The organism is Streptomyces sp. NBC_01275, from assembly GCF_026340655.1.
GTDB lineage: Bacteria > Actinomycetota > Actinomycetes > Streptomycetales > Streptomycetaceae > Streptomyces.
The window spans coordinates 915,938-973,608 of sequence record NZ_JAPEOZ010000001.1 but is presented as its reverse complement, the minus strand read 5'-3'; the positions used below and the strand labels follow the sequence as shown (position 1 = coordinate 973,608).

Annotated in this window: 47 protein-coding genes and 5 pseudogenes (2 of these 52 running past the window's edge); 29 read left to right on the top strand and 23 right to left on the bottom strand. The window is 69.6% G+C overall.

Annotated elements, in window-relative coordinates; all coding sequences use genetic code 11:
• Both OG562_RS45955 and OG562_RS04315 read left to right on the top strand, forming a co-directional pair.
• A protein-coding gene (locus OG562_RS45955; RefSeq protein WP_353962847.1) for a beta-ketoacyl synthase N-terminal-like domain-containing protein crosses the window boundary here: on the top strand, positions 1–4,077 show its 3' portion. The gene continues 747 nt to the left of window position 1, outside the view; only the last 4,077 of its 4,824 coding nucleotides appear in the window; its start codon lies beyond the left edge, outside the window; it ends in the stop codon at positions 4,075–4,077.
• A 79-nt stretch (positions 4,078–4,156) separates the two neighbouring features.
• Positions 4,157–4,906: a thioesterase II family protein gene (locus OG562_RS04315; protein WP_266393763.1), complete on the top strand. Its 750-nt coding sequence runs from the start codon at positions 4,157–4,159 to the stop codon at positions 4,904–4,906.
• Here OG562_RS04315 and OG562_RS04310 read toward each other — a convergent pair.
• A complete protein-coding gene (locus OG562_RS04310; protein WP_266393761.1) occupies positions 4,884–6,068 on the bottom strand; it encodes a Gfo/Idh/MocA family protein in 1,185 nt (394 codons plus the stop codon). The genes OG562_RS04315 and OG562_RS04310 overlap by 23 nt on opposite strands.
• Positions 6,038–7,351, bottom strand: a complete 1,314-nt coding sequence (locus tag OG562_RS04305; RefSeq protein WP_266393759.1) for an NDP-hexose 2,3-dehydratase family protein — start codon at positions 7,349–7,351, stop codon at positions 6,038–6,040. The genes OG562_RS04310 and OG562_RS04305 overlap by 31 nt, the downstream gene beginning before the upstream one ends.
• Before the next feature lie 330 nt (positions 7,352–7,681).
• On the opposite strand from OG562_RS04305, the gene OG562_RS04300 reads away from it, so the two are divergent.
• Together OG562_RS04300 and OG562_RS04295 are read left to right on the top strand one after the other, a co-directional pair.
• On the top strand, positions 7,682–7,843 hold the full coding sequence (locus OG562_RS04300; RefSeq protein ID WP_266393757.1) for a hypothetical protein: 162 nt from the start codon (positions 7,682–7,684) through the stop codon (positions 7,841–7,843).
• Between the two features lie 5 nt (positions 7,844–7,848).
• Positions 7,849–9,384 (top strand): amidase, encoded by a 1,536-nt coding sequence (locus OG562_RS04295; protein ID WP_266393755.1) that lies wholly within the window; start codon positions 7,849–7,851, stop codon positions 9,382–9,384.
• 45 nt (positions 9,385–9,429) lie between these two features.
• Here the strand turns inward: OG562_RS04295 and OG562_RS04290 are convergent, their stop codons facing one another.
• The 3 genes from OG562_RS04290 to OG562_RS04280 form a co-directional block, all read right to left on the bottom strand.
• A complete protein-coding gene (locus OG562_RS04290) occupies positions 9,430–11,280 on the bottom strand; it encodes a non-ribosomal peptide synthetase (protein ID WP_266393753.1) in 1,851 nt (616 codons plus the stop codon).
• A gap of 24 nt (positions 11,281–11,304) precedes the next feature.
• The gene (locus tag OG562_RS04285) at positions 11,305–12,117 is read right to left on the bottom strand and encodes a hypothetical protein (RefSeq protein ID WP_266393751.1); all 813 of its coding nucleotides are present in this window, start codon (positions 12,115–12,117) and stop codon (positions 11,305–11,307) included.
• A gap of 388 nt (positions 12,118–12,505) precedes the next feature.
• Complete coding sequence (locus OG562_RS04280; RefSeq protein ID WP_266393745.1) at positions 12,506–13,027, bottom strand: hypothetical protein; 522 nt, start codon at positions 13,025–13,027, stop codon at positions 12,506–12,508.
• A 13-nt stretch (positions 13,028–13,040) separates the two neighbouring features.
• On the opposite strand from OG562_RS04280, the gene OG562_RS04275 reads away from it, so the two are divergent.
• Positions 13,041–13,397 carry a hypothetical protein gene (locus tag OG562_RS04275; RefSeq protein WP_266393743.1) on the top strand — a complete coding sequence of 119 codons (357 nt, stop codon included), beginning with the start codon at positions 13,041–13,043 and terminating at the stop codon, positions 13,395–13,397.
• A 370-nt stretch (positions 13,398–13,767) separates the two neighbouring features.
• Positions 13,768–14,718 carry an NmrA/HSCARG family protein gene (locus tag OG562_RS04270; RefSeq protein WP_266393741.1) on the top strand — a complete coding sequence of 317 codons (951 nt, stop codon included), beginning with the start codon at positions 13,768–13,770 and terminating at the stop codon, positions 14,716–14,718.
• A gap of 115 nt (positions 14,719–14,833) precedes the next feature.
• Here OG562_RS04270 and OG562_RS04265 read toward each other — a convergent pair whose 3' ends face one another.
• Positions 14,834–16,057 carry a helix-turn-helix transcriptional regulator gene (locus OG562_RS04265; protein WP_266393739.1) on the bottom strand — a complete coding sequence of 408 codons (1,224 nt, stop codon included), beginning with the start codon at positions 16,055–16,057 and terminating at the stop codon, positions 14,834–14,836.
• A complete protein-coding gene (locus OG562_RS04260; protein ID WP_266393737.1) occupies positions 16,050–16,268 on the bottom strand; it encodes a hypothetical protein in 219 nt (72 codons plus the stop codon). The genes OG562_RS04265 and OG562_RS04260 overlap by 8 nt, the downstream gene beginning before the upstream one ends.
• A 230-nt stretch (positions 16,269–16,498) precedes the next feature.
• Between OG562_RS04260 and OG562_RS04255 the strand changes: the two are divergent.
• Positions 16,499–16,660: pseudogene (locus OG562_RS04255) on the top strand (transaldolase); the annotation flags it as partial.
• 136 nt (positions 16,661–16,796) lie between these two features.
• Here the strand turns inward: OG562_RS04255 and OG562_RS04250 are convergent.
• Positions 16,797–17,498: an NAD(P)-dependent oxidoreductase gene (locus tag OG562_RS04250; protein WP_266393735.1), complete on the bottom strand. Its 702-nt coding sequence runs from the start codon at positions 17,496–17,498 to the stop codon at positions 16,797–16,799.
• Positions 17,499–17,612: 114 nt separating this feature from the next.
• Between OG562_RS04250 and OG562_RS04245 the strand changes: the two genes are divergently transcribed.
• Positions 17,613–18,332: a TetR/AcrR family transcriptional regulator gene (locus OG562_RS04245; protein WP_323187477.1), complete on the top strand. Its 720-nt coding sequence runs from the start codon at positions 17,613–17,615 to the stop codon at positions 18,330–18,332.
• A gap of 21 nt (positions 18,333–18,353) precedes the next feature.
• Here OG562_RS04245 and OG562_RS04240 read toward each other — a convergent pair whose 3' ends face one another.
• Positions 18,354–18,683, bottom strand: coding sequence for a hypothetical protein (locus OG562_RS04240; RefSeq protein ID WP_266393733.1), 330 nt, complete (start codon positions 18,681–18,683; stop codon positions 18,354–18,356).
• A 934-nt stretch (positions 18,684–19,617) separates the two neighbouring features.
• On the opposite strand from OG562_RS04240, the pseudogene OG562_RS04235 reads away from it, so the two are divergent.
• Positions 19,618–19,807, top strand: a pseudogene (locus OG562_RS04235) (sugar ABC transporter ATP-binding protein); the annotation flags it as partial.
• A gap of 7 nt (positions 19,808–19,814) precedes the next feature.
• Here OG562_RS04235 and OG562_RS04230 read toward each other — a convergent pair.
• The 3 genes and pseudogenes from OG562_RS04230 to OG562_RS04220 all read right to left on the bottom strand — a co-directional run.
• A pseudogene (locus OG562_RS04230) lies at positions 19,815–20,167 on the bottom strand (alpha/beta fold hydrolase); the annotation flags it as partial.
• A 124-nt stretch (positions 20,168–20,291) separates the two neighbouring features.
• On the bottom strand, positions 20,292–20,822 hold the full coding sequence (locus tag OG562_RS04225) for a 2,4'-dihydroxyacetophenone dioxygenase family protein (RefSeq protein WP_266393731.1): 531 nt from the start codon (positions 20,820–20,822) through the stop codon (positions 20,292–20,294).
• Between the two features lie 97 nt (positions 20,823–20,919).
• Positions 20,920–22,002, bottom strand: a complete 1,083-nt coding sequence (locus OG562_RS04220) for a zinc-binding dehydrogenase (RefSeq protein ID WP_266393729.1) — start codon at positions 22,000–22,002, stop codon at positions 20,920–20,922.
• Positions 22,003–22,202: 200 nt separating this feature from the next.
• On the opposite strand from OG562_RS04220, the gene OG562_RS04215 reads away from it, so the two are divergent.
• The 3 genes from OG562_RS04215 (at position 22,203) to OG562_RS04205 (ending at position 26,600) form a co-directional block, all read left to right on the top strand.
• Positions 22,203–23,282, top strand: coding sequence for an AraC family transcriptional regulator (locus OG562_RS04215; protein ID WP_266393727.1), 1,080 nt, complete (start codon positions 22,203–22,205; stop codon positions 23,280–23,282).
• Between the two features lie 197 nt (positions 23,283–23,479).
• Positions 23,480–23,974, top strand: coding sequence for a helix-turn-helix domain-containing protein (locus OG562_RS04210; protein ID WP_266393725.1), 495 nt, complete (start codon positions 23,480–23,482; stop codon positions 23,972–23,974).
• 1,003 nt (positions 23,975–24,977) lie between these two features.
• Positions 24,978–26,600, top strand: a complete 1,623-nt coding sequence (locus OG562_RS04205; RefSeq protein WP_266393723.1) for a 4-coumarate--CoA ligase family protein — start codon at positions 24,978–24,980, stop codon at positions 26,598–26,600.
• Here OG562_RS04205 and OG562_RS04200 read toward each other — a convergent pair.
• The 6 genes from OG562_RS04200 to OG562_RS04175 form a co-directional block, all read right to left on the bottom strand.
• Complete coding sequence (locus OG562_RS04200; RefSeq protein ID WP_266393721.1) at positions 26,590–26,817, bottom strand: hypothetical protein; 228 nt, start codon at positions 26,815–26,817, stop codon at positions 26,590–26,592. The two genes, OG562_RS04205 and OG562_RS04200, sit on opposite strands and share 11 nt — an antisense overlap.
• Positions 26,818–27,023: 206 nt before the next feature.
• Positions 27,024–28,124, bottom strand: coding sequence for a PDR/VanB family oxidoreductase (locus OG562_RS04195; protein WP_266393720.1), 1,101 nt, complete (start codon positions 28,122–28,124; stop codon positions 27,024–27,026).
• A gap of 23 nt (positions 28,125–28,147) precedes the next feature.
• Positions 28,148–29,059, bottom strand: a complete 912-nt coding sequence (locus OG562_RS04190) for a metal-dependent hydrolase (protein WP_266393719.1) — start codon at positions 29,057–29,059, stop codon at positions 28,148–28,150.
• A gap of 88 nt (positions 29,060–29,147) precedes the next feature.
• Complete coding sequence (locus OG562_RS04185; RefSeq protein ID WP_266393718.1) at positions 29,148–30,080, bottom strand: alpha/beta fold hydrolase; 933 nt, start codon at positions 30,078–30,080, stop codon at positions 29,148–29,150.
• Complete coding sequence (locus tag OG562_RS04180) at positions 30,077–31,213, bottom strand: hypothetical protein (RefSeq protein WP_266393716.1); 1,137 nt, start codon at positions 31,211–31,213, stop codon at positions 30,077–30,079. The genes OG562_RS04185 and OG562_RS04180 overlap by 4 nt, the downstream gene beginning before the upstream one ends.
• A 4-nt stretch (positions 31,214–31,217) precedes the next feature.
• Positions 31,218–32,045, bottom strand: coding sequence for an SDR family oxidoreductase (locus OG562_RS04175; RefSeq protein WP_266393715.1), 828 nt, complete (start codon positions 32,043–32,045; stop codon positions 31,218–31,220).
• Positions 32,046–32,283: 238 nt separating this feature from the next.
• On the opposite strand from OG562_RS04175, the gene OG562_RS04170 reads away from it, so the two are divergent.
• The 4 genes from OG562_RS04170 to OG562_RS04155 all read left to right on the top strand — a co-directional run bounded on the left by OG562_RS04170 (position 32,284) and on the right by OG562_RS04155 (position 36,829).
• Positions 32,284–32,925, top strand: a complete 642-nt coding sequence (locus OG562_RS04170) for a TetR/AcrR family transcriptional regulator (protein WP_266393714.1) — start codon at positions 32,284–32,286, stop codon at positions 32,923–32,925.
• A gap of 1,041 nt (positions 32,926–33,966) precedes the next feature.
• A complete protein-coding gene (locus tag OG562_RS04165; RefSeq protein ID WP_266393709.1) occupies positions 33,967–34,779 on the top strand; it encodes an oxidoreductase in 813 nt (270 codons plus the stop codon).
• Positions 34,780–34,859: 80 nt separating this feature from the next.
• Entirely contained in the window at positions 34,860–35,372 is a 513-nt protein-coding gene (locus tag OG562_RS04160; protein ID WP_266393708.1) for a nuclear transport factor 2 family protein, read from the top strand.
• Positions 35,373–35,671: 299 nt separating this feature from the next.
• Positions 35,672–36,829 (top strand): L-dopachrome tautomerase-related protein, encoded by a 1,158-nt coding sequence (locus OG562_RS04155; RefSeq protein WP_266393706.1) that lies wholly within the window; start codon positions 35,672–35,674, stop codon positions 36,827–36,829.
• A 400-nt stretch (positions 36,830–37,229) separates the two neighbouring features.
• Here the strand turns inward: OG562_RS04155 and OG562_RS04150 are convergent.
• Together OG562_RS04150 and OG562_RS04145 are read right to left on the bottom strand one after the other, a co-directional pair.
• A pseudogene (locus tag OG562_RS04150) lies at positions 37,230–37,664 on the bottom strand (GlcNAc-PI de-N-acetylase); the annotation flags it as partial.
• A 76-nt stretch (positions 37,665–37,740) separates the two neighbouring features.
• Complete coding sequence (locus tag OG562_RS04145; RefSeq protein WP_266393704.1) at positions 37,741–38,376, bottom strand: TetR/AcrR family transcriptional regulator; 636 nt, start codon at positions 38,374–38,376, stop codon at positions 37,741–37,743.
• Between the two features lie 265 nt (positions 38,377–38,641).
• Between OG562_RS04145 and OG562_RS04140 the strand changes: the two genes are divergently transcribed.
• A complete protein-coding gene (locus OG562_RS04140) occupies positions 38,642–40,819 on the top strand; it encodes an MMPL family transporter (protein ID WP_266393702.1) in 2,178 nt (725 codons plus the stop codon).
• Positions 40,820–40,915: 96 nt separating this feature from the next.
• On the opposite strand, the gene OG562_RS04135 is transcribed toward OG562_RS04140, so the two are convergent.
• The gene (locus OG562_RS04135) at positions 40,916–41,623 is read right to left on the bottom strand and encodes a MerR family transcriptional regulator (protein WP_266393700.1); all 708 of its coding nucleotides are present in this window, start codon (positions 41,621–41,623) and stop codon (positions 40,916–40,918) included.
• Positions 41,624–41,896: 273 nt separating this feature from the next.
• On the opposite strand from OG562_RS04135, the gene OG562_RS04130 reads away from it, so the two are divergent.
• The 6 genes from OG562_RS04130 (at position 41,897) to OG562_RS04105 (ending at position 47,763) form a co-directional block, all read left to right on the top strand.
• Complete coding sequence (locus OG562_RS04130) at positions 41,897–42,511, top strand: DUF6230 family protein (RefSeq protein WP_266393698.1); 615 nt, start codon at positions 41,897–41,899, stop codon at positions 42,509–42,511.
• 118 nt (positions 42,512–42,629) lie between these two features.
• A complete protein-coding gene (locus tag OG562_RS04125) occupies positions 42,630–43,115 on the top strand; it encodes a DUF6114 domain-containing protein (RefSeq protein WP_266393696.1) in 486 nt (161 codons plus the stop codon).
• An 814-nt stretch (positions 43,116–43,929) separates the two neighbouring features.
• Positions 43,930–44,325, top strand: a complete 396-nt coding sequence (locus tag OG562_RS04120) for a hypothetical protein (protein WP_266393691.1) — start codon at positions 43,930–43,932, stop codon at positions 44,323–44,325.
• 186 nt (positions 44,326–44,511) lie between these two features.
• On the top strand, positions 44,512–45,180 hold the full coding sequence (gene lipB, locus OG562_RS04115) for a lipoyl(octanoyl) transferase LipB (RefSeq protein ID WP_266393690.1): 669 nt from the start codon (positions 44,512–44,514) through the stop codon (positions 45,178–45,180).
• Between the two features lie 481 nt (positions 45,181–45,661).
• The gene (locus OG562_RS04110) at positions 45,662–46,960 is read left to right on the top strand and encodes an SNG1 family protein (protein ID WP_266393689.1); all 1,299 of its coding nucleotides are present in this window, start codon (positions 45,662–45,664) and stop codon (positions 46,958–46,960) included.
• Positions 46,961–47,193: 233 nt separating this feature from the next.
• Complete coding sequence (locus OG562_RS04105; RefSeq protein WP_266393688.1) at positions 47,194–47,763, top strand: TetR/AcrR family transcriptional regulator; 570 nt, start codon at positions 47,194–47,196, stop codon at positions 47,761–47,763.
• An 87-nt stretch (positions 47,764–47,850) separates the two neighbouring features.
• On the opposite strand, the gene OG562_RS04100 is transcribed toward OG562_RS04105, so the two are convergent.
• Both OG562_RS04100 and OG562_RS04095 read right to left on the bottom strand, forming a co-directional pair.
• Positions 47,851–48,384 (bottom strand): TetR/AcrR family transcriptional regulator, encoded by a 534-nt coding sequence (locus OG562_RS04100; RefSeq protein ID WP_266409004.1) that lies wholly within the window; start codon positions 48,382–48,384, stop codon positions 47,851–47,853.
• Positions 48,385–48,864: 480 nt separating this feature from the next.
• Positions 48,865–49,782: a helix-turn-helix domain-containing protein gene (locus tag OG562_RS04095; RefSeq protein ID WP_266393686.1), complete on the bottom strand. Its 918-nt coding sequence runs from the start codon at positions 49,780–49,782 to the stop codon at positions 48,865–48,867.
• Between the two features lie 173 nt (positions 49,783–49,955).
• On the opposite strand from OG562_RS04095, the gene OG562_RS04090 reads away from it, so the two are divergent.
• The 6 genes and pseudogenes from OG562_RS04090 to OG562_RS45950 all read left to right on the top strand — a co-directional run.
• The gene (locus OG562_RS04090) at positions 49,956–51,302 is read left to right on the top strand and encodes an aldehyde dehydrogenase family protein (RefSeq protein ID WP_266393684.1); all 1,347 of its coding nucleotides are present in this window, start codon (positions 49,956–49,958) and stop codon (positions 51,300–51,302) included.
• 180 nt (positions 51,303–51,482) lie between these two features.
• The gene (locus OG562_RS04085; RefSeq protein WP_266393682.1) at positions 51,483–52,571 is read left to right on the top strand and encodes an alkene reductase; all 1,089 of its coding nucleotides are present in this window, start codon (positions 51,483–51,485) and stop codon (positions 52,569–52,571) included.
• A gap of 568 nt (positions 52,572–53,139) precedes the next feature.
• Positions 53,140–53,955, top strand: a complete 816-nt coding sequence (locus OG562_RS04080) for an oxidoreductase (RefSeq protein WP_266409001.1) — start codon at positions 53,140–53,142, stop codon at positions 53,953–53,955.
• A 64-nt stretch (positions 53,956–54,019) separates the two neighbouring features.
• Positions 54,020–55,723 (top strand): CocE/NonD family hydrolase, encoded by a 1,704-nt coding sequence (locus OG562_RS04075; RefSeq protein WP_266393680.1) that lies wholly within the window; start codon positions 54,020–54,022, stop codon positions 55,721–55,723.
• A gap of 761 nt (positions 55,724–56,484) precedes the next feature.
• A complete protein-coding gene (locus OG562_RS04070) occupies positions 56,485–57,186 on the top strand; it encodes an SDR family oxidoreductase (protein WP_266393676.1) in 702 nt (233 codons plus the stop codon).
• A 60-nt stretch (positions 57,187–57,246) separates the two neighbouring features.
• Positions 57,247–57,671, top strand: a pseudogene (locus OG562_RS45950) (alpha/beta fold hydrolase); its annotated part runs 121 nt beyond the window's last position; the annotation flags it as partial.

The window sequence follows — 57,671 nt, the reverse complement described above, 5'->3', positions numbered from 1 at the left end:
AGCGCGATCAATCAGGACGGTGCGTCGAACGGGCTGACCGCGCCGAACGGTCCGTCACAGCAGCGGGTGATCCGCCAGGCCCTGGCCTCGGCCGGGTTGTCGGCGGGTCAGGTGGATGCGGTGGAGGCGCATGGTACGGGGACCACGTTGGGTGATCCGATCGAGGCGCAGGCGTTGCAGGCGACGTACGGGCAGGCGCGTGGGGATGGACAGCGGCCGTTGTGGTTGGGGTCGTTGAAGTCGAACATCGGGCATGCGCAGGCCGCCGCCGGGGTGGGCGGTGTGATCAAGATGGTGATGGCGTTGCGGGCGGGTGTGCTGCCGCGGACGCTGCATGTCGATGAGCCGTCGCCGCACATCGACTGGTCGGACGGCGCCGTACGACTGCTCTCCGAGGAGACGTCCTGGCCCGAGACGGGCGAACCTCGCCGGGCGGGCGTCTCGTCGTTCGGGTTCAGCGGCACGAACGCTCACGTGATCGTCGAGCAGGCGCCGCAGACGGCCGAGGTCCCTGAGGCGATGTTGGAGCCGGTGGATGGGTCGGTGGTGCCGTGGGTGATCAGTGGCGGGTCTGAGTCGGCGTTGGTGGCTCAGGCGGGGCGGTTGCGGTCGTTCGTGGCGCGGCGGCCGGGGGTGCGGCCGGTGGATGTGGCGTTCTCGTTGGCCACGGAGCGCGGTGTGCTGGAGCACCGGGCGGTGGTGGTGGGCGCCGATCGGGAGGAGTTGTTGGCGGGGCTTGCTTCTGTGACGTCGTCGGAACCGGTCGTCGGGGGCATGTCGGCGTTCTTGTTCACGGGGCAGGGTGCGCAGCGGCTGGGTATGGGCCGGGAGCTGGCGCGTACGTTCCCGGTGTTCGCGAGGGTGTTGGATGAGGTTTTGGGGGTGTTGGAGCCGCTGGTGGCGGGGTCGGGGGTGCTGCGGGATGTGATGTGGGGCGAGGACGCGGGTGTGTTGGCGCGGACGGAGTTCGCGCAGCCTGCGTTGTTCGCGTTGGAGGTGGCGCTGTTCCGGCTGCTGGAGTCGTGGGGGATCCGTCCGGACATGGTGGCGGGGCATTCGATCGGTGAGATCGCGGCCGCGCATCTGGCGGGGGTCTTCTCGCTGGAGGACGCCTGTGTTCTGGTCGCGGCTCGTGGCCGGCTGATGCAGCGGCTGCCTTCTGGCGGTGCGATGGCCGCGGTGGAGGCGGGCGAGGACGAGGTGCGTGGGCTGTTGGCGGGGCGTGAGCACGAGGTGGGCGTCGCGGCCGTGAACGGGCCGGCCTCGCTTGTCGTCTCGGGTGTGGAGGCGGCGGTGGGCGAGATCGTGACGGAGCTCGCCGCGCGCGGGGCCCGCACCAGGCGGCTCACGGTCAGTCATGCCTTCCATTCGCCGTTGATGGAGCCGATGCTGGACGACTTCCGCGCCGTTCTCGAGGGTCTGCGCTTCACCGCTCCGACGCTGCCGTTCGTGTCGGCGGTGACGGGCGCCGTCGTAGGAGAGGAGATCGCCGCCCCCGAGTACTGGGTGCGGCATGTGCGTGATGCGGTGCGTTTCTCCGACGCTGTCGGTGTGCTGCACGCCCAGGGTGCGCGGGTGTTCGTGGAGGTGGGTCCGGACGCGGTGCTGGCCGGGCTGGTCGGTCAGTGCCTCCAGGACGTCGCGAGTGTGCCGGTGCTGCGACGCGACCGGGACGAGGCGCGGTCGGCGATGACGGCCGTGGGACGGCTGCACACGGCCGGCACGGCGGTCGACTGGGCCGCGGTCCTCCCCGCCGCCCACCGGGTAGAACTGCCCACCTACGCCTTCCAGCGGGAGCACTACTGGCTGGACCCCACGGAGTTCTCCGTCACCCAGACCACCCAGACCACCCAGACCACCCAGACCACCCAGGACCCCGAGAATCCGGAAGCCGAGGATGACACCACCTCCTCAACCATGACCACCTCGGCCACCGCCACCCCGGACACACCCGTCTTGGACACAGATGCCCGCTTCTGGAAAGCCATCGCCCATGCGGACATGGCAACGCTGGCGAGCCTCCTGGACCTCGACGTACCAGAGGACGAGGAGGCCATGAGGACGGCGCTGCCCGTGCTCTCCTCGTGGCTGGGGCGGCGGAGGGCCGCCATGCCCCTGCCCCACTACCGCATCGGTTGGACCGCGGTGAGCCCGGGCGGCGACATGGCATCGCGCCTGGACGGCACGTGGCTGCTGGCCGTGCCCGCGCAACTCGCCGCCGACGACGAGCTGGTGACCCGTATCGGCGGAGTGCTCACCGCCGCAGGCGCGGACGTACACGTCCTGACGGCCGCTCCGGTGAGCGAGTCCGGGGCTGAAACCGCGCAGACCGCATACGACAGTCTTCTGCCGCAGCTGCAGTCGCTGCTGTCGTCCGGAAAGGATCCCGTCGGCGTCCTGTCACTGCTACCGCTGTCCCCCGCCCCGGCCCCCGCCCCCGCCCCGGCCCCCGCCCCCGCCCCGGCCCCCGCCCCCGCCCCCGCTTCTGCTTCCACCTCCACCTCCCCCCCTGTCCTTTCCTCCGCGCAGTTCGATCCGAGGCGGGCCGCGGCAGGGACACTGGCCCTGTTGCGTGCGCTGTCCGACTGCGGCATGACGGCGCCCGTGTGGTCCCTGACCTCGGGAGCCGTGGCCAGCGGTACGTCCGATCGGGTCACCGCACCTGCTCAGGCCGTGGTTTGGGGGCTCGGCCGGGTGCTCGCCGACGGCGCTGCCACGCGCTGGGCCGGTGTCGTGGATCTCCAGGAGGACTGGAACAACCGGGTCCTGTCCAGGCTCCCGGGAATACTGGCCTGGTCCGGGGAGACCGGCGAGACCGAGCTGGCGCTTCGCGACGCGGGTGTCTTCGCCCGTCGGCTCATTCCGGTCGCGACCCCGTCGGCCCCCGCCCCGGTGGGGTCCGCCGCCGAGACTCTTCCCGCGGCCCTGCGCGGTACGGTGCTGATCAGCGGCGGCGACGGGGCATGGCGTGACCGGGTCGCCGACCGGCTGCTCGCCGCCGGTGTTCCGCACGTCCGGTTCGTCGAGGACCGGGCCGACTCCACCGTCGTAGAATTCCCGACCGGCGATGTCCCGCGCGCCTCAGCGGTCGGCGACTCCGGGTCCGACTCTCCCCTTACGGCCGTGATCCACATGCCGGGGACCGAGGTGGCCGACGGGCCGTTGGACAAGACGCTGGACGGGCTGCTGGGCGCGGAACTGTCCATGGTCGGCCCCTTGGCGGCGCTCGCCGAAGGCCCGGACCCCGTCGCGGTGTTCCTCGTGGTGCCGATCACCGACCTGCTCGGAGGCACCGACGAACACGGCACCGACGAACACGGCACCGACGAACACGGCGCCGACGAACACGGCGCCGACCTCGATGACGACAGGAGCCCCGCCTCAGGCAGTCGCCCTGCTGTCTCCGTCCCCGTCCCCGTCCCCGCCTCCGCCCCCATACCCACCCCCACCCCCACCCTCACCGACCCCGTCCGCGCCGCGATGGCCGCCTGGCTCGAGGCTGTGGCCCGTGAGCGCACCGCGGGCGGGGTCACGGTACGGCTGGTGGCCGCCGACCCCGACACCCTCGCCCCCGCGGTGCTGGGCCGGGCCGTCGACCGGGGTGACGGAGTGCTCGCGACGACCAGCACGGACTGGGCGCGGTACGTCGCTCAGCGGCCCGACGCGCGAGGGCACCGCTTCCTCGTGCGGATTCCCCAGGCCCGTGCCGCCCTCGACGCGGCGGGGCCGGCGGCCGCGGGAGACGCGGCCGGACTCCTCGCGGGCGTCGACGGACCGGAGTCGCTGCGCCGCGTGCTCGCGGAGCGAGACGCGGTGCAGCGGGTCGAGACCCTGGTGGAGCTGGTACGCGGGCAGGTCGCTGCCGTCCTCGGCCACTTCTCAGTGGAGGGGATCACCGCGGAGGGCGATTTCATGGACCTCGGCTTCGCCTCCCTCACAGCGGTCGAGTTCAGCCACCGACTCAGCGCTGTCACCGGGCTGCGGCTGACCGCCGAGCTCATCTACGACCACCTCAATCCGGCCGAGCTCGCCCAGCACCTCGGCCGGGAGCTCGCCGCCGAACTTCCCGTCACCTGACCCTCGGACCGTTCCGGGGGCCGCACGGCCCCCGGGACGGTCGACCCGCTGGACCCATCGCAAGGAAGCGAGAACAGTGATGACCTCTGCGGTCGACAGCGGCGTATGGATACGCCGATACCAGCCCGCTCCCGACGCCGCCGTCCGGCTGCTGTGCCTGCCGCACGCGGGTGGAGCGGCCAGTTACTACGTTCCGGTGGCCCGCGCGCTCGCGCCCGGCGCCGATGTCCTGGCCGTGCAGTACCCCGGGCGCCAGGACCGCCGTACGGAGCAGCCGCTGGGCAGCGTCCAGGAGCTGGCCGAGCGGATCACCGAGGCCGTGGCGGGGTCCGACGACCGCCCCCTCGCCCTGTTCGGGCACAGCATGGGAGCCCTGGTCGCTCACGAGGTGGCGTTGCGTCTGGAGGAAGCCGGCCGCGCTCCGGTACGGCTGTTCGTGTCGGGGCGGCGTGCGCCCTCGGCGCTGCGGCCCAGCGAGGACCTGCACAAGCGCAGCGACACGGACCTGATGCGCGCCGTGCGCGCGCTGAGCGGCACCGACGACCAGGTCTTCGAGAACGAGGAACTGCTGCGCATGGTGCTGCCGACGATCCGCGGCGACTACCGGGCCGTGGAGACGTACGAGCCGCGCCCCGGTGACCTGCTCGGCTGCCCGGTCACCGTGCTCACCGGTGACGACGACAGCACGACGACGGTGGCGGAGGCCCGTTCCTGGGCCGCGCACACCGGCGGTCCCTGCGATGTGCATGTCTTTCCCGGCGGACACTTCTACCTCAACGACCGGTCGGGGGAGGTCCTCGACGTCGTCAGGCGGCACCTGAGGCTGTGACGCGCACGGCGGCGAGCAGCCGGGCCAGCTCGACCGCCCACTGCGCGCCCAGCCGGGCCGCCTCGGCCGCGCCGGGCCGGCCCAGCGCGGCCGAGGCGAACGCCCTTACCGTGGCGCGGACCTGGTCCTCCGCCGGCAGGCCGTGGGTCTGTTCCCGGTCGGTGCGCACCCGTACGATCGGCGCCTGATCGGCGGGCGGAGTGAAGGCCCGCTCGACCCGGATACGGCCGTGGCTGCCCCACAGTTCGTAGGACGACTCGTAGGCGTGGCGCATGCCGAACACGAGGTGCGCCGTGACGGGGTCGGGGCCGGGCGTGCGCAGCAGGACGGCGCCGGCTGTGTCCACTCCGTACCGTGGCTCGTCCACCAGCGTGGCGCCCGCCACCTGGAGCCCCGTGCCGAGGAAGTGGCCGGCGGCGCGCAGCGGGTACACGCCGACATCGACGAGGGCGCCGCCGCCCAGGTCAGGCCGGTGCCGTATGTCATCGTCGGGCAGGGCAGGGATGGTGAACACGGCCTGGAAGTGCCGTAGTCGGCCGATCGTGCCGGAGCGCACCAGCTCGGCGACCCTGGAGTGCGCGCCATGATGGACGAACATCACGTTCTCCATCAGGACGAGGGAGCGGGACGCGGCGAGTGCGGTGAGCCGTGTCGCTTCGGCCGGGTCGGAGGTCAGCGGCTTCTCGACCAGGACGTGCTTGCCGGCCAGCAGCGCTTCATGGGCCCAGCGCGCGTGCAGCGAGGCGGGGGTCGGGATGTACACGGCGTCGACGTCCGGCCGGGCGAGCATCGCCCCGTATCCCGTGACGGCGGCGCAGCCGTGGGCGTCGGCGAGGTCGTCGCAGCGGCCCGGTTCACGGGTGGCGATCGCGGTGATCCGCGTCTCGGGCGCGGCGGCGAACGCGGGAAGCATCCGCCGCCGGGCGATGGAGGCCGCACCGAGCACACCGATCCGCAACGGGGCACAAGCGGCTTCGGGGCCGGGTCCGGGGCCGGAGCGGGTACCGATGCCAGTGCCGGAGCGGGTGTCGGCGTCCGTGGCGGAGGGGGAGCCGGCGTCCGTGGCGATACCGACGCCTGTGCCCGTGCCGACGCCCGTGCCGACGCCCGTGTCTGTGCCCGGGGCCGTGGTCATGACGCGTCCGGCACGGAGCGCAGACACGCCAGCAGCGTCCGCGCCTGTACGTTCACGGCGAGTCCGGCGCCGGTCAGCCGCTCCAGTTGCCGGACGCTCAACCAGGCGTAATCCGGAGGAAGTTGCTCACGAGCCAGGGCGTCCTCGGCGTCGACCAGCAGATAGCGGCTGACCGCGTCGCGGAAGCGGCCGCCCTCCTCCGAGTGGAGCGCCGAGTAGCGGATCCGGGACGGCGGAGCGGACAGCACCTGGTCGAGGTGGCGTGGACGCCGGTCGGCCGGATAGTTCTCCGGTACGCACTGCACGGTGGGCGCCACCTCCACCACACCGGGCAGGCCGCCCTCCATCCGGGCGTGCGCCAGGACATGGGGCACCCCGTCGAACTCGTGCACGAGAAACGCGGTCACCCCCTCGCCGCGCGGCTCGATCAGGGGCTGGGTCCAGCTCGTGACCTCCCGGCTGGCGGCCTCTACGGCCACGGCGACGACGTCGAAGTAGCGCCCGTCCTCGCGGGTGATCTCGCGCTCGGTGCGCCGCCATTCGGGCAGCCCCAGCAGCGGCACCGGCTCGATGGTCCAGTCGTGGGTGGAGCGGTGCTCGGTGAGCCAGCTCAGCACGTCGACGTCCGGGTTCAGCGCGAGACGGCCGGCCGGGTCGTCGGTGCGGGGCGGCAGACTCGACAGCACGGTGCGCGCATCCATGTTGACGGTGTTGTCACGGCCGAGCAGGGCGTCCAGCTGGCCCAGGGTGAGCCAGCAGAAGTCGGGGTGCGGTGGCACCTCGTCACTCGTCTCGACGATCATGTTGCGGTTGTTCTTGCGGTAGAACCACGAGCCGTGCTCGGACTGCAGCACGTCGGCGAGCACCCGCCCCCGGCGCGGCCCGGCGAAGTACTCCAGATAGCGGACCGGCGAACCGCGGTGCACCCGTGTGTAGTTGCTGCGGGTCGCCTGCACGGTCGGGGACAGCTGGAGAAGGTTCGGATTCCCCGGTTCCATCTTCGCCTGCATCAGAAAGTGCAGGACCCCGTCGAACTCCTTCGCCAGAATCCCGAGAATGCCCACCTCGGGCTGCCGGATGATCGGCTGATGCCACTCGGGGAAGAGGCCGGTCGTGGTGCGTACATGAAGTCCCTCGACCGTGAAGAAGCGTCCGGAATTGTGTACCAGGTTTCCGGTGCGGGAGATGAAATGCCATCCCTTGAGATCCGCGAAGTCGATCCTGCGCACCGCGAAGACGTGCTCGCGTCTGCGTTCGGCGAGCCAGTCGGCGAAGTCCGCCGTCGCCAACTGGACGCCCTTCTCCGTCATTTCGGCCGACTCGGCCAGAAGTGCCGTGGTCCGCCGTTCCCACCGGGGCCCCGGACGCCGAGTACTGGCGCCCGTCCCCCGATCGCGAAGGCCCGTGCCCGTTGTCGCTGCAGGTGTGGTCACTGTGTGGAGAATACGGAGGTCAACCCCCCCTATCGTCCCCCTAATCACCCCTGAGGGAAATGCAGGGGCCGGAAGGTGCGGTGTATTCTTGCTAGTTTTCCGCCTGACAGTGGGTGGACCTGACCGGGTCCGGTCCTGAGGCAGGGAATTGAATTGGCGGAAGAAACACAGAATACGGAAGAAAAGCAGAAGGCGAGTGAATCGCCGGTGGGCGTCCTCGTCGAGGCGTTCCGGCTCACCCTCGCCCCGGACCGGTGGGCGGCGCTGGACCAGCGCCGGGGACGCCTCCTCGGCTGTGGCAGGGCGCTGGACGCCGTGGATCTGGACGGGGAGCGGCTGCGCCCCGCGTTGCGCATCGAATGGGAGTGAGGACGATGGCAGACACCGAGTCCTTCGCCGAGCCCGCCACGGGTACCGGACCGGCCGTCGCGCCGGGTACCGGACCGGCCGTCGCGCCGGGTACCGGACCGGCCGTCGCGCCGGGTACCGGATCAGCCCTGGAGCCGGACACCGGATCGGCCGGCGCGTACGAGCTGACCGCGGTCGAGGCCGCGGCGCGCGTCGCTGAGGGCAGCCTGAGCCCGGTCGACCTGGTGAGCCGGCTCCTCGCGCGGATCCGGGAGACCGAGTCGGCCGTCGGCGCGTACACCGTGGTCCTGGAGGAGCAGGTGCTCGAGGAGGCGGAGCGGTCCGGCAAGCGCATCGCGCAGAGCGGCCCCTTGGGTCCGCTGGACGGTGTGCCGGTCTCCGTCAAGGACCTCTTCGACGTGGCCGGCACGCCGACATGGGCCGGTTCGCAGGCGCTGCGCCGCGCCGGGGGGACGCCCGCCGCGGCGGACGCCGCCGTGGTGGCGCGACTGCGTGCGGCCGGCGCCCTCGTCCTGGGCAAGACGCGGATGGACGAGTTCGCCTTCGGGACGGTCACTCCGGGGACCCGCAACCCGCGGTGCCCCGAGCGCTCCGCCGGGGGGTCCAGCGGTGGCGCGGCCGCGGCCGTGGCGGCCGGACTCGGCCCCCTCGCGCTCGGCACCGACACCGGCGGCTCGGTCCGTATCCCGGCCGCCATGTGCGGGGTGGTCGGGCTCAAGCCCACCTTCGGGCTGCTCCCCTCGGACGGGACGACGGCGCTCTCCTGGTCGCTGGACACACCGGGGGTGCTGGCCCGCTCCGTGGAGGACGCCGCGCTCGCCCTCGCCGTCCTCGGCGGTCCCGCCGTCTCCGTGGCCACCGGCGTCGGCTCGTCCGCCGCCCGGCTCGGCTCCGCCGTCGGACTGACCCTCGCGGTGCCCGACGACGCGCTGTTCGCGCGCTGCGCCCCGGATGTGGCCGAACGGGTCGCCGCCGCGGTGGAGTCGCTGGCCGAGCTGGGTGCTCGTGTCGTACGCGTCGCTCTGCCCCTGGCCGACATGGTGTCACCGGCGGTCTCCTTGATCATGGCGGCGGAGGCGAGCGCCGGTCACCGGACGACGCTGGAGAGCGGCGTCGAACTGCATCCGACCACCCGCGACCGGCTGGAGGAGGGCGCGCTGGTGCCCGCCCGCGACTACATCGACGCGCTGCGCGTCCGGCAGCTCCTGCACAACCGGTGGCGGGAGGCGTTCGAGGGCGTCGACGCCTTCGTGCTGCCGACCGTCGCCATCACCCCCGTCGAGCACGGTGAGTTCTTCCTGCCGCAGCCCGACGGCGGCATGGACGTCGTACCGGTGGCCAGCACCCGTTTCGCGCATCCCGCCAGCCTGACCGGGCTGCCCGCGCTGTCCGTTCCCTGCGGTCGGCCGCAGGACGGTCTGCCGGTGGGCCTGCAGTTCATGGGGCGCCCCCGCGGGGAGGCCGTGCTGCTGCGGCTCGGCCGTCTGTACGAGACGTTGAACGGCGGGCCGTGGCCCGTCGCCGAGCCGGCCACGGACTGACCGGGACCGTCCGTCCCACCGGCGCGGGCGCGGGTGGGACGGACCTCAGGCGCTCTCGACGAGGTCGGCGAGAGCCTGAGGGGTCCGGTGCTCGAAGACGTCCTGCAACCGCAGCGCCCACCCTTGCGTACGCAGGGCGGCGACGAGGCGGATGGCGCTCATGCTGTCACCGCCGCTGAGGAAGAAGTCGTCCTGCGGTCCCACGTCGGAGCCGCCCAGGACATCCGCGAAGTGCCGGCACATCAGCCGCTCCGCCGGCGTGGCGGGAACCGTCCGGGCGCCGGTGCGCCCCGCACGGCCCGCGTGCTCCGGGCGCGGCAGCGCGGTACGGTCCAGCTTGCCGTTGGGGGACAGGGGCAGCACCTCCATCGGCACCACCTCGGACGGCACCATGTACGGGGGCAGCGACTCGCCCGCGTGGGCCGACAGCTCCCCGGGTTCGCACCGCGCCCCCGGGGCGGCCACCACGTACCCGACCAGCCGCCGCGCCCCGGGCACGTCCTCGCGCAGCACCACCACGGCCTGCGCCACGCTCTCGTGGCGCAGCAGCACGGCCTCCACCTCGCCGACCTCGAGCCGTTGCCCGTGCAGTTTCACCTGACCGTCCGCGCGGCCGACGAAGACGACCGTCCCCTCGGGCGTCCGCCGCACCAGGTCGCCCGTGCGGTACACGCGTCCCCCCGGCCGCCAGGGGTCGTCGAGGAAGCGCTCGGCGGTCAGGTCGGGACGGCCGAGGTAGCCGCGGGCGACACCGGCGCCCGCCAGATGGAGCTCGCCGGTCTCACCGGGAGCGCACGGTCTTCCCTCGTCGTCCAGGACGTACGCCACCGTGTTGGCGACGGGCCGCCCGATCGTGGGCGCCGGGTAGGCGGACAGCGGTGCGACGAACGCGTCGACGGTGCACTCGCTCGGCCCGTACAGGTTGAGGGCGAGCAGCTGCGGCAGCGCCCGCAGCCTCGTCCACTGCTCGGCGCCGACGGGCTCGCCGCCGAGTGCCAGCACCCCGAGACGATGTGCCCCCGTGTCGGCGAACAGGCCGCAGTGGTCCAGTTGTTCGGCGTACGTCGGTGTCGTCTCGACGACGTCGATGCGGTGGTCCGCGATGTACCGGACCAACAGGGCCGGGTCGCGGCGGGTCGTCTCGTCGACCAGGTGCAGTTCGTGTCCCTCGAACAGCCACAGCACCGGATCCCACGCGGCGTCGAAGGACAGCGCGGCGGTGTGCGCCACGCGCAGCCGGGAACGTCCGAGGTGCGCGGTCGCCGGACCGAAGAACAGCTCACGGTGGGAGACGAGGAGGTTCAGCAGGGAGCCATGCTCGACGACCACGCCCTTGGGCCGGCCGGTCGAGCCCGAGGTGAACAGGACGTACGCCGCACCCCGGGCGGAGAGCGCCCGCACGCGGTCCTCGTCGCCGAGTGCGGCGCAGGGCTGCGCGGCGAGCGCCGAGGCCGCCTGCGGGTCGTCCAGGAGCAGCGCCGCGACACCGGAAGCCCGCTCCGCGGCGAGCTCGCGGGTGGAGATCAGCAGCTGTGGGCGGGCGTCGGCGAGCATGGCCGAGATCCGTTGTGCCGGATATCCGCTGTCGACCGGCACATACGTGGCGCCCGCCGTGAGCACGGCGAGCAGGGCCACGACCGAGTCTGCGGTACGGGGCAGCAGCACCGCGACGAGCACGTCGCCGTCCGTGGCCGTCGCCGTGGACTCGGCCACCTGGCGGGCCAGCCGCTGGACCCGCGCGTGGAGTTCCGCGTACGTGTACACCGCGTCCGGTGTGACCAGTGCCGTCGCGTCGGGGCAGACGGCCGCGGCCCGGTCGAGCAGCTCCGGCAGCAGGGGACCGGACACCGGGCGGACCGGGCCGGTCAGCGCGTGCGCGACGGCCGGGGTTCCCACGTTTCCCACCATGACGTCCCCGGTTCAGCCGATGAGGAGGGCGGAGACGGCGGCGGCCACCTTCTCGTGCGCCAGCAGGTCCGCGTGGGCGATGTCGGGGAAGGGGACCTCCTTCCCCACCAGCCGTCCCGCCTCGCCGCTGCCCGAAGAGGTCACCGCGGTGGCGGCCGACCAGCCCCGGACCAGCGCCTCGGGCTCGGTCGTCGCGAGCTGGCCGGAGCCGCAGACGAACGAGACGTAGGTGGTGAAGCCGGCCAGGTACTCCGCCGTGGCCTCGTCGTCGAGGCCGGCGCGGTGGCAGGCGGGCGCGCCGTACTCGCGGAAGACGCCGATGAGTTCGGCGCCGAGGGCGGTGATGTCGGTGGCCCGCTCGCGGGCCTGTTCACCGCGCGCCCGCGCGGCCGCCTTCTCCTCGGGCGTCAGCTCCGTCAGGAACCGCTCCATGATCATCTGGTACTGCCAGTGCAGGAAGAACTCCTGCGGGACGTCGGGGTCGAAGAAGACCGTGGCGGGAGTCTCGCCCTGGAGCGTCCCCAACCGGTCCGCCAGGATGGCGGCGTACGGACTCGCGGCGCAGAACGCCATGACCGCCCGCACGGGGCGGCCGCTCTCGCGTACTCCCTCCAGCCAGCGTTCGATCCACTCAGCGCCGGTCAGCGCGATGCCGGAGGCCAGCGGCGGGGGAAGGGTCTCCCACAGGCCGTACGGGATGTCGAGCTTCGCGGCGAGGTCCGTGAAACCGGCCTCCGGCCTTCCCGTACCGGGGAAGTCGACCGCGAGGACGACCTCGTCCGCCGTTCCCTCGGACCGGACCGCCCAGGACTCGCTCTCCGCCATGATGCCCCCCGCCTCCTAGGCAAGCCGTGCAAGGATCTCTCGTCAGGCTTCGAACGCCGACCTTAGGCGTCCCCCTGGCCCGGGCAAACCCCAATCGGCCCCCTAGCGGCCCCTGTCACGACGCAGGCCGGCGCGGCCACCGCCAGGGGTCGGACCCGCAGGACCCGCAGGCCCCCGCAGCTTCCGGTACGGCGGGGGCGGCCGGTACGGCGGGGCGCGGTCGATACGGCGGGGCTCGGCCGATACGGCGGGGCTCGGCCGACGCCCAAGGCCGCTGTGCGCGGGCCTGCGAGCCAGAGCGGCGGCCAACCCGCCTATGTCGTCGGGCCGTTCGCGCCGCGCGGCTTCGGCGTCCTCCGGGGGAGGGGGACTGAGCGGCCCCAGGCCCTCAGACCATCCGGGTCGCCGCCGCCGCGCCCTCCCCGCTCGGCGGCTTCCGGCGTTGCCACTCCTGGGCCAGCTCCGCCGGGAAGCGCCGCCCGCTGCGGGCCAGGACGACGCCCTCGGTCAGCTCCAGTTCGTCCCCGGCGCGGAAGTCGCGTGAGGCGTCCTGGGGAAGGTCGCGCCAGGGCCCGGGCCCCGACTTGCCCGTCGCCCGCCACCTGGTGCCGAAGCTGCTCACGTCGGTGGTGTGCACGACGCCTCCCGCGACCCGCAGTTCCACGTGGGCGCGGCTGACGAGGCCGGCCAGATCGCCGGGGAGCAGGTCGTGCAGGGCGATGCCGCCGGGGCCAGGCCTCCGGCCGATGCGCACCGTCGAGCCGTCCTCCAGGGTGAAACGGGCCGCGACCCGGTCGGCGACGAGCAGCTTGAGCTGGACGGTGGCGGTGCGCGGGCCGTCGTCGATCAGTTCGAGACCGTGGTGCTCGCAGGTCGGGACGCCGCGCCGCATACGGGGAAGCAGCACCATCGCGCCCCTGCGGGTGTCGTACGCGGTGCACCGGTCGTCCGGGCGGCGCCAGTTCCTCCAGCTCATCGACGGATGGACGGGCAATCCCGCCTACGTCGAGAACAGGTTCACCGACGTACTTGCCGCCAACGCGCTGGCGACGGCCCTGTCCCCGAGCTACTGCGCCGGCGTCAACCTCGTGAGGGCCCTCCTCCTCGACGAGAGCACACGGGAACTGTTCCGGGACTGGGAGGAGCTGACCGAGGCGCTGATCGCCTCCCTGCGGGCCAACGTCGGGCCCGATGTCGACGATCCTCGCCTGTCGTACGGCTGCGGCTGGCCGGCGACAGTTCGCCGTGCACCCGCAGCTGTCCGGCAGGGGGACGAGTGATGCGGGTGTGCCGGTTCGGCGTCTCTCTCCCACCATCTGCCAGTTCGTACCCCGGCGCACCCGAGGGGCAGCGGCGCACCACTTCGGCCCCCCGATCGGCCGGGGCGGCATCGGGCTGCATCGGGCGATCGGCTTCCACGCCAAGGTCGGTGGCCGGCGGCATGAGGTACGAAACGCCCCGAGCGCGCCGCGGTCAGCTGCGTACCGCGCCGCTTGCTCACCCGGGGCCGCCATGCCTGCTGCTGGTCCGCATTCAGCCATCTGGAGTCGGTCACGGCTGAAGCCCAACCGGAAAGGTTGACGCGTCATCTAATCGGGGTTACGTTCATGTTGACGCCTCAACCCGGTTCTTCGGACAGGAGCAGCAGCTATGAGCGAGCAGAAGGTCATCGCGGTCGCCGGAGCGACGGGAGCCCAGGGCGGCGGCGCCGCGCGGGCGATCCTCGCCGACCCTGATGCGGGCTTCACGGTGCGCGCGCTCACCAGGAACCCCGACTCGCCCGCCGCCAGGGAGCTCGCCGCGCTGGGGGCCGAGGTGGTCCAGGCGGACTTCTACGACGAGTCCAGTGTGCGCAAGGCGTTCGAGGGCGCCTACGGCGCCTTCCTGGTCACCAACTTCTGGGCGCACGGCTCGGCGGTCAAGGAGATCGAGGAGATCGACGTCCTGGTGCGGGCCGCCAAGGCGGCGGGGCTGAAGCACGTGGTGTGGTCGACGCTGGAGGACACCCGCGAACTGCTGCCGCTGGAGGACGAGCGGATGCCCGTTCTCCAGGACAAGTACAACGTGCCGCACTTCGACGCCAAGGGCGAGGCCAACGACCTGTTCCGTCGGGCCGGGGTGCCGACCACCTTCCTGAACACCACCTTCTTCTTCCAGGGCTTCCTGACCCAGGTGGGTCCCCAGCGCGGCGAGGACGGTGTGCTGACCCTGACCCTGCCGCTGGAGGACGGCAAGCTGCTGGCCGGAGTGGACGCCGAGGACATCGGCCGGACCGCCTTCGGCATCCTCAAGGGCGGCGAGCGGCTCGTCGGCGAGACCGTCGGCCTGGCCGGCGACCATCTGACCGGAGCGCAGTACGCGGCGAAGTTCCAGGCCGCCCTCGGCGAGCCGGTGCGCTTCCAGTCGGTGCCCTACGACGTCTTCCGCTCCCTCGACGTCCCGGCCGCCGAGGAGATCGCCAACATGTTCCAGTACTACGGCGACTTCGACCAGGAGTTCACCGGCGCCCGCGACCTGGACAAGGTGCGGGAACTCAACCCGGCGCTCAAGAGCTTCGACGACTGGCTGGCCGAGAACGTCTCGAAGATCAAGGAGAGCTGAGCGAGTCCCTCTCCGGCAGGCGCCGCCTCGCGAGTGGAGCCCGGCACGTCGCCGACCGTGCAATCGCCAGTGCAGCGCGCTGCACTGGGTCTGCGCGTGGCAACGACTTCGGGACTCAGACGATCGACTTGATGGTGTTGTCCGCGTACCGCAGCGTCTCGTCGATGGCCTTGTCCATCTCGCGCAAAGCGTCGGGCTTTGCCGTGAGGAGGGCACTGACGTTGATGCTGCTCACGGCGAGGAGGCATCCCGCCACGGTGAGGAACTCCTTGTACCGTTCCTGCCCCTCATGCCCGAGCGATTCCCAGTCCCGGGGCTCCGGCGGCAGACTTACCCTCCACTTCTCAAGGGCGTGGGTGCCGTGGACGCTGACGTACTCCATGATGTCCGTGGCGCGATGCAGTACCTCGATCATCGCGTCGAAGCCTTGCTGTGACTGATCCAGAGCCGCCTCCGCGGCCTCGACCTCGGTTCGGAGACGCTGCTCCTCCTTCTTGTTCCGGCGCTGCCTCAAGACGTAGAAGCCGGCGGCCGCCAGCGCTGCCGCCGGGGCGGCGACCATGCCTGTGAGCAGGAGGGTTCCACCCGCCATGCCCGCACCGCCTGCAGCCAGCGTGCCTCCTCCCAGGAGGGCCAGCGTCGCGTTGGTCGCGGCAACCCCTGACAGCGTCGAAATGGCTGTTCCAGTGGAGGCGGTCCCGAACAACGCGGCGGCAGTGAACGCACCGTAGGCCGCGGCGCCGCCTGCTGCCGCCCCGGCCGCACCTCCAGCGGCGGCACCGCGGATCGCGTTGGCGATCCCGAAGGACATGGCCTCGATACGTATCGCAGTAGGGGTCTCGCCCGTGCTCTCGATCTCCTCCTCACTCGGCCTCTCTGGCTCGGGCGCCCCGCTGATGCTCTCGGCCAGCTCCACGAACCTCAGGAAAAACCCGTCGCGGGCGGCATCATGGACCCGGTTGAAGGCTTCCCCGTGTTCTTGGGTGATCTTCGACCGCTGGGCCGCCTTCTCGTTGATCTCGGCGTGACGTCTTTTCGTCTCCGCGACTTGGTCGCGCAACTTCACCGGCCGCTGGCCCCGCTGACGAGCGAGAGACCTGGTTCGGTCCTCCGCCTCCTGCTTGAGTTGCTCGGGTGTCAGTTGGAGCGCGAGGGCGATGGCGGCCAGACGGTGCTCCCCGGGGCTTATGAGCCCGTGCTCGATCCGGGAGATCGAGACCGCGCCGCCCTTCCCGTAATCGGCCCGCCTGGCCAACTCTTCCTGGGTCATCGAGGGTCTCTGGGCCTGGCGGTGCTCGCGGATCACAAGGCCCATCGCGTCTGCGCTGAAATCATTCATCGGTTCCGGCCCCCTTGGTCAGCGGGCTGTGGCGACGCCAGGAGGACTGAGCCTCGCGTGCCAGCGCACCACCGGAGCGGAAAGCCTGGGCGCTGTCTTCCGCGAACTGCTTGGCCGCCTTGACTACGGCCGGGTCACGACGGACTTCGTCGGCGGTCTGGATGTTCTGGGCGGCAGTGAGGGCCAGGTGGGCGAGGTTGAGGCGAGACATGGCAGTGGACCCTTCGTCGCTGATGATGCCTGCGCGTGTGCAACATAGCGTCACTTAGTGTGCGGTGTACGCACTATGGCGACACCGACTGCAACGGCGACCCTCGGCGTCTGGGACCGCGGTTGAGCCTGGCGTTCGAGGTAGCGGACGTGTTCGGCGACGGCGTCATAGCGCCACCGGTAGGCGCGGGCCGTTCGTTCGCGGCGGAGGGTGTAGGCGGTGATCTGTGTTTCCAGGCCGACCGCCGGGCGGCGCTGGACCGACTGCACGCCAACAGGCAGCGTCCGCTGTGGGCCTCGACGGGTGTGAAGGACCCGACCTGCCCCGACACCCTCTACATCACCGAACTGCTCGCATCCGGCATCGTCGACACCATGCCCGAGGCCACCCTGGCAGTCCTGGGACAGCCTGGTGAGCGCGGTCCGCGGTCCGCGGTGCCCGACCGCGCCGTAACGGCTCTTGCACCTGACCCACTGCGGGTAACACCGGTGCCGGTGCCGTCATCCAGCGCCCGTCCCCCGGTGTCGGTCAGTAGCCGATGGTGAAGCGGCGTTGGACGAAGCGGGGCAGTTCGGCCTCGTCGACAAGAGCGACGGCGGAGTCCTCCATGGAGATACGGCTGCGCCCGTCCGCGTCGAGTACCGGCTGGTCGCCACCGATTCGGAACCGGCCCGTACGTTCGCCGGGTGCGATGTCCTCCGCGGGGCTGAAGTAGGTCCACAGCCGGTTGGAGGTGCGCAGGACGTTCAGGGCGTCGCGGTGGCCGCGCACCGCAGCGGCGTACTCCCTGGGCAGGCCGATCTCGTCGAGGGTTTCGTGTAGGAGTTCGTCGGAGTCGGCCCGTACGACTCCGGGCTCGATCTCCAGGCTGCCGGCACCGCCGATGACGATGAGCCGGGTCCGTGGGTGGCTTTCCAGTGCCTTGAGGAGTGCTCGCGCGGCGGTGGCGTACAACGTGGGATCGGCGATCGAGCGGGCCACGGTGTCGGCGATGTCCTTGGCGGCGTTTCCTGGCTGGAATCCGCTGATCAGTACGTCGAGGCCAGGTATGACGGCGGCGACGGCGCGGGCGTCGAGGACGTCGACGCTCTTCCAGACGACGTTCTTTCGGTGCTCGTCGATCCGCGTGGCGTCGCGGCTGAAGGCCGTGACGTGATGCCCCCGGTCGAGGGCTTCGGTGACGACGCGACTGCCGATGCCGCCTGTGGCCCCAATGACTCCGATGTGCATGGCTCTCCCTGGGTAGTTGGTCGTGCAGCCGCCCACTTTCACGGCATGCAGAAACTATACGGCGTGAAGTATTGATATGGAGTGCACTATTGTGACGCTGTAGAGTAAGTAGCCATGGAACGCGTGGGAAACACCAAGGGGCGCCGCGAGCGGCTGAGGGCCGAGACGGCCGCCGAGATCAAGAAGGTCGCGCTGGAGTTGATGGCCTCGGGGGGACCGGACGCGATCACGCTGCGAGCCATCGCGCGCGAGATGGGCATGACGGCCAACGCCATCTACGGTTACTTCGCCACCCGCGACGACCTGGTCACCACGCTGATCAGCAACGTCTACACCGCGCTGGCCGACACCGTGGACGCCGCGTGGGGCGCCGCCCCCGCCCAGGACCCGGCGGCCCGGATCCAGGCATGGGCCCACGCCTTCAGGAACTGGGCGCTGGCCAACCCCGAGGGCTTCCGCCTCATCTACGGGGACCCCGTCCCCGGCTACCGGCCGCCCGAGGGCGGCGCCGCTCCGGAAGCCGCCCACCGTGTCTGCACCGGCATCACCGCACTCGCAGCCGCGGCCTGGCCGCACGCCGAACTCCGTTACGCGGACAGCGACTTCGAGTGGTCCGACTTCGACCTCGGCCTGCTGGACAAGGTCCGCCCGGCCTTCCCCGACCTGCCCCCGGCCGCCGTGGCCCTTGCCCTGCGTATCTGGAGCCACCTGCACGGCCTGGTGTCACTGGAGATCTACGGCCACCTGCAGACCCAGGCCCTCAGCCCGGAAAAGCTCTTCCGTGAAGAACTGGCCCAGCTCGTCCGATCCTTGGGCATCACACCGCAGAGCTGACTGCCCTGCGCAAGCGCCCAGTCACTCGGTGGCGCCGGGCCCGGTATCGGGCGACCTCGCCGCCCGACCGACCCGCTGGGCGGACCACATCATCCCGAGCCCGACCAAGGCCGTCGCCGTGGTGACGGCCGTCATCACCAGTTCGACCGCCGGGTCGACATGCACCAGTTCGACTACCGCGTGGTACAGGACGACAACGCCGAACAAGGTGTACCCGGCGCCCCACAGCCGAGGCCTGGACACGCTGCCGACCAGCCAGGGAAGCATCCGGAACGACGTGGCGGCCGTGATGCCCACGGCGAGGCAGAAGAAGGCGGTGACGAAAAGCAGTACGTTGATGGCTATGCCCACTGGCTGATCATCGCACTGTTGGGGCTCCCCGGAAACGACTTCTTTTCTGCGTGCTTGAGCAGGCTAGCCGGACCGCCGGCAGCCGCTTGTCCCTTTTAGGCTGTTGAGCGTGTCGCCGCAGGTCAGGGGTTGTGAAGTCACGCGCTGGATCGCCTCGCGGATGGGGGCGACGCGGCATGCAGCCGGACCGAGGAGCCGCTGAAGAGGCGCTGGGTGGCTGTGGTCGGCTGCCAGGGGCAGGGGGCTCACCCGCAGATTCTTCGCTGCTGGTGGTGGCCGCCTTTCGTGATCATGTCCTGCGGAACTATCTTCAGGCGGGACGACTGATGCGCGGCGGCCCGGGACTGGCGGTTCCTGGCCGAGACCGACCTGCCGAGCGTCAGAGGCCATCCAAGGGGGCGCGCGGTAGGCGGGCTACGTGGCCGGGGACCCGCCGCCTCGCGTGGCAGCCGGCGCTCTCGCAACATCCGGTACACCCCGGAACTGCCATTCCCCGGCCTCGACATCAGCACAGCCTCGGTCGGCTCGCCGTCACCAACGTCGAACTGGAAATCTCGGTACCTCAACGAGTTCATGGACGTCCGCGAGGGCCCTTGAGTGGTGCTCAAGTAAGTCCTGCCCATGGCTGGTCGGTTGAGGGAGTTCACGTCTTCTGTGTCCAGATCGACACTGGTGTCGTCGTCGGCGGCGGTGAGGTCCCCCGCGCGGCGTGACGGACGCCCGTGCGCCCCGGCGAACGGGGCGGCCTGGAAGCCCGCTTCAGCGGGGCGACCCTCGCTTGGGACACCGTGGAGGCGGCTGAGCAGGGTCGGTCGGCGGAACTCACCTCGCGGTACGAGGCGAACGGCATCCTGACCGCCGCGCGTGACGCCATCGTGCTGGACCTGATCCGCGAGGGCGGCAATCGCACCGGCGAGGCCATTCGGCCTGGTCTTTCGTCGTACGCGGGAAGACCGCCTCGAAGTGTCAACAGCGCAACCTTTCGGGCGACTTGGGCACCCGGTGGTCGAGCCGGCTCGGCTCGTGTACGAGTTGTCGACGGCCCAGCAGCAGATCGTGTCCACAGCGCGGGACTCTCCCACGCTGTACGGCTCATCGTGGTGGCCGAACAGCCCGCCGCGCTGGGGTCCACGCCGACGCCCACGCCACCGGAGCCCCGTAGTCGTGGCCGACGATCACGGCGCTTGACTCGCCCAGTGCTCGACCATGCCGACGCAGTCCGCGACCGACTCGGTGATCCGGTACGCGGCCACCTCGGCGGGCTTGGACGAGCGGCCGTATCCCCGCATGTCCATCGCCACGGCGCGGTAGCCGGCGTTGGACAGCGCGTCCATCTGGTGCCGCCACGAGTACCAGGACTCTGGAAAGCCATGGACCAGCAGGACGATCGGGCCGGACGTCCCGGCGATCCGCAGGTGGATGCGCTGTCCGTTGACCCGGACGGTTCGCTCTTCCCATTGAGAGGGGGCATTGGCGGTCTCCATGTCGCTCTTGTGCACAGAAATGCTTCCTCGGGGTGACGCGGTCCCGTCGCGTAGCCCCGAACGAGGGCGGTGCGGGCATCACTTCGCCGCTTCGGCTTCGATGCCCGCACAGCCGGTCCTCGGGTTACGCGTCGCTGAACTTCGCCGTCCCGCCGGTCAGGTACTTGATGGCACCGAGGCCCTGCGCCCGTGCGCAGTCCTCGGTCAGCTTCTGGATGGTGGCGGCGTCGAGGACCGAGTGGAACTGGCCCTCGTCGGTGAAGCCGACGTTGGCTCCGTACACGATGAACAGCACGACCGTGGGCTCGGTGGTCGTCTCGGGTACGGCGAAGGTGTGGACCGAGGAGGCGGGCTCGTAGAGGTACGACCCCGCGGTCTGCGGCTGGTCCGGGTACTCCTTGTAGATCCACTCCCCTTTGAGGGTGTAACCGTGCACCGGACCGGTGTGGAGGTGGATGGGCAGCTCCACACCGGGAGCGAAGGTCCCGATGACCACCCACACCCCGACCTCGGGGTCGAGGAACAGCGGCTGGAAGTCGACCCCGGGACCCAGGGAGTCCTTCAGGACGGGGATCTCGTTCACGTTGACCGTGAGCAGCTCGGTCTGCGGGAGCGAGACGACAGGGACCTTGTTCGCGGTCAGTTCGGCGGTCATGACGGGTGCCTGCTTTCTCATGATTGCCGCGGCCCGCCGAGGCGGGCTCCGTCGCGTGCGGCGGACGGGAAGGCGGCTCGACTCGGATCGGATCAGCTCACGGAAGGACGATGATCTTGGCGTCCTTCTCGGGGTCGGCCAGCCTCGCGAAGGCCTCGGGCACGTCGTCGAGTGCGACACGGCTGGTGATGAACGCCTCGACCTGCAGCTCCCCGGAGGCGATGTGTCCCAGTGCCTGGGCGAACTCCTCGGGTGTGTAGGAGATGCAGAAGGCCAGGTCGATCTCCTTCATGATCGCGAAGCTCGGGTAGAAGGAGTCCTGCACCATGCACAGGCCCGCGACGACGATCTTCGAGCAGGCCGCGGCCCCGGCCAGGATCTGCTGGATGATGCCGGGTACGCCGACGCACTCGAAGACGACGGACGGGCGGAGGCCCGTGCCCTGGAACATCAGAGTCTGGCGGCCCCACCGCGTCGGGTCGGAGGAGGCGGCGACCTCCTGCCAGGTCTCGTAGGGTGACGTCTCGCGCGGGTCGACCACGACATCGGCGCCGAGGGCGGTGGCCATCGCCCTGCGCGACGGCGAGAAGTCCGACGCCACGATCGGACCGATGCCCCGCATCTTCAGGACCGCGATCACCGCGAGTCCGATGGGACCGCAGCCGATGACGAGCGGCACGTCGTCGGGTCCCAGGCCGCCGCGGTTGACCGCGTGCAGGGCGACCGCGAGCGGTTCGGCGAGGGTGGCGATGTCGTCGGGGACGTGGTCGGGCACCGGAATGAGGAGGTCCTCCGACAGGAGCATGTACTCGGCGTACCCGCCCGGCGTGGAGGGGCCCCCGAAGCCGATGGACACGGGTTCCGGCCGGAGGAGGAACGGCACCGAGACGACTCGACTGCCAGGCGCGAGCGTCGCTCGACAGTCAGGTCCGTACTCGACGACCTCGGCGCAGAACTCGTGCCCCAGGACCACCGGTTCGTCCAGCTTGAAGAGCTCTACCCCCGCTGCCTCCCTGGCACTGTCCAGCAGCTGGGCGCCATGGGTGACACAGTGCAGGTCGCTGCCGCAGATGCCCGCCGCGAGGACCTTGACTAGTGCCTCCCCGGGACCGGGCTGCGGGAGCGGTGCCTCGACCACCTCGAGGCTGCTGTTGATCATGACGACTGCCTTCATCGACATGAGATGCTCCTCGCGCCGGCGTCGCAGCGACCGCTGGGGAGGAGGATTTGTCCGGCATGAACGTGGTTTCGCATGGCTCTGTCTGCTTCCTCGAAGACGGAGATCGTCACGCTGGCGAGGTGACGCCGTGGAGGGATGCTGACACCGGACGAGGCTCAAGAACTTGTCTTGATGCGACTATTAGTTGACACTTGGCGACTGTGACCAGCCTGATCCGTGGTCTCGCGCTCCTCAACGTCGCTGAGCTGGTGGCCGACCTCGGCGGCGACTCCGACGCCCTCATGCGTACGCACGGCATCGATCCGGGGGCTGCCGGTGACTACGACACGTTTCTCCCCTACGCCTCCGTGGCCGCCGTGATCGGGGACGCGGCCCAGGAGCTCGACTGCCCAGACTTCGGGATGCGACTGGCCCGCAGGCAGGGCCTCCAACTGCTGGGCCCCATCGCGGTCATCCTCCGCAACGCGGAAACTGTGGACGCGGCGATCGAGAGCGTCTCGCGATACCTGCCCCACTACGTGCCCCATGACTTCACCGAGCTGATCCGCGAACCGCACGCGGCGATCTTCACGCTCTCGACGAACCTGCGCCGACCCGCTCATCGCGACCAGATGGTCGAGAAGGGCCTCGGTATCGCGATGGACGCCTTCCGACTGATGCTCGGGGAGGGCTTCGTTCCTCTTCGGGTGACGCTGCAACACCGCCGCATCGCCCCCATGGAGAGCTATCGCGAGATGTTCGGGTGTCCTGTCGAGTTCGAGCAGGAGGTGAACTCCGTCCACCTGCCCCCTCACTCGTTGAACCAGCCGATCCGCGGTCGGGACGCGGCAGCACTGGCCCTGGCCGAGAACTACCTCTCCGGCATACGGCCCGACCTGGCGGTCGCCGATCACGTGCGCGGCAAGATTCAGCGGCTTCTGGTCGTCAACCAGGCCGACCTGGTCGCGGTCGCGAGGGCGATGTCCCTGCACCCGCGGGTGCTCCAGCGCAGGCTCGCCGAGTCCGGCACGTCCTTCGAGGAGATCCTCGACGACGTGCGGCGCGACATGGCATGGGATCTTTCCGCCACCGGCATGCAGATCTCCCAGATCGCGACCATGCTCGGTTACTCCGAGACCAGCAGCTACACGCGAGCCTGCCGACGGTGGTACGGCGAATCGCCCAGACAACTGCGCGCGCGTCGGCGGGGCGTGCCGGAGTCCGCGCCCGCCCGGCTGCCTCACACACTCGGTGCAGGAGGACCGACGCCGCGTCTGGGCCACTCGCCGCGATCCGGCTGATCGTCGGTGAGAGAGGCGCGCTCAAGCAGGTCCTCCAGCACCGAGATCGGTGACACAGTCGTCTCCGTGGCCCATGACGCCCACCTCAGCATGATCGTGCCGGGTCGGCTGATCGCCCTGTTGCGGGCCTGGAGACGATCAGTTCGACCGGTGACTCACAGCGTCGGACGCTGATGCCTGATCCGTAGACTTCCATCATGGAACGGAAGAGCTTTCAGAGCATGAGCTGCCCGGTCGCGCTGGCGCTGGAACGGGTCGGCGAGTGGTGGAGCATCCTCATCCTGCGCGACGCGACACATGGCATCACCCGGTTCGACGGGTTCCAGAAGAGCCTGGGCATCTCACCGAACTCCCTGACCCGCCGACTCGGCGCGCTCGTCGAGGCCGGCCTCCTCGAGCGTCGCCGCTACAGCGAACGCCCTCCGCGGGACGAGTACGTCCTCACCGAGGCCGGCCACGCATTTCTGCCGGTACTCATCGCCCTGTACGCCTTCGGCGCCGAGCACTTCCCGCCGGAGGCGTCGAACGTCCGGCTGGTGGACAAGGAGTCAGGCGCCGATGTCGATCCGCTGCTGATCGACCGGACGACCGGTCACCCCATCGACGAGGAGCACACCATGTTCCTGCCGGGTCTGTCCGCGGACGACCGGCTCCGAGCCGTACTCGGGCGGAGGAACCAGCAGGCCTCGTGAGCCTACGGGGACCGCTGTCACCACAACCAGTTACTTGCATGATGGTAGTGACTCTCCTACTGTGAGCCTCTGAGCCCGCAAACGAGCGGGAGTACGTGGGCGGCCCTCGGGTCAGATGGCCGAGCACCGCTCCACCGGCCGCCGCCGAGGCGGGGGCAGTCACACGACGAGGTGTGCCATGAGCGCTTCAGCAAGCGGCCGAGCCCTCCGACAACACCGCGCAGCGATCACGTCGAGCCGCCGAAGTGATCGGTTACAGCTTGCCCGGAGTGAACCTTTCGCCCCGCACCGAGCAGTTCAGAAGGCGCCGGAAGGGCCGTCACCACGGATGCCGGCGTCCGGCCCCGGCCGGCTCTCGATGATCATCGCCACGTGTTGACTCCGGTCCACTCGGCAGTCGTTTGCCTGCGCCCGCCCCGGGCTCGCGAACAACGCGCCGATCCCGATTGAGCACGCCGCCGAGCGTGAGACACCTTGCTCTCCCGCAGTAACCGGCAAGACCGACCGGTGCCACCGTGGCGCCGTACCGCTCGGTGATCAACTAGTCGACAGCACACAGCCGTTGGAACCCTCCGGCGTGAACACCGTCTCGCTGTCGCTGTCGCTGTCGCTGTCGCTGTCGCTGTCGCTGTCGCTGTCCCTCACCCGTACCTGACGGACGGCCCTGCCCGCGTCGGCACTGATCCGGAGCCACCGGTCCGACCCCGGACAGCTGGGACTCCAGACCGGCGGCTACTACGGCTGCCCCGATCCGGCCTACCTGCGTCCAGGCTTCCTGGATGTGCCCCATTTCCGCCGTACCGACCTCGTGTCCTTGATCTCATCGATTGCCCCGACGAGTTCGCCGCCTGCGTCCTGACGTTTCTCGCCGACGCGAAAGGCCCCGACCAACCCGATCCGGCACGGCCTTCGTCGGCGCCGACTCATCGCACCGTCCCGCACGACGCGGCGACCATCCTCTGAATCGATGCACCAGTAGCTGCACCAGTAATGGAGACCCTTCATGTTCGCCAGCCCGTTCCCCGACGTTGACATCCCCGAAGCGAGCGTCTTCGACTTCCTCTTCACAGACGTCGATCAGGTCGATCAGACGGACCTGGATCAAGTCGCGCTCATCGACGCCGCCGGTGGCACGCAGACCACTTACCGGGAGCTGATCGAGCGGGTGAACGCGACGGCCGGCGCGCTGGCCGTTCGCGGGATCGGCGTCGGCGACGTGGTGGGCCTCCTGGCGCCGAACTCGTCCCTGTTCGCCGTGGCCTTCCACGGCATTCTGCGGTCCGGTGCCACCGCGACCACGATCAACGCGTTGTTCACCGCCCATGACATCGCCAAGCAGCTCACCGACGCGAACGCGACGATGCTGATCACCGTCACCGCGTTGCTGCCGCAGGCGCAGGAGGCGGCGTGGACGGTCGGGATCACGTCGGAGAGCCTGATCGTCCTCGACGGTGACGGCGCTGCCGCCACCGGACACCCGAACGCCGACGACCTGCTCGGCCCGGGCGCTCCCGCACCCCAGGTCGACTTCGATCCCGCCACCCACCTGGCAGTGTTGCCCTACAGCTCCGGAACCACCGGCAACCCCAAGGGCGTCATGCTCACCCACCGCAACCTGGTGGCCAACATGGCGCAGATCCGGCCGCTGCTCGCGATGAGATCCGACGACAAGATCCTCGCGGTACTGCCCTTCTTCCACATCTACGGCATGACCATGCTGCTCAACGCCGCGTTGCAGGCGCGGGCGACGCTGGTCGTCATGCCCCGCTTCGATCTGGCCGACTTCCTGAGCACCGTCCAGAGCCACCGGATCACCTACGGCTTCATCGCGCCTCCGGTCGCGGTGGCGCTGGCCAAGCATCCCGTGGTCGACCAGTTTGACATGTCATCGCTGCGTGTCATCCTGTCCGGCGCCGCACCGTTGGACGCCGAACTCGGAACCGCCGTGGCCAAGCGGCTGACCGTACAGGTGCTGCAGGGCTACGGCATGAGTGAACTGAGCCCGGTCAGCCACTGCATGCCCGCGGACGGCGGTCAGGAACACTTCGGGGAGGCCGCGCCGCTCAGCTCCTGCGGCTGGCCCGTCGCCAACACCGTCAACAAGATCGTCGATCCTGTCACCGGCAAGGAGGTCGCCTACCCCGCACAGGGGCTGAGCGAGCCGGGCGAGTTGTGGGTCAAGGGACCGAACGTGATGACCGGCTACCTCGGCAACCAGGAAGCGACCACCGCCACGATCGACTCCGACGGGTTCCTGCACACCGGGGACCTCGCCCGGGTCGACCACGCCGGCCGGGTGTTCATCGTCGACCGGCTCAAGGAACTGATCAAGTACAAGGGCTACCAGGTCCCGCCCGCCGAACTCGAGGCCCTGCTGCTGACCCACCCGGCCATCACCGACACCGCGGTCATCGGGGTCATCGACGACGGTGAGGAAATCCCCAAGGCCTTCGTCGTGCGTCGGCCCGGCACCGACCTCACCGCGGACGAGGTCATCGAGTTCGTCGCACGCCAGGTCGCCCCGTACAAGAAGGTCCGGCGGGTCGAGTTCATCGACGCCATCCCCAAGTCCGCATCGGGCAAGATCCTCCGCAAGGACCTCCGCTCCACGACCGTCAGCGCGTAGCTCCGTCGGGCAGTTCGCGTGGGGCGTCCCTGAGTGGAACCTGGGTGATCGTTTCAACGGTGCTGATCAGGCGGGGGCGGGTGTCGAACAGGTAGAAGTTGCCAATGTCGACCACGAAGGGAGCCGCGTAGGCGGGGTAGCGCTCGATGATGGCCTGCTTGTAGGCCTCGCCGTCGTCACTGAGCAGGTCGTCGGCGGCCTCCAGGTATGCAGTCATCTCGCGAACACGGCCTGTCCCGCGGGCAGTCCGTGTCCGCGCAGAACGGTGTGGTCGGCCTGGTGGCTCGACTTGCCCTTGGATCTGGCCGGTGTCCCAGACCGTCCTATCGTCCAGGCAGTGAGTCGCGCCATGGGTGGGGTATCAACGCTGCCGCTGACGTTCCTCGCGGTGACGGCCGCGCTCTACGGGCGTTCGGCCATCGCTCACACCTCCAGCACCAACCGCTCTCCTTCCGGTGCACGCGAGACGCAGGGCAGCATGGCGCCCTCCGCACGTTCGGTGGCCGTGAGCCGACGGTCGCGGTGATCGACGTGGCCATGGGCCACCCTTACCCGGCAGGTGCCGCAGAACCCCTGGCGGCAGGAGAACGGCATGTCCGGCAGGGCCTCGTGGAGAACATCCAGGGCTGAGCGGTTGTGCGGCACTGGCAGAACCCGTCCGGTGTCGCCCAGCTGAAGTTCGAAGGGACGGCCGTCCGTGATCGGGGGCGGGGCGAAACGCTCGAAGTGCAGGGCTGAGGCGCGGCTGCCACCGAACGCGCGCCGAACGCCGTCGATCATGGGTGCGGGCCCGCAGCAGTACACCGCACCCGCCGTCGGGCTCAAGCTCAGTAGATCGGCTGCTTCGGGCACGTCGGACTCGTCGTCAGGACGGATGGAGACCCGGCCAGGGGCTGCGGCCGCGAGTTCGGCGAGGTCTGCCGCGAAGGGCATCGAGCCGCGGCTGCGGCCGGTGTGCACGAGCCTCCAGTCCAGGCCGCGTCGGGCGGCTTCCCGGGCCATCGGCAGGATCGGGGTGATTCCGATGCCGCCCGCGATGAGCAGGATGGATGCTTCGGCGGCGAAGGGGAAGGCATTCCGGGGCGCGGTGACGGCGACCCGCACACCGTCTCCGAGGGTGTCGTGCACCTCGGCCGAACCGCCTCCGCCGTTGGCGATGCGGCGCACCGCGATGCGGTACCGGTGCCGGTCGGCGGGGTCGCCGCACAGGGAGTACTGCCGCTTGCGGCCGGAGGGCAGGTGCAGTTCGATGTGGGCACCGGGCTGCCAGGGCGGGAGCGTTCCCCCGTCGGGTGCTGCCAGCCGCAGGGAGACGACATCCTCGGCCTCCTGGTGCCTGGCGGCGACCACCAGTTCCCGGATCGCGGGTATCTCGGTGGCCGGCGGGCGCCTGGGAGGAGTGCTGCGCCGCGCGAGGCGCGTGACCGCGTTGTCGCTGAAAGCCGCCAGCTTCTGCATGAAGGAGTCGCTGCGCGGTCGGCCGTACAGGTCCGGTGGCCGAGTGAGGGCTGTGCTGATGTCCATGGGAGGCCTTGCTGGTTGCCGGGTCATTGGGCAGCCGCTCGGGCAGCGGGGGACGCCGCCAGGTAGGCGACCGCCTGCTGGGTCGAGCCCTCCTGGGTCGGGTGGTAGCCGGGGCGGAAGTAGCGCAGTACCGAGCGAGTGAACGCGCCCGGTGGCGGCAACAGGTCCTTGCGGGCGGCGGCCAGGTAGTCGCGGAAGCGGACCTTGACCCGGTCGTGGAGTTCGGGGTCGGCGCTCATCAGGAAGCGGACTCCGCGGATCCACAGCCGGGTCAGCACCGGAGCGGTGACGAGCATGCCGGCCACTCGGCGCCGGTACCGGGAATCGAGATGCACCAGCAGGTCGAACGCCACCGAACGGTGTTCGACCTCCTCCGCGCCGTGCCAGCGGAACAGATCCAGCATCGCGGGGTCCGCGCCGGCCTGGTCCAGGTGCCCGTTGCTGAGAATCCAGTGACCCATGTACGCGGTGAAGTGCTCGAAGGCCGCTATGAGGGCGAGCCGTTGGAGGAGGTGCGCGTGGGTGGCGGCCGGCGTCAGCTCCGGCCGGTCTCCGAGCACCCTTCGGAAGATCCATTCGGACTGCAGGGTGTACGGACCCGGGTCCAGCCCTTTGGCGAGCAGGTGCTCCAGGACCCCCTGGTGCGCCTCGGCGTGCATCGCCTCCTGACCGATGAAGCCGCGTACGTCCTCGCGCAGCCGGTCATCGGTGATCAGTGGCAGTGCCTGCTCGAAGGTGCGCACGAACCAGCGTTCGAGCTCGGGGAGCATGAGGTGGAGCACATCGAAAGTGTGGGTCGCGAAGGGCTCACCCGGCAGCCAGTGCAGCGGGGTGGCGCCCCAGTCGAAGGTGACGTCCCGGGGCTGCAGCACCAGGTCGTGGTGGTCGATGGGCTCTGACGGGCGCTCCGGGTGGGCATGTGCGGCTCGGAACATGACAGGTTCCTCCTCCGTCGGCGATCGGTGTGTGGGAAGGGGCAGTCAGGCAGTCGTCCAGTACTGCCGGTCTGTTACTGCTGGTCCGTCAGGTCGGGTGCGCGGTGTGGTCCGGAGTGCGGCAGGAGCCGTCTTCGATGCGGTGGGCGAATTCCGCGATCCGGGACGCGACCTCCTCGGGGTGGCTGAGCTGCACCCAGTGCCCGGCGTCGATCGGGCGCCGTTGTATCTGGCCCGTCCAGTGCTCCACTCCGTACGACAGCACCGGGGTGACGCAGAAGTCGCGGGTGGGGATGATGAGCTGAACCGGGACGGTGGTCGGCCGGTCCCGGGGATGCAACAGGCGGGGCAGCATGTTGGCGCGGTACAGCGCGGTGCCGACCACGGCGTCGCGGGCCAGCGTCGGCGCGGGGTAGGGGGTGTGCCCGGGCACGCCTTGGGAGTTGGTGAGGAAGGCGCGCCAGCGGTGTCCCAGTGCTCTCCAGGTCAGGGCGGGCAGGAGCGGAAGATGGAAGTAGGCGATGTACCAGGATCGTGCGGCCTGCCTCAGCATCTTCGGCAGATCCGGGTGCCGCGGCCGAAGGCGGGCACGGATCAGGTGGCCGACGTGGTCCAGGCACGGGCCGGAGATGGAGGTGAACGAGGCGATCCGCCCGGCCAGGCGGGTGCCGGTGACCGACTCCCATGAGTGGATCGATCCCCAGTCGTGTCCGACCAGGTGCACCGGGCGGTCGGGGCTCACGGCGTCGAGAACCGCCTCCAGGTCGGCTTCCAGTCGGGACATCCGGTAGGCGCGCAGACCCCTGGGCCGGTGGGAGGCACCGGCTCCCCGCACGTCGAAGGCGGTGACGTGGAAGCGGTCGGCCAGGCGCTCGGCGACGGGGCGCCACACGGCGCTGGTGTCCGGATAGCCGTGGACCAGCACCACCGGAGGAGCCGTGGACACTCCCCACTGGTAGGCGGCCAGCTCCACGCCGTCCGCGCCGTCTACGGCGATCCGGCGGGCGGCCGGGCCGGTCATCGGCCACCGCTGGCAGGGGTCAGTTCGCCGTAGTTCAGACCGCCGTGGAAGAAGCTGGGCAGCACCGGCCAGTGCCGCTTGAAGGGGGCCAGCTCGGAGGAGGGCAGGATCTGCAGCCAGCGCGGATCGCGGCGGCTGGGGTCGGCGAGGGTCTTCTCCTTGACCATGGAGTCGTACTGGTCGAGGGAGTCCTCCAGCGTGTTGGCGTTGGGCACCACCTCATGGCCGTAGAACGCGGCGTGGCGGCGCACCCCGGGGATGCGGGAGAGCTCGGGCTGCCAGTTGTCGGCCGAGATGCCGTTCTCGGAGGAGACCCACACCCCGTCGGGGGTGTTCAGCACCAGGGAGTGGTTGCCGTCCGTGTGACCGGGGGTCCACAGCAAACTGACGCCGACGCCGAGTTCGACATCGCCGTCGAAGGCGGTGACGCGCTCGGGCGGTACCCCGTCCATGCCTCCGTCGACGTACCAGGCCCACTGCATCGGATGCGTCGATTCGAAGGTGCCCAGCTCCCTGCGGTGCACCAACAACCGGGCGCGCGGGAACAGCGCTTCGCGGGGCGCCCGTTCGCCGGGAATGGTGGTGGTACTTCCCATGATCATGCGCACGTCCTGGACGTGCAGGTGGTCGAAGCTGACGAAGTCCACGTCCTCGGGTCGCAGACCGCAGGAGGGCAGGACGGTGTTCGGGTCCTGGTAGAAGCGGGCGAAGACGTGCTCGGTGAGAAAGTCCCCCGCCAGCCGCTTGAGCTGGGCGTAGAACGGCGCTTGAGCCGTTCCGGCGGCGACGGTCGGCTCCCACACCAGTGTTTTCGGCTCACCGTCGAAGCCGTCGAACTGCACGACGAGCATGCGGTTGACGATGCTCACGAACGGGTTGACGGCGAGCGCGGCGCCGTGGAAGCCGAACCGGGTCGGGTACGGGGCGGCGGCGATGTCGAAACTGCGGACGGCGTGGATGCGGCCCTGCTGGACGAACCGCTCACGGTAGGTGGCCGCGGCGCTGCGCACGGCGCGCAGCCGGTCACCGCGGGGCCACACGTCGTGGACACCTTCGAATTCGGGGATGGGACGCGGAGCGGCGGCGTCCTGCGCCTTGTCCGCGCTGGGCGCCGGCTTGGGCGTGGTGGTCACGGGCTCAACCTTCGGGATGGCGGGCGGTCCGGGTGCGCTGCTCGTAGACCGCGCGGACCGACCGGTCGGACAGGGCGGCGAGCTGGTCGGGGACGAGGAGGTGATGCAGGGCGTCGCGGGCACGGCCCGGCAGCACCGCGGCCAACCGGGTCAGGGCGGCCACCTGGCGGGGAACGAAGACCTCGAACCGCGGGCGCAGCACGACGTCGAGCACCGCGTCGGCCACCTGATCCGTCGTCAGGCGCCGGGTGGGTCCGGTCGCGGTGCCCACGGCCAGCTCGGTGTCCACGACGCCGGGCATCACCAAGGACACATGCACGCCCGTGCCGCGCAGTTCGGCGCGGACGGCTGTGCTGTAGCCGTGGACGGCGTGCTTCGTCGCCGCGTAGGTCGCCTCGCCGGCCGGGGCGACCTTGCTGGCGGCGGAGGCGATGTTCACCACGTGGCCGCGACCGCGTTTCCGCATCCCCGGGATCACGAGTTTCATCCCGCGCAGTACGCCGTGGACGTTGACGTCGAACTGGCGCAGGGCGGCTTCCTCCGGTTCCTCCTCGAAGGGGCCCACCCACATGATTCCGGCGTTGTTGATCAGTACGTCGATCGGCCCCAGCCGGGTCTCGACGGTGCGCAGGAAGTCTTCGAAGGAAGGTGTGTCGGTGACGTCGAGAGACAGCCCGAGCAGTCGGCCATTGGGACGCGCACCAATGGCACCGGCCGCCTCCGTGGCGAGCTCCGCGTCGAGATCGCCGATCGCCACGGCGGCTCCGGCCGCGGCGAGGCGGGCCGCGACGGCACGGCCGATTCCGCGGCCCGCCCCGGTGACCGCGATCACTCGGCCGGTCAGCGGTTGTGTGCGGGGGAGCCTGTGGAGCCTGTCGCGGTCTCTTCGGCTGGACGTGTGCGGGTATTTGGGCGGTGCTGCCACGGTCGAGCCCCTTTCTTGCCCTGAGCATGAGCGGAACGCCGAGCGGCCCCCACACGCGTCTGACACGATGCCATGTCAGATGATCTGACAAGCTAGAGTGTCAGTTCGGAGCACACCGGTGTCAACACCTCTGCGAAGGGGAAAAATGACCGGCACACAGACCGCTGGACGGCGCTACGGCGGACGCGATGCGGCGCAACGACAGCAGGAGCGCCGCACCCGCCTCATCCAGGCGGGCCTCGACATGTTCGGCACGGTCGGATACGCCTCAGCCTCCGTCAAGCAGGTGTGCTCCCATGCCGGACTGACCGAGCGCTACTTCTACGAGTCATTCCGCGATCGCGAAGACCTTCTCGCCGGGGTCTACAACGAGCTGATCACTACGATCCAAGCCGAGACCGCACAGGCCGCAGCCGCTGTCGCACCCGATGTCGACGCCCAGCTGCGAGCCGGCCTGGAAGTGTTCATCCGTACACTGGCCGGCGACGCCCGCATGGCCCGCCTGGTGCTCATCGAGGTCGTGGGCGCCAGCCCCCGCCTCGAAGTACGGCGCCGTGAGGTCCTGCACGAATTCGCCGCCATGGTCGCCGCCGTCGTCGCACCGCTCCCCGGCTCTGAAGCCTCCTCCAGCCGGCTCACGATGACGGCGATGAGTCTGGTCGGCGGAGTCAACGAACTCCTCGTGGACTGGACGCTCGGCCACCAGAACGCCACCGTCGAAGAACTGATCGACCTGTGCTACACCCTGTTCATCGCGGCCTACCGAGCCATCAGCGATCAGCCCTGATCACGCAGGGCCGGATTCCTTCAGGAGCTTCTGCACCGGACGGCAGCCCACGCCCCTGCTCCGGCCCGGCGCACTCGGCAGCCCTGTTTCGATCAGCGAGGGCGGCGAGAACCGTCGCGCGATGAACGCAAGTGCCGCGCACCTGCTGACTATCGACTCTCGGACGGGTTCCATATCGAGCATCCATCCGGAAGCGACGCAATGTGATCGGGTTGAGCGGCCGCGAACCATGACGGGCCCGTCGCGTCGTGGGAGCTGCTGAACGGCGGGGGATCACCCACCGCCTGCGTGCCCGCTGGCGCGCCTGTCCCGGGGGCCGGCCCGCGCCGGACCGACCCTGCCGCCATTGCTGGGCGCCCGCACATGCCCAGGCCCGCTAAGTGCCTGCGTCTCTCGACCGCAGTCACTGTCCGTATTCGCGCGGTGGACGCATTCGCCAGAATCGAGTACTGCCCCCCGTCAGTGATCATCGTCGGCGACATCGGGCTCGTGCCCGTCTCACCCGGACGCCGCCGAGGGCTTCTACGGCCTGGTGGCTGCCGCTACGGCATTTCCCTGCATCTGCATCTGGAGCGTTTCGGGGTGCGCCGAGATCGGCCGCGTGTAACCGATCGCCATTGAGCTGCTCATGGCGCGGGAGGCCCGCTCGTGCTGCTCATCCTTGGCCACGCTCTCGAACCAGGCGGGCGTTCTTCCGTGCTCCGCGTCAAGGCGGCGGCGATCGTCTTCTCGCCCGGGAGGAGTCTGAAGAGGTACGGCCGCGTGACACCGGCGCGCTTGGCGGTCGCCTCGGCAGGGGTGCCGTAGCAGTTGAGCGCGAACTCGCGATCGCGGCGCGCGGATGGCGCTGTCACGTCTCCCTGCCTGCTCATCCGGCGCGTGCCGCCATGTCGGCGGGCGCCGGTCAGCTCAACCTGAAGCCGGCCGGTGACGCGGCCCGGGATCAGTTCCGTGCTTGAGCTTGCGCATTGGAAACCGACCGGTTTACAGTGAGGGCAAGGGGAAACCGATCGGTTTCCAAGGTGATTTCGGGAGTGCATGATGACGACAAATCGGCCGGTGGCCCTCGTGACGGGTGCGTCCTCCGGCATCGGCAAGCAGACCGCGCTCGCGCTGGTCGCGGCGGGTTTCGAGGTGGCCGGCACGGGCCGCGACACCTCACGCGTCACCCCGCTGCGGGGTGTGACGTTCTTCGACCTCGACGTGGTCAGTGACAAGTCGGTCACCGCCGTGGTCCAGCAGGTGATCGACCGGTTCGGGCGGATCGACGTCCTGGTCAACAACGCCGGCATCGGCTCGATCGGCGCGGCGGAGGAAACCTCACTCGCGCAGGCCCAGGGCGTCTTCGACATCAACGTCTTCGGGGTCATGCGCATGGTGAGAGAGGTCCTGCCGCACATGCGCTCCCGAGGACGCGGACGCATCATCAACCTCTCGTCCGTACAGGGCTTCATCCCCGCCCCCTACATGGCCGTCTACGGCGCGTCCAAGCACGCGATCGAGGGCTACTCCCAGTCACTGGACCACGAGGTGCGGAAGTACGGCGTCCGCTCGCTCCTCGTCGAACCCGCCTACACGAACACCGGATTCGAGGCCAACAGCGCCAAGCCCGACACCCCCCTGCAGACCTACGCCGACCAGCGGCACGTCTTCGACCGCCTGATGACAGAGGCGATCAAGAACGGCGACGACCCCGCCGTCGTCGCCAAGGCGATCGTCACAGCCGCCACCGACGCGAAGCCGAAACTGCGCTACGCCGCCGGTCCCATGGCCGGACGCGCACGCATGCTCCGCTTCGTTCCCGCCTGGGTCCTGGACAAGCAGATCCGCACGATGAACAAGCTGGCCGGCTGACACCCCCACCCGCCAACCCTGTCCACCAAGCACGTCGGCACCCGCGCATCCCATCGCGTCGTTGATACCGGGAGAGACCCATGTCCGAGACCCTGCACTCCGCCGCCGCTACCGTCGGGAGCTGGCGCTCCGCCGAGGAACGCGGTGACGTCGACGCCGCGGTCGCGTGCCTGAGCCGGGATGTCGTGCTCAGCTCGCCGCTGACCGAGCAGTTCCGCTTCGAGGGATCCGACCAGCTGCGTGACTTCCTGACCTCGGCGTTCGCGGCGGTCAAGGACGTCCGCTACCACACCCAGACCGGCGAGGGCGACACATACGCGCTGGTCTACCGGGCGCGGGTGGCGTCCCAGTCGTTCGAGGAGGTGCAGTTGCTGCGGCTCGACGACGAGGCAAAGATCAAGGAGATCACGCTCTTCGGGCGTCCGATGCCGGCCCTCACCGCCCTGATGACCACCCTGGGGCCGGAGCTCGCCCGCCAACAGGGCCGCCGGGGCCTCGCGGCGCTCATGCGCGCCAGCACCGTACCCATCCACGCGATGGTCACCTTCGGGGACCGCGGCATGGTCGCGAAGACCCGGCCGGCAGCCCGGTAGACCTGACAGCACCCGGTCCACTGGCCGTTTGGCCCCGATCCCCTTCCAGGAGTTGGCGGCAGTCGCAGGCGATGTTCCCGGCGGACAGCTTCAGGTCGCAGGAACGCACGAGGTACCTGCCGTCCAGGTGGGCTCCGGCTCGCCCTGACCACACGGGCGAAGCCGACTCCCCGAGAGCGGCTGCTGGAGGAACCCTCCTCCACCGGTCACGGCAGCGTCCGGCCAATCCCCCCACGCGCCGAGGTGATGCGGCAACTCGCCGCGCCTTGCTGCAATTTGACCCAACAGGAGACGCTCCCGTGAAACGACGTGCGTTCCTTACGGCGACCACCGCGTCGCTGGCCGCCACCCAACTTGCCGGACCCGCCTACGCCTCCGCCTCCTCCTCCGGTTCAACAGCCGGTCACTACGAGGTCGTTGCCCGCTTCTGGGGCGCGATGCCGACGGGTGTCACCGTCTCGCGCCGCGGCCGGGTCTTCGTCAACTTTCCCCGCTGGGGCGACGACGTCCCGTTCACCGTCGCCGAACTGCGCGGCGGGAAGCCGGTGGCCTACCCCGACGCCGAGGTGAACCGTCAGGACGCCTCAGACCTGGCCGGGCACTTCCAGTCGGTGCAGAGCGTCGTCGTCGACCCGGCCGATCGGCTGTGGATCCTCGACACCGGAAGCCCGGGGTTCGCCGGGTCCTCCTACGGCGGTCCCAAGCTCGTGGCGGTCGACCTGCGCACGGACCGGATCGTACGGAAGATCCTCTTCCCGCCCGAGGTGGCGCCGGCGAACAGTTACCCCAACGACGTGCGCTTCGACCTGCGGCGCGGCGCCGAGGGCATGGCGTTCATCACCGACTCGGGCGGCTCCAACGGGGTGATCGTGGTCGACCTCGCCACGGGCCGCTCCTGGCGGCGACTGGCCGGGCATCCCTCGGCGCTCCCGGACGAGCGGTTCCTTCCGGTCATCGAGGGCGAGCCCTTCATGGTCCGCCCCGCGGGTGGCGAGCCCACGTACTACGAGACCGGCTCCGACGGCATCGCTCTCAGCGCCGACGGCACGCGCCTCTACTACTGCCCGCTGTCCAGCCGCCGACTCCACAGCGTGTCCACCGACGCCCTCGCCGACCCGGACGCCACGGACGCCGAGGTGGCGGCGACGGTCGAGGACCTCGGGTTCAAGCCGATGGCCGACGGCCTGGAGAGCGACGACAAGGGTCGGCTCTACGGCGGCGACCTCGAACACAACGCGATCTGGCGCAGGAGCCCGAACGGCACCTACCGGACCCTCGCCCAGGGGCGCGATCTGCTCTGGGTCGACACCCTGTCCGTCGCCTCGGACCGGCACCTGTACGCCATCGCCAACCAGCTCAACCGGCTGTCGCCCTTCCACGAGGGCAACGACCTGCGCCGCAAGCCCTACCTCCTGGTCCGCCTGCCGATCGACGCCGGGCCGGTCAGGCTCGTGTGACCTCTCCGGCCCGCGTCAGGCGGCCGCCTGGTCGGAGGAGAGGGCTCCACAAGGCGGGGTTGTCAGCCCGACGCTGTTGAACGTCGCCCTGCATGGGCTGGATGAAGCCGCCGGGGGCCGATACCTCCCTGATGGGATGAGGCACGCCGGTAGGTTGGAGCCGGGCACCCGGTGACGATCCGTTGTGCGACGATCTGGTGGCTTTGTGCGTCAGCGAGGAGCGGGCCCGACAGGTCAAGCGGCAGCTCGCGGTGTGGCTGGCGCCGAGGGGCCCGGCCTTCAACGAGGACAGCACGCACGTCTTCCGCCTTGAAGAAGGCTCCGACAACGTCCCTCGGGGTGCGGCGTGTGCAGGCGCGGTTCTCCGTGTGTCCGGGGGACGGCCGCCGACTGGAGCTCGGCGCAGGCCGGCGAAGAGGTCGTTCTCGGGCGGGGGCGCGCCGGTGGTGTCGTGGACCCGGACGAACGTCTCCACGCCCATGAGCTGACTGAACCTCTCCTTGCCCATCCGCAGGAAGAAGATGTTCTCACCCTGACTGGCATGCGCGGCCAGCGCGTCGAACTTCTGAATGCCGAACTCAGTGGTGTCCACCCACGTGGTGACTTCCTCGTCGGGCAGGCCGGTTTCGGGCCCCTCTCCGGCATCGGACGGACCCGGCTCCTCCCGGTCCGCTCCGAAATCGCGCATGATCTGCCCGAACTTCTTCATCATCGAGCGCGGCGCCGTCGTCCAGTACACCTTCGACGTCATCCCGGTCGGCGACAGCGCTGCCATCGTGATCCGGTTCGCCTGGAAGTGATCGGGGTGGCCGTAGAAGCCGTTCTCGTCGTAGGTCCCACCTCGCGGGACGCGACCCGAAAGAGTCCCGCGGAACCGTACGTTCAGGCTCGGAGCGGTCCCGGATCCGGACTCACGGCACGTCCGCGAACCCCTGAACCTCCCCCTCACTCATTCGCCACCCCGCTACCAGTACCCCCAGGGCTCGCTCATAGCAGTCGGCGACGGCGAGCCCGGGCGGCTCGTTCCCTGACAGCACCAGGGACACCAGGCCATGGGCCGTTCCCCAGACCGACAGCGCGATGACCTCCGGGTCGGACTCCGGACTGAACTGCCCTGCCTGCTGTCCGCGCCGCACGGCGTCGACGAGGGGCCGGTAGGTCTCGATGGCCTCACGCGGCCTCTCCGACTCCGAATCGGACGGGCACTGGACGCTGCGGTCGGAGAAGAGGATCGCGTAGAGATGCGGGTTGGCGATGGCGTATTCGCGATAGACGAGCCCAAGTCGGATCACGTCGCCGGCCGGGTCGTCCGTGGGACGGATGGCTGCCAGGCGTGCGACGAAGAGCCGCGCGGCCTCCTCGTACAGGCTGCTGAGCAGGCCCGCCTTGTTGCCGAACAGCGAGTAGACCGCCGTGGTCGAGGTCTTCACGTCCGCAGCGAGCTGTCGCAGGCTCAGCGCGGCAGTGCCGCGGTCGAAGACCGTGGCGGCCGCGCGGTGCAGGAGCCGGAGCCGGAGTGCTTCGTCATGTGTCTTGAGCCTGGCCATGGCGCCATCGTATTGCAACGCCGTTACGAATGCTTCTCGGTATCGCCTTGGCTTGCTGTTGTCCGCTGCGTCCCGCGTCAGGACCCGCCACTTCCGAACGAGATCCTCTTGCATATCAGCAGGTCAGAGCAGGGGAGCTCGACCCCTCTCCGGATGAGAGGTGTGTAACCGCGTTGCATCGAGCAATGAAAACGCTGTTACGGTTCATTCGGCGCCGACCTTCGGACGGTCCTGTCCGGCGCCGGCTAACGATCTAGGAGAAGTCATGTTTGAGGGGTTTGGGCGTCTGCTGTACCGCAGGCGAAAGCCGGTGCTGATACTGACCATGCTGTTCGCCGTCCTGTCCGGGGCCTACGGTGCCGGAGTCTTCGGCTCCCTGACACCGCTCGGCTTCCAGGACCCCGGCTCGGACAGCGTGCGCGCGGCCCACATCGCCGAGAAGGCGTTCCCGCAGCGGACACCCGACGCGGTGATCGTCTACCGCGACAAGGACCGCACCGTCGACGACCCGTCCTTCCAGCAGGCGGTCGTCAAGCAGTTGGAGTCCCTGCCGAAGTCGGAGGTGACCGGCTACCTGGACTTCTGGACGACCAAGATGCCGGCGCAGGTCAGCCACGACCGGCACGCCACCTACGTCGCCCTGAACCTCCACGGCAGCAGCGAGAAGGCCAAGGAGGACGCGTACAAGGCGGTCAAGGACAAGATTCCGGCACCCGGCCTTCAGACTCTGCAAGGCGGAACGGTGCCCACCGGCCACCAGGCGAGTGAGAAGATCGAACACGACCTGAGAACCGCGGAAATCATCTCGGCCCCCGTGCTCTTCCTGCTTCTGCTGGTCGTGTTCGGCGGCCTGACCGCCGCCTTCCTCCCGCTGCTCGTCGGGGTGCTCTCCATCCTCGGTTCGATGGCCGTCCTGCGGACCATCGCCGACATCACCGACGTGTCCGTGTTCTCCATGAGCCTGGTCACCATCCTGGGTCTCGCGGTCGCCATCGACTACGGCCTGCTGATCGTCAGCCGCTATCGCGAGGAGCTGGCGGCCGGCTACACCGGCGAAGCGGCGATCGGGCGCACTCTCGCCACGGCCGGGCGCACCGTGATGGTCTCCGGCACCACGGTCGCGGCGGCGCTGGCGGGCCTGACCCTCTTCCCGTCGACGTTCCTGAAGTCGATGTCGTACGGCGGTGTGGCCGCGGTCGTGCTGGCGGTGCTCTTCTCACTGGTCGCGCTGCCCGCCCTGCTCGCCGTCATGGGACCGAAGGTCAACGCCTTCCCGCTGCGCCGCAAGAGGGCAGGGCGGCCGACTGCGGCGGGCGAGGGCGCCTGGTACCGGTTCGGGCACGGCCTGATGCGGCGACGGTGGGTCGTGGTGGTGGGCGCGGTGGGCCTGCTGCTGACGCTCGCCCTGCCGTTCTCGAAGATCGAGTTCGGTTCCATCAACGCGCAGCAGCTGCGGAGCAGTTCCGAGGGCCGCCAGGTCTTCGACGCCATGGAGCACGACTTCGACGGCGACGCGGTGAAGTCCATCGACTCGCTGCTCGTGCTGAAGTCCGACGGGACCTCGAAGGACCAGGGCGCGGCGCTGAAGGCGTACGCCGAGCGGCTCGGCGCCACCGACGGCGCCACGAGCGCCCGGATCACCGGAGTCGAGGGCACCACGGCCCGGGTGTCGGTCACCTACGACGGCAATCCCATCTCGACCCACGCGCGCGACCTGGTGAACCGGCTCAAGGACGTCCCCGAACCGCCGGGCGCCCGGGCGTACTTCGGCGGCGAGTCGGCGGTCTACGACGACACCCTGGACGCACTCGGCGAGACCCTGCCGTGGATGCTGCTCTACATCGCGGTGATGACGTACCTCCTGTTGTTCCTCGCGTTCGGCTCGGTGCTGCTGCCGCTGAAGGCCATCGCGATGAACATGCTGTCGCTGACCGCGACCTTCGGCGTCCTGGTCTGGATCTTCCAGGACGGCCATCTGCACAACCTGCTCGGCTTCGATCCGACGGGCAACATCGAGCCCAACATGCCGATCATGCTGTTCGCGCTGATCTTCGGGCTCTCCATGGACTACGAGGTCTTCCTGGTGTCCCGGATGCGGGAGCAGTACGACAAGCAGGGCGACAGCACGCAGGCCGTGGCGACCGGGCTGCAGTCCATCGGCCGCCTGGTCGTGAGCGCGGCGCTGCTGATGTGCGTGCCGCTCGCGGCGATCGGGATGAGCGATGTGCTGACCATCAAGCTCTTCGGCGTCGGCATGGTGTTCGCGGTCCTGGTGGACGTGCTGGTGGTGCGCATCCTGCTGGGAACGGCCGTCATGAGACTGCTGGGCAGGGCGGCCTGGTGGGCTCCGGGCCCACTCGCCCGCTTCTACGACCGGTTCGGCATCAAGGAGACCGACATGCCGGAGGACACCGATGAGCGGGTCCCCGTCGCCACGGGCTGAACCCTCCCGAGAGGCCGAAGCGCCTTCACCTGGGGCACTTCGGCCCTCGCTGTCGTCGTGAGCGGGGCGGGGTGTCGGCGGTGCACTGCTGGGGACTCACTTCTCCGGATGCTCGCCCCGCCCGCACGCACGGCGATCATGGCGACGGTGGTTCGCGTCCTCCTGGGCCAGGCGCCGTAGCAGCCGGACGACCGGCTCGAACAGCACGGTGAGGACCACCGCCCGCTCGGCAAGGGCGATGCGGTCCTCGATCCCCTCGAACTGCGCGAAGTCCAAATCGGCGGCGGAGGTGGCGAGCTGTGCGTAGGGGATGAGGTCGTCGGCCGTGTAGTCGGTGCCGAGGCGGCTCAGCGCGGCGAGACTTTCGGCGAGTGCCGGGCGGTGGGGTGACGCGTCGGAGATCCGCCAGCCCATGTTCTCGATGAGAGCGTCGACCCTCGCGGCGGTTCCGCCCGGTACCGCCTCGTCGGCGCTCTCCGCTCCGGGACCGTCCTCGTTGTCCGCGCTGTTCTTCCCGTTCGTCTCCGCGGAGGGAACGGGCAGTGCGTGGTGGACGACGCCCAGGGTCTCGAACGCGTCCAGTGGACGGTCGACGGCTTCGAGTACTTCACGGGTGCGGGCGACGGAGAGCCCGCCGAGCTGGATGAGGGAACGGATCAGACGGAGCCGCTGGATGTGCTCCTCGCCGTACTCGACCGTGGTCGGGTTCAGCGCGCGGCCCTCGGGCAGCAGCCCTTCCCGGCGGTAGTACTTGATGGTCGCCGCCGGTACCCCGGACCGGCGACTGAGCTCTGAAATCCTCATGCGCTCCCTCACGCTCAACTGTCCCACCAGTATCGCGTTACCGGGGGGTTGCCCCGACGGGATCGATAGTGCCACTATCGAGTACTCGGTAGTAACGCTATCGAGTGCTTCTTCGGTGTGCCACTTCCTCCGTGCGTGTGGACGACATGCGCTCGCGGAAGCCGCCTGCACCGCCACGGCCACACCCAGCCGTAGTTCTTCCCCCGCTCCGGGCCCAGCCGGTGAGTTCTGGGTCCGGTCGTCTCGTACGCCTCGACAACGGAGAACCACACCATGTCCCAGCGAATCGGCAAGACCCACTGGAAGCGCTTCGCCATCGGTGCGGTCCCGACGGTGGCCGCCACCGCGGCGGTCGCCGTCTCCATGGCCCAGGGCGCACTGGCCGCTTCGTTCAGCATCTCCGGTTCCGACTTCCAGGTCTCGGCCGGCAAGTTGAGCGGCACCGGATTCGGCAACTACGCCACGGTCGACGTCGCCAAGAACGGCAAGCACGTGCCCGTCTCCGTCTCGTCCATCAAGAATGCGACGATCACCGACATGTGCCAGTCCGTCCCGGTGGACATACCCGTCCTCGGGACCTACACCATGACGCTCAAGGCCGGCGGGGACGGTACGCCGGCCAAGGCCAAGGACCTGTACATCGACATGACCGACCTCCAGGCGAAGAAGGGCACCTTCACCAACGTCGACATCGGCGTCGCCACCGGTTCCATGACCAAGGGTCAGGTCAACCCGAAGGACCACGTCGATCCCAACGGCTACGCCCAGCAGGCGGACGCGGTCGAGATCATCGATGCCCACCAGAAGGTCTGGGCCACGACTGCGGGAACGTTCGAACTGGCGGGCCTGCACATGAACATCGCGGCCGGCCGGCACGACTGCTTCTGACCTCGCTCCCGCCCTCTGGTCTCCCGTGCGCGCAAGCGGCCGGCGACTGCCCAGGGGGCGGCAGCGCCCCACCGTCCTCGCGGACACCCTCACCCACTCACGACTTGGGAACTGCCACATGACGAGTGCCGGTGCACCCGCGCACCCCCACAGTGACAGCGGCTTCATCCGCGCTCGCCGGGACTTCCGGGACTGGCGGCGCACCCGCCCCTTCTGGGCGGGTCTGCTGGTGCTCCTTGCCGCTGCGCCCATCATCTACTTCCCGTATTTCAACCTTTCCCTGGGCGCCCTGTCCGTGGCGATGTCCACCACCGCGGGGGCCGGGTCCCTGGTCATCGGCCTGACTCTGATCGTCCTTGGCGGACTCCTCTGGTTCCAGCCGATCATCAGGTTCTTCGCCGGCTGCGTCGCGGTGTTCCTCGGCGTGCTGTCGCTTCCCATCTCCAACTTCGGCGGGTTCTTCGTCGGCACACTGCTCGCGGCGTCGGGCGGACTCCTGGCTCTGGCGTGGGGCCCGGTGGACGGGCACCCGGAGGACATACCCGACGGCGCCGAGGGGTCGTCAGCCGCCGTCGGCCGGGCGGGAGGACAAGGGAGTGAGTGACCAGTCGCCCGACACCCGCAACGAGGCCGCAGCCCCCCGATTCGCTCGACCGCCGAGGGGCCGGCACGCCATCCCCCGTACGTCTGTGTTGACACGTCTGCGTCTGCCGGTCGGGAGGGCTCTCGCGCTGACCGCACTGCCGACCGCCCTCATCCTGGGAAGTCAACGCCTGCCCGAGTCCGTGGACACGAGCGCCACCGCGGCGCTCTCCGTTTCCGAAGAGGGGGCAGGCACGACTGGAACCAGCGGTGTCGACTGCGCCCGTCCCGACGACACCTCAACCTCTGCGACGAACGCTCCCGCAAACCCCACCCCGTCCGCTGATCCCCGCACGGCCGGCGCTCACCCGAGCGGGCAACCCGTCAAGCCGCCGTCGGACGCGGACGGCGAGGGAGCGGGCCCGACCCCAGCACCGACCGCCACTCCCACCCCCTCACCCAGCGCAACCTCCGCGACAACGAGCCTTGCGGACATCCTCGGCCCCCTCTTCCGCGACGACGCCGAGCAGCAAAGCCCGTCACCCGACGCGAGCCCCTCACAACACGCGAGCCCCTCACCAAGCTCGGCCACTTCGAGGCCAGAGTCCGGAGCACCGCCCGAGCCCCGGCTGTCCACCACACCTGTATCACCTGCTCCCAGCCACCGGGCCGTCGAGCCGCCGCCCCGACCGGAGCCGTCCCAAGGAACAGCCCGCACCTGCGACATCAGCGACCTCAAGGCCCCCGAGGAACATGAGGCCAGCCGATTCTCCGCCGAGGCATGGAACATGAAGGGGAGCCGCCTCGAACTGCACGACCTCGTCTTCGGTGGCGTGGTGACCGTGGAGACAGCCGCCGGGCCCAAGCGGGTGCTCAAGTTCACCGCGGCGGCGGTCACGATCCGCGATTTGAAGATGGCGGTGCCCGTCGGCCCACAGCTCCAGCACATCGACGGAGCGCCCGGTTCCACCTCCACGCTCCGGGGCGACGACATCACCATGTACGTCGAAAGCCTGACAGGCACCCTCTCCAGCATCGAAAACCTTCCCGCACCACCCGTCCTCCGCCTGCACCTCACCCCGGACACCATTCCGGAGTGGCTCTACGACACGATCGGCAAAATCGGTCTCAAGTTTCAACTCAGCCTGGACGACGCTGACATCGACCAGGCCGGACAGACAGGCGGACAACTGGCCATCCCCGGGATCCACGGCTACGGAACGCCACGCTGAAGCCAGCCGCAAACGGCTGTGGCTGGTCGTGGTCATGGGTGACGACACCTGACCGCGGGACTGTGTCGCACGCACGGTGGTCTGCTGGTGCAGCGGCGAGAGCCGCGGCCGTGGTCTGTTCGTCGGGGGCGGGTTTTCGCAGGCGCGGCGCGAGGCGACGTCGTCTCAAAGGGCACAGGAGAGGTAATGCAAGCAGGGGAGATGGAGCGGGTCGATCTGGGTGAGGTGCCGTATGAGGTGGCGCAGGCCGACATGGCCGGTTGGGTGGCCGAGCGAAAGCAGGGGCGTACTGGGGATCGGCTGGTCCTGCTCACCCACCCTCCCGTGATCACCTACACGGCGCGGACACCGGCCGACCAACTGCCAGAACCGGCTTCACCGATCAGCCTGGTCGAAGTCGACCGGGGAGGTCACGCCACCTATCACGGGCCAGGGCAGCTGATCGGGTATCTCGTGCTGAACGTACGCGAGCTGGGACCGCGCGGCTTGATACGACGGATCGAACACGCCCTGATCCGTGCGCTGGGATCACTGGGATTCGAGGCGATACGCCGGGACACACCCCGAGGCGCCGAGAGCCTGGTCGGCGTGTGGACCCCAGGCCACCGCAAAATCGCCTCCATCGGCATGCGCATCAGCGGCGGCGTGACCAGCCACGGATTCGCGCTCAACGTCGACCCGGACCTCGACGTCTACACCACGTTCACGGCCTGCGCCCTGCCCGGTGTCCGGATGACCTCGTTGGCTCAACTCGCTGCCGAACTCGGCCGGCCCACGCCCACGGAGGCGCAGGTGAGGGACGCTGTGGCCGACGCCGTAACAGCCGAGCTGGCGCCAACGCGCACACCCTCCTGAGCCGGGGCAGGCGCTTGCGCGGTGGCCGCCGCCCAGTTTCCAGTCCCCGCCTCCCGTAGACCGTAGGCCACGGGCCGAACCGGCCTGGCATTTCCCGCCTCGGTAACGGCGACTGCTGGGCGGGGCGGCCCCGATGGCCGTGTTCGGCGCGACGGACCTGGACCGCTTGCGCGACCTGGAGCGAGCCGGTCCGCTCGCGGCTCGAAGCGACCCGATGACAGAGGCGGCGCCGGCGTGCGGCTTCCTGGCGCTGCTGGGATATGGGCCAGCGCCGCGACTTGGAATTTGTAAACTGATCGGTTTACGATGGGCTTGAAACCGACCGGTTTCATCGGTCGGAGTCCGGCGGGAGTGCTGCATGCCCGGTTCCGCGTCGACGGCCGTGTGCGCCGGGATTGAACGTTCCGAGGGTCGCCGGACCGCAATGAAGCTGTCCGCCCTTCTCCGGATATGAGTGTGTTGTCCGAGACCGGAGTAAGTCATGAGTGGGATTCACCCGTTCCGCGTCCTGCGTGCCAAACCCCTGTGGATCGCCAACGGCGTCATCACGGGCGTACTCGCGCTGCTGTTCACCGTGTTCTACGTCGGGGCCAACATCGATCCCGTCGACCACATGAAGAATCTGCCCGTCGGTCTGGTCAACGCCGACAAGGGGGCTGATGCTGGCGGCGAGCAGATCAACCTGGGGAAACAGATCACCGAGTCGATCAAGAAGTCCAGTGCGAGCGGGGGCAAGATCGACTGGAAGGTGATGGATGAAAAGGAGATGAAGGAGGAGATCGGCAAGGGCAAGCTGTACGGCGCGCTCGTCGTCCCCGCCGACTTCACTTCCTCCACCACCGCACTCACCGGCGCCGCGACCACCGGGGCCCCGACCCGGCCGACGCTGACGGTGCTGACCAACCAGTCCGCCGGCAGTGTGGGCTCCAGTCTGGCCCGGACGGCGACGATGCAGGCGGCCGAGCACGCCTCGCTCCAGGTGGGCAAGGAGCTGACGGCCCAAAGTGGGACCGGGCAGGCGAAGCTGCCCGCCGCGGCGCGCGTCCTGCTGGCCGACCCGGCCGCCGTCACGGTCCAGGACGGCCATCCGCTCGACTCGCACAGCGGCCTGGGGCTGACGGCGTTCTACTACGCGCTCGTCCTGGTGGTCTGCGGCATGCTCTCCGCAAACGTCATCAGCGGCCAGGTGGACCACGCCCTCGGCTACACCCACAACGACATGGGCCCGCTGCGCCTGCACCGCCCGCTGATCCGGGCGACCCGGGTGCAGACCCTCGCCATCAGCAGCACTCTCATGGCCGGGCTGTCGCTGCTGATGGGGAGCCTGGTCATGGTGGGCGCGGTCGGCCTCATGGGGATGCACGCCGCCCATCTGCCACTGCTGTGGCTGTACTCGGTGTGCGCCATCGCGGTTTCCGGGATCGGTGCGCTCACCCTGCTCGCCGTGTTCGGTACGCCCGGCATGCTGGTGGTCACTCTGGTCTTCATCGGGATGGCGGTGCCGACGGCCAACGCAACCACGCCGCTTCAGGCGCTGCCCGGCTTCTACCGCTTCCTGGCGGAGTTCGAGCCGCTGCGGCAGATCACCGGCGGCATCCGCTCGATCCTCTACTACGACGCCCAGGCCGACGCCGGCCTGACCCGGGGCTGGGTCATGATGGCCGTCGGCCTCGCGGCAGCCGCCCTCTTCGGCTTCGGCGTGACGGGCTGGTACGACCGCAAGGGGTTGCACCGCATCCCCGCCGAGACGGAGCCCGCGAAGACCGCTGCCCCGCCGTAGCGGAAGGCGGCTCACCCAAGACGGGGCCATTACTCGGAGTGGCCCCGGTGTGCGGCGCCCCCGTGGGGACGAGAGGTGCGCGCACCATCAGGGCTCGGCGACGGTCTCTCCCCCAAGACCGTCGCCGAGCCTCTGGCTGGGCTCCAGGCGTCCGCACGGCGGCGGGCATCTCCCCGACACCCCATGGAAACCGATCGGTTTCTATTTCGTCCGATTCGAGTTAACCTCGCGGTATGACTACCGAAGTGAAGCAAAGTCCCCGGGAGCGGCTGCTGGAGGCCGCGGCCACGCTCACCTACCGCGACGGCGTCGGCATCGGCGTCGAGGCGCTGTGCAAGGCGGCGGGGGTGTCGAAGCGCTCCATGTACCAGCTGTTCGAGAGTAAGGATGAACTGCTGGCGGCGAGCCTGAAGGAGCGTGCCGCTGCCTTCGTGGCGATGGCTCTGCCTCCGGCGGACGATGGCCGTTCCCCCCGCGAGCGGATCCTGTACGTCTTCGAGCGGGTGGAGTCGCAGGCGGGTGCGGCTGAGTTCCGAGGCTGCCGCTACCTGGCTGTGCAGATCGAGCTCAAGGATCAGACCCACCCCGCGAGCCGGGTGGCACACCAGATCAAAGCGAACCTGACGGCCTTTTTCCGTGCCGAGGCCGAACAGGGTGGCGCGAGCAACCCTGACCTGCTGGCCCGGCAGCTGATCCTGGTCTTCGACGGCGCCAGCGCCCGCGCGGGGATCGGCGCCGACAATCTGGCCGGGCTCATCGCGCCCACTGTGGTCACCCTGCTCGATGCGGCAGACATGCACTGATCCGCCCCGTCTTCGAGCAGGATCGGCGACCGAAGCGCTCTTTCGGGTTGATGCCCGATTCCGGCAGCCGGAGCAGCGCCCATGGCCTCAAGCCCCGGCTTCCCTGCAATCGGAGGGAAGCCCGATGGCCGTAAGAGTGTTGCCGAGCATGCCACAGGCAAAGAAGCTTGTGGTCTCGCGGACGTCGGCCCCCAACGACAGGTGCACGGTTTCCCACAGGCTCATCCAGCCGGCCCGGACGAGCTCGCCCGTCTGGTCATCGCCCTCTGCCCCAGCGGCCTCGACGACGGCGTATCCCTGCATCTGCATCAGAAGCGTTTCGGGGCGCGCCGAGATCAGCCGCGCGTACGCGCCCGCCAAGGCGCCCAGAGCCTGCTCGCTGCCCGCTATCCCGTCGGTTGCCCGCTCGAAAGCCAGGCGGGTGTCTTCCATGCTCCGCACCAAGGCGGCGACGAAGATCGCCTTTTTGCCCGGGAAGAGCCGGAAGAGGTACGGCTGCGTGACGCCGACGCGTTTGGCGATCGCCTCGGTGGAGGTGCCGTAGTAGCCCTTGAGTGCGAACTCGGCGATCGCTGCGCGGACGACGCTTTCGCGTCTCTCCTGCGCACTGATCCTGGCCATGCCGTCATTGTGGCAGGCGCCGGTCGGTTTGCGTCTGCCGGCAAGGCGCCTGACCGGGCGCTGGTCCGCAGGGCCCTTGTGGCGGCCGGCCGCCATGAGTCGGGCTCCTGTCTGCCTTCGGTTATGCGCTGTTGAGCTGTCCACGGACTATCGTCCAGCGTCATGTCGATCACCGGTTGGCGAGTGCATTTCATCGCCCGCCGTCCCGGAGGCACCATCGCCGGAGGCCTGCCAACCTGAGCCGGCTACGGAAGGAGAACAGCGACCTGCGCCGCACCCTCGCTCTGTACGAGGAGGCCATCCGCCAGCAGGTCCTCGAAAACGACGCCCTGCGCAGCGGCGGCACCGTTCTTCCACTGCCCGACCGCAGCACGCCCGCGCCACCCGGGCCGTCCTGAATCCGCCCCCCGGAGGCGTCTGGCGTGCGAAAGGACGCTGGGCGTGGCGCGAAGCCAACTACCGATGATCAAGGGGAGTTCATCAAGCCGTGCGTGCAGACGTGCCCGTTCCCGCCCGGGTCGCATCCGCGCCCCAGCTGGCCAGCAGTCGCAGAGCCTCCGCCGACGGGGAGTTCGGTTCGGCGTGGTAGGTCACCAGCATCTGCTCGTGGGCGTCGGCCTGGTGGAACGACTCGAGACGGAGATCGAGTTCGCCGACGAGCGGGTGGTGCAGGCGCTGGATACCGTGGCACTTCTCCTTGACGTCGTGGGTGGCCCACAGCCGCCGGAACTCCTCGCTCTTCACGGAGAGTTCGCCCACCAGCGCGGACAGCCGGGGGTCGTCCGGATGAGAGCCGGCGTCCATGCGCAGCTGAGAGACGACGTCGCTGGCTTTGTGCTCCCAGTCCACGAACAGGTCGCGGTACTCGGGCCTCAGGAACACCAGCCGTGCCCAGTTCTGCTCCCTGGCCGGCAGCTCGGCCCAGTCGCCGAAGACCGCCGCGGCCATCCGGTTCCAGACGAGGATGTCCGAGCGCCGCCCCACGAGGATCGCCGGAACACCGTCCATGGTGTCCAGCAGCGTCCGCAGGGGACCCCGCACCTGCTGGGCGCGGCCGGCCGGCTTCTTCTGCTGCTTCGGCTTCGCCAGGTGCGTGAGGTGGGCGTGCTCGGCGTCGCTCAGCCTGAGCGCGCGGGCGATGGCATCGAGGACCTCCGCCGACACGGTCCGCCCGTTGCCCTGCTCCAGCCGCGTGTAGTACGCCACCGACACCCCGGCCAGCTGCGCCAGCTCCTCGCGGCGCAGCCCCGGCACCCGCCGGTACCGCCCGAAGCCCCGCAGCCCCACGTCCTCCGGCTTCAGCCGGGCCCGCCGGGTGCGCAGGAACTCACTGAGCTCGGCACGCGGGTCCAGAGCGCCGGCGACCAGCTCGTGCACCGGTTCGGGGTATTCGTCCATGCCTCGAGTATCCACGGTCGCACGCACACCATCCTGACCCAACCAGTGGTAGGCACCGCGCACGTACGCAATGCCGTGGCCTGGGTGGATGCCCGCCCGTCCGGGACGCTGGCCACCGTGCCCGGCCGGAAGGCGGCCGGGGCGTGGCTTGCATCAAGAACGGAGCACATCCCATGAGCGCAACACAGGGGATCGAGTCGAGGACGCACCGGACGGAAACGGCTGCGGAGGTGGTCGGCCGCCTTCGTGCGACGTTCAACACCGGCGTCACCCGCGGGCTGGACTGGCGCGTCAGCCAGCTGCAGCGGCTGCGGGCGCTGCTGGTCGAGAACGAGCAGGAGCTGATCGAAGCGCTCTGGGCGGACCTGAGGAAGAACGCTACCGAGGCGAAGGTGCAGGAGATCGACTTCACCGTCGCCGACATCGACGAGGCGCTGGCGAATCTCGACGACTGGCTTCAGCCTCGCCCGGTGGAGGTTCCTGCCCACTTCGGTCCCACGACAACGGCCTACACCACGTACGACCCGCTCGGGGTCGTGCTGGTGATCGCTCCGTGGAATTTCCCGCTGCACCTTCTCATCGACCCCATCATCGGCGCGCTGGCCGCCGGGAACACCGTGGTGGCCAAGCCGAGCGAGATGTCGGTGCACACATCGGCGGTCGCTTCACGCCTCCTGCGTGAGTACTTCGACGCCGACGTACTCACCGTGGTCGAGGGGGGCGCCGAGGAGACCACGGCCCTCCTGGCGCAGCGTTTCGACCACATCTTCTACACCGGCAACGGCACGGTCGGCCGGATCGTCATGGCCGCAGCCGCCAAGAACCTCACCCCGGTCACGCTCGAACTCGGAGGCAAGTCACCGGTCTTCGTGGCGCCCGACGCCGACGTGGACGAGACCGCGAAGCGGCTGGTCGGCGCCAAGTTCGGCAACACGGGGCAGCAGTGCATAGCCCCCGACTACGTTCTGACCGAACCTGCCACCGCCGCCGCACTGGTCCCCGCCCTGCGCGCAGCGGTCGAAGCCCAGTTCGGCTCCACCCCGCAGACCTCAGCCGACTTCGGCCGGATCATCAACGAGCGGCACTTCGACCGGCTCACCCGCCTGCTCGATTCCGGCCGGGCGGCGGTGGGAGGCCAGCACGACCGCGACGACCTGTACATCGCACCGACCGTGCTCACCGATGTCGACCCCGCATCACCGGTCATGCAGGAAGAGATCTTCGGTCCGATCCTCGCCGTCGTCGAAGTCGCCGACCTCGACGCCGCCATCGCCTTCATCAACGAACGCGAAAAGCCCCTCGCCCTCTACGCCTTCACCACCTCCGAGGACACCAAGTCGCGCCTGGTGAACGAGACTTCCTCCGGCGGCGTCGCCTGGGGCCAGCCGGTGATGCAACTGCTCATGCCCGGCCTGCCTTTCGGTGGCGTCGGCGAAAGCGGCATGGGCCGGTACCACGGCCGGTACTCCCTCGAGGCATTCAGCCACCTCAAGGCCGTCGCGGACGTCCCGCTCAGCTGAGCCCGCGCCTTCGTGAAGCAGGCCGTCCGACTGGTGATCTGCACAGCAGAAGGTGCCTCTGACCAGCGGCATGGGGATTGCTGAGGTCTCTGTCTTGTCGATCACCAGCTCCCCGGCACCCCGCAGGTCCGTGCCGCCGCCTGCCTCTTTCACCCGACCCATTCTTCGAAGGAAGCTGCTATGACCACCGCGTTCGACCCGATCGACCTGAGCGGCAAGACGCTCGCCAACCGCATCGCCATGGCGCCGATGACCCGCAGCCGCGCCGACGCTCCCGCAGCCACGGCGACGGAGCTGATGGCCACCTATTACGCCCAGCGCGCGAGCGCCGGCCTGATCATCACCGAGGGCATACAGCCGTCGGTCGGCGGCCAGGGCTACACCAACACCCCGGGCCTGCACTCCGCCCAGCAGGTCGACGCCTGGCGGGAGGTGACCGACGCCGTCCACGCCCAGGGCGGCACGATCTTCGCGCAGCTCATGCACACCGGCCGGATCAGCCACCCCAGCCTGCTGCCCGACGGACTCCTCCCCGTCGCCCCCTCCTCCGTCGCGGCGGCGGGCCAGGTGTTCACCTACCAGGGCCCCCAGGACTACGTCGCGCCGAAGGAACTGGACCAGGACGACATCGCCCAGACGATCGCCGACTACGCCGACGCCGCGCGCAACGCGATAGCCGCCGGTTTCGACGGCGTGGAGATCCACGGGGCGAACGGCTACCTGATCCACCAGTTCCTCGCCCCCAACACCAATCTGCGCACCGACAACTGGGGAGGTGGCGCCGCGGACCGGGTCCGCTTCGGCATCGAGGTCGCCACGGCCATCGCGGAGGCGATCGGCGGCCACCGGACCGGCTTCCGTATCTCTCCCGGCAACCCCTACAACGACATCGCCGAGACCGACCCGGCGGACGTGCTGGAGACCTACACCACCCTGATCGCCGGACTCGCCCGGCTGGACCTCGCCTACCTGCACCTGGTCGAGAGCCCGGACCGCGACCTGACCGACCGGCTGCGCAAGGACTGGCCGACGGCGTTCATCCTCAACCCCTTCACCCACCCCGAGGCCACCGGCCCCGGCGCACTCGCCCACATCGCGGACGGCACCGCGGACATCATCGCTTTCGGCGCGCTGTTCCTGGCCAACCCCGACCTGCCCGCCCGCCTCACAGCCGGCGGCCCCTACAACACCCCCGACACGGCCACCTTCTACGGCGGCGACCACCGCGGCTACACCGACTACCCGACGCTGCCCGCCGACAGCGCGTGAACCGAAAAGGGTCATCGCCGGCGAGTGCGGAGCCAAGCGCGGCGTGTCAGGCCACCGAAGTCCCTCTGGTCCTGACCTATGTGCCTGGTGGCGGCACTCGCCGCCTGCCACATCCAGCGGATCACCTTGGAGAACCAGCAGCTGAGAGAAGAGCTTGAGGCCGCGACGGGCGGCGCTCGCGGCGCGGGCGATCCCGGACACGGTGCCCTGCGCGTCGCCGCGCAGGGCAGGGCAGCATCGAAAGCTTGGACGACGCGTTCGCGACCGCGTCGGAGCACGGTGCCAGAACCGACGCCACCACTGGTCCAGGGCCCTTCACACCGGAGGGCCCTGACCCATGCCCGCAGTGGGACAACGGACAGAACGAAACCCCATCCATAACGCGCGTCACCAACAGCGCTCCGTCCCACCTTGGGCGAGACGCCGCAGCCGCCGCGCAGCCCGATCGGTCTCAGCGTGCAGACGGTGGCGCGGTCCGGATCGGGTTGGCGCTTGAGCTTGCGCATGGAAACCGATCAGTTTACTGTGAACAGAAACTGATCAGTTTCTGACGAATAAGGCATCCATGATGACGACGAACCGGCCGGTGGCACTCGTGACGGGTGCGTCATCCGGCATCGGGAAGGAAACCGCGCTCGCCCTGGTCGCAGCCGGATTCAACGTGGTCGGCACAAGCCGTGACACCTCACGCATCACCCCGCTCGACGGCGTGACGTTCCTCGGGCTCGACGTCGCCAGTGACGCCTCGGTCGCCACAGCGGTCCAGGAGGTGAGCGAACTGTTCGGGCGGATCGACGTCCTGGTCAACAACGCCGGCGTCGGCTCGACGGGTGCGGCCGAGGAAACCTCCGTCGAGCAAGCCCAGGCCGTCTTCGACACCAACGTCTTCGGGGTCATGCGCATGGTGAACGAGGTCCTGCCGCACATGCGCGCTCAGCGACGCGGGCGCATCATCAACATCTCGTCCGTACTCGGGTTCCTGCCCCAGCCCTACATGGCCGCCTACGCCGCCTCCAAGCACGCGATCGAGGGCTACACCGAGTCCCTCGACCACGAGGTCCGCGACCACGGCATCCGGGCGCTCATCGTCGAACCCGCCTACACCAGGACGGGATTCGAGGCCAACAGCGCCAAGCCTGACACCCCCCTGCACGCCTACGCGAAGCAGCGGCTCACCGTCGACCGCGTGATGGCGGAGGCGATCAGGGACGGCGACGCCCCCGCCATCGTCGCCAAGGCGATCGTCGCGGCGGCGACCGACGCCAAACCGAAGCTGCGCTACACCGCCGGCCCCCTGGCCGGACGCGCGCGCATACTGCGCCGCGTCGCTCCCGCCCAGGTCTTCGACAAGCAGATCCGCAAGATGAACAAGCTGGCCGGCTGACGCCTCCCGCACTCAAGCACCTGCAAGCAAAAGACGTTCAGACGTAAGACGTATGGAGCGACACATGGCGGAGACACAGATCGAGTTCGACGTTCCGGCAGAGATGCGTGACGGCACGGTGTTGCGTGCGGATGTTTACCGGCCCGGCGGTACGGGACCGTGGCCGGTGCTGCTGAGCCGGCTGCCGTACGGCAAGCAGACGCCCATGATGGGCGTCGTACTCGATCCTCTGGCGGCTGCCCGGCACGGTTTCATGGTGGTCCTCCAGGACACCCGTGGCCGGTTCGCCTCCGAGGGCGAGTGGGAGCCGTTCACGCATGAGGAGAGCGACGGTTACGACACCGTACGGTGGGCCGCCGCCCTCCCCGGCTCGAACGGCTCCGTCGGCATGATCGGCGGCAGCTACTTCGGCAACACCCAGTGGATGGCGGCGCTGTCCAAGCCGCCGGAGCTGAAGGCCATCGCGCCGATGATCACCTGGTCCGACCCGGACGACGGACTGTGGACACGTGGCGGCGCGATCGAGCTCGGCCTCAGCGTGCCCTGGTCGCTCCTGCAGGGGGCCGACACCCTGATGCGCCGTTACTCCACCGATCTGGACGGGCTCGTGAACGGCATCACCGGGCTCGTGCAGGATTTCGACGGCCTGGCGAGCGGCGGTTACGGGGAGCTGCCCGCCGGTCGGTTTCCCGCGTTCGCCCGGCACGACCTGCCCGAGCTGGGCTACGAGCGTTCCCGGCGGGAGCCCGAGTGGGCGGCGTCCTGCACCGTCGTGGGCCGGCACGGCGAGGTCGATCTGCCCACCTTCCAGGTCGGCGGCTGGTTCGACATCTTCGGCCAGGGCACACTCGACAACTTCACCGCCATGCGCCGCGCCGGCCGGTCCGCCACGCTGGTCATGGGCCCGTGGACCCACACCAACTGGCGGCACGTGGTCGGGGACGTCAACTTCGGGTTCGGTGCGCACTCCGACTACATGGGCATGCGCGGACGCCTGCACGACATGCAGTTCGACTGGTTCCATCGCACCCTCGGCGAAGGCGGCGAAGGCGGAGCTGTGGGGCCGGACACGGGCACGGTGCTGCTGTTCGTCATGGGCATCAACCAGTGGCGCGAGGAGACGGAATGGCCTCTGTCGCGGGCCGTGGACACGGACTTCCACCTGCGCGCGGACGGACGCCTGACGCAGGAGCCGCCGTCCACCGCCGAGCAGGCCGAGGAGTTCACCTACGACCCCATGGACCCGGTGCCGACCACCGGCGGCGCGCTCCTCATGGGCGGCGGGCTCCTGAACACCGACGAGTTCCGTCCCGGGCCGCTCGACCAGGCGGCCGTCGAGGCGCGCGAGGACGTCCTGGTGTTCACCACCGAACCGCTCACCGAGGACGTCGAGGTGACCGGCCGGGTCCGGGCGGTGCTCTTCGCTGCCACGGACGGACCCTCGACCGACTGGGTGGCACGCCTGTGCGACGTCGATGAGAGCGGTGTCTCCCGCAATGTGACCGACGGCATCGTGCGGGTGCGCGCGGCGACGCCAGGGGAGGCGGCCGAGCACGTCGTGGACCTGTGGTCGACCAGCATCGTCTTCAAGGCGGGCCACCGGATACGGGTCCAGGTCACCTCCAGCAACTTCCCCCGCTGGGACCGCAACCTCAACACGGGCGAGCCGGAGGAGAGCGCGACCACGGTCAGAGTGGCCCGCCAGCGCGTCCTCCACGACCCCGCCCGCCCCTCCCGCATCGTCCTGCCGGTGGTTCCGGTCCCATAAGAAGCACCGGAGATCCACACGGTGGACATGGGCGACTCCATCTCGCACAGGGTGATCCTCGGCACTACGTCCGTCGAGCCGCCACAGACGTGGGATTGATCGTCACCCACCGGCCTGATCCGTTTACCTCCCAACGCACCAGCGACCGGGGCGCCTGTGCATGCGGCGTCGAGGCGCTCGGCCACCGGCGCGGTGTCGCGTCGGCGACAGGCGACACAAGGAGGGCCGGATCGGGGGCCGGATCATCCCGCGACTCTGGTACGTGGGCTCCAGCTCACGCACGGTGCGCGACCCGTCCGTACGGGGCCGCGCGCCGGCCCCCGCGGACTGGGCCTCTCGTCGCGAGGTCGCGACGCCACAAAGGTCGTCGGGGCCGTCGGGCCTGTCTTCCCTGCCGTCGCGCGCCTCGCCGATCCGCCCGCCGTACTTGAGCTGCCCTTGCGCCGCCGGTGGCCGGCCGCCCTTGGTCGCCGACCCCAGGCCGGCTCGCGAGTGCGAGCGGCCGAGCACGTCGGCGACACCGAGCCGTACGGCACGCCACTCCTCATGTCACCCCGCTGACCTCCGCCTGAGGCCCAGCCAGGCCACGTCGATCACTGTCGGCGGGCTCGCGGCTTCACCGGCCTGCGCCCGGCGAGTACGGACTTCGCCGATGGACACGAGGCCAGCCCCTGGTGCCTGAGGTCCGCCGGACTTGCATCACGAAACCGATCGGTTTACGGTGGTGAAACCGATCGGTTTTCATCTTCGTGGAGGTAGTCATGACAGCAATCAAGGGCGCCAGCGTCTTCGTCACCGGAGGCAGCCGTGGCATCGGCAAGATGCTGGTCGAGGAGCTCTATGCGCGTGGGGCCGGCAAGGTCTATGCCACGGCCCGTGACCCGCGCACGGTGACTCACCCCGATGCCGTTCCGCTGGCGCTCGAGGCCACCGACCCGGCATCCGTGGCAGCCGCAGCCGAGCAGGCCCAGGACGTCACCATCCTGATCAACAACGCCGGCGCCTCCGTCCGTGCTTCGTACCTCAACTCCCCGATGGAGGACGTGCGCCGGGATCTGGAGACCAACTTCTACGGGCCGCTGCTGGTCACCCGGGCCTTCGTGCCGGTCATCGAACGCAACGGCGGGGGCCACATCCTCAACGCCCATTCCGCCCTGTCCTGGCTGGCCGACGGCACGCCCTACGGCGCCTCCAAGGCCGCCCTGTGGTCGCAGACCAACTCCCTGCGCCTGGAGCTGCAGCCGCGCGGCATCGCGGTGACCGGGCTCCACATGGCCTACGTGGACACTGAAATGACCTCGGGTCTCGACGCACCCAAGGCCGACCCCCGCGACATCGCTGTGGCCGCACTCGACGGCATCGAGGCGGGAGCACACGAGGTGCTGGCCGACGACACCACCCGCTGGGTCAAGTCGCAGCTGTCCTCCGACCTGGAAGCCATGTACGCCCAGCTGAAGAAGTGACACCACCCGCGTTTCCAGGGAGCCGCGTGTCCAAGCTCGCCCACCCACCGCTTCGTCGATGTGAACGGGGTCCGGCTGCACATCGCCGAACAAGGGCAGGCCGCTGATCCTGCTGCTGCACGGCTGGCCGGAGACCTGGTACTCCGGGCGTCACCAGTTCGGGGCGCTGGCGGCGGCCGGGTACCGGGTCGTCGCCCCCGACCAGCGCGGCTACGCCGGGAGTCACCCGCTCTCCCGGGGTGGCCGACAGAGGACGACATTCCGGCGTACGTGCAGGAGTTCGTCCTGCACGGCGAGCGGGCGTTCACCGGGGCCTTCGACTGGTGCCGGAACATCGAACGCAACAACGAACTGCTCGCACCCCTCCGGGGTCTCGGGATCGACGGTCCTGCGCTGTATGTGGTGGGAGACCACGACCTTGGTCACCGCGCCGGGTCCCCTGGGCGGGGCAGCTCGCTGAGTGAGATTTTCCGTGGTCAGGGCGG

Coding starts and splice junctions, on each gene's coding strand:
- OG562_RS04315 (WP_266393763.1), top strand. CDS start 4,157: ATGACCTCTGCGGTCGACAGCGGCGTATGGATACGCCGATACCAGCCC.
- OG562_RS04305 (WP_266393759.1), bottom strand. CDS start 7,351: ATGACGGAGAAGGGCGTCCAGTTGGCGACGGCGGACTTCGCCGACTGG.
- OG562_RS04295 (WP_266393755.1), top strand. CDS start 7,849: ATGGCAGACACCGAGTCCTTCGCCGAGCCCGCCACGGGTACCGGACCG.
- OG562_RS04285 (WP_266393751.1), bottom strand. CDS start 12,117: ATGGCGGAGAGCGAGTCCTGGGCGGTCCGGTCCGAGGGAACGGCGGAC.
- OG562_RS04280 (WP_266393745.1), bottom strand. CDS start 13,027: ATGGTGCTGCTTCCCCGTATGCGGCGCGGCGTCCCGACCTGCGAGCAC.
- OG562_RS04270 (WP_266393741.1), top strand. CDS start 13,768: ATGAGCGAGCAGAAGGTCATCGCGGTCGCCGGAGCGACGGGAGCCCAG.
- OG562_RS04265 (WP_266393739.1), bottom strand. CDS start 16,057: ATGAATGATTTCAGCGCAGACGCGATGGGCCTTGTGATCCGCGAGCAC.
- OG562_RS04260 (WP_266393737.1), bottom strand. CDS start 16,268: ATGTCTCGCCTCAACCTCGCCCACCTGGCCCTCACTGCCGCCCAGAAC.
- OG562_RS04250 (WP_266393735.1), bottom strand. CDS start 17,498: ATGCACATCGGAGTCATTGGGGCCACAGGCGGCATCGGCAGTCGCGTC.
- OG562_RS04245 (WP_323187477.1), top strand. CDS start 17,613: ATGGAACGCGTGGGAAACACCAAGGGGCGCCGCGAGCGGCTGAGGGCC.
- OG562_RS04225 (WP_266393731.1), bottom strand. CDS start 20,822: ATGACCGCCGAACTGACCGCGAACAAGGTCCCTGTCGTCTCGCTCCCG.
- OG562_RS04220 (WP_266393729.1), bottom strand. CDS start 22,002: ATGTCGATGAAGGCAGTCGTCATGATCAACAGCAGCCTCGAGGTGGTC.
- OG562_RS04210 (WP_266393725.1), top strand. CDS start 23,480: ATGGAACGGAAGAGCTTTCAGAGCATGAGCTGCCCGGTCGCGCTGGCG.
- OG562_RS04205 (WP_266393723.1), top strand. CDS start 24,978: ATGTTCGCCAGCCCGTTCCCCGACGTTGACATCCCCGAAGCGAGCGTC.
- OG562_RS04200 (WP_266393721.1), bottom strand. CDS start 26,817: ATGACTGCATACCTGGAGGCCGCCGACGACCTGCTCAGTGACGACGGC.
- OG562_RS04195 (WP_266393720.1), bottom strand. CDS start 28,124: ATGGACATCAGCACAGCCCTCACTCGGCCACCGGACCTGTACGGCCGA.
- OG562_RS04190 (WP_266393719.1), bottom strand. CDS start 29,059: ATGTTCCGAGCCGCACATGCCCACCCGGAGCGCCCGTCAGAGCCCATC.
- OG562_RS04185 (WP_266393718.1), bottom strand. CDS start 30,080: ATGACCGGCCCGGCCGCCCGCCGGATCGCCGTAGACGGCGCGGACGGC.
- OG562_RS04170 (WP_266393714.1), top strand. CDS start 32,284: ATGACCGGCACACAGACCGCTGGACGGCGCTACGGCGGACGCGATGCG.
- OG562_RS04165 (WP_266393709.1), top strand. CDS start 33,967: ATGACGACAAATCGGCCGGTGGCCCTCGTGACGGGTGCGTCCTCCGGC.
- OG562_RS04160 (WP_266393708.1), top strand. CDS start 34,860: ATGTCCGAGACCCTGCACTCCGCCGCCGCTACCGTCGGGAGCTGGCGC.
- OG562_RS04145 (WP_266393704.1), bottom strand. CDS start 38,376: ATGGCCAGGCTCAAGACACATGACGAAGCACTCCGGCTCCGGCTCCTG.
- OG562_RS04140 (WP_266393702.1), top strand. CDS start 38,642: ATGTTTGAGGGGTTTGGGCGTCTGCTGTACCGCAGGCGAAAGCCGGTG.
- OG562_RS04135 (WP_266393700.1), bottom strand. CDS start 41,623: ATGAGGATTTCAGAGCTCAGTCGCCGGTCCGGGGTACCGGCGGCGACC.
- OG562_RS04130 (WP_266393698.1), top strand. CDS start 41,897: ATGTCCCAGCGAATCGGCAAGACCCACTGGAAGCGCTTCGCCATCGGT.
- OG562_RS04125 (WP_266393696.1), top strand. CDS start 42,630: ATGACGAGTGCCGGTGCACCCGCGCACCCCCACAGTGACAGCGGCTTC.
- lipB (WP_266393690.1), top strand. CDS start 44,512: ATGCAAGCAGGGGAGATGGAGCGGGTCGATCTGGGTGAGGTGCCGTAT.
- OG562_RS04110 (WP_266393689.1), top strand. CDS start 45,662: ATGAGTGGGATTCACCCGTTCCGCGTCCTGCGTGCCAAACCCCTGTGG.
- OG562_RS04105 (WP_266393688.1), top strand. CDS start 47,194: ATGACTACCGAAGTGAAGCAAAGTCCCCGGGAGCGGCTGCTGGAGGCC.
- OG562_RS04100 (WP_266409004.1), bottom strand. CDS start 48,384: ATGGCCAGGATCAGTGCGCAGGAGAGACGCGAAAGCGTCGTCCGCGCA.
- OG562_RS04095 (WP_266393686.1), bottom strand. CDS start 49,782: ATGGACGAATACCCCGAACCGGTGCACGAGCTGGTCGCCGGCGCTCTG.
- OG562_RS04090 (WP_266393684.1), top strand. CDS start 49,956: ATGAGCGCAACACAGGGGATCGAGTCGAGGACGCACCGGACGGAAACG.
- OG562_RS04085 (WP_266393682.1), top strand. CDS start 51,483: ATGACCACCGCGTTCGACCCGATCGACCTGAGCGGCAAGACGCTCGCC.
- OG562_RS04080 (WP_266409001.1), top strand. CDS start 53,140: ATGACGACGAACCGGCCGGTGGCACTCGTGACGGGTGCGTCATCCGGC.
- OG562_RS04075 (WP_266393680.1), top strand. CDS start 54,020: ATGGCGGAGACACAGATCGAGTTCGACGTTCCGGCAGAGATGCGTGAC.
- OG562_RS04070 (WP_266393676.1), top strand. CDS start 56,485: ATGACAGCAATCAAGGGCGCCAGCGTCTTCGTCACCGGAGGCAGCCGT.